Here is a 57,671-nt window from a genome sequence, read left to right as displayed (position 1 = left end):
GGTCAAGTCCAATATCGGGCATGCCGAGTCGGCCGCTGGGATCAGCGGACTGATGAAGACGATCCTGCAACTGCACCACAAAACCCTCGTGCCTTCCTTGCATTCCGAGGAGATCAACCCCTTGATCGACTTTGCGAGAACTCCGTTCTATGTGCAACACCAGACAGAGTATTGGAAGCAACCTGAGATCGTGCAACAGGGCGCGGTGGTTCAAGTGCCGAGACGGGCTGCGATCAGTTCGTTCGGCGCTACGGGATCGAATGCGAATGTGATCCTCGAAGAGTACATTCCAGAAGCGAAGTCGAATCACCGTGGGGTGGGCGCTGACAATCAACCGACGATCGTCCCGCTCTCGGCGAAGAGTGCTGAACAACTGTCTGAATCTGCACAGCGACTGCTTCAGTACTTGAAGCAGGCAACGGGGCAAGCCAGCCCGGTCGTGCAGCAGGTGGAGGATTCGGCGCATCGGGTAGAGCTGGAAGGCAAGTTGCGCGCACTGGTTTCTGAGGTCATCAACGTGGAGGAAGACGATGTCGAGATCCACCAAGAGTGGAGTGAATTCGGCATCGATCTCGTCCAACTTACTCAGATCCGCGACCGACTGCAGGAAGAATACAAGGGTCAAATTGAATTGGATCTCCACGCCGGGAATTCGATTGCTTCCGTTGTCGAGAGTATTCTGCCAGCACATCGTGGGGAAGGACAGATGCTGGCCTCCTCAGCCGTGGAGTGGAAGCAAGGCGAGATCCATCTACAGGATCTGGCCTACACCCTGCAAGTGGGCCGTGAAGCGATGGAGGAGCGACTGGTCTTCATCGTCAAAAACATTCCAGACCTCGTCGAGAAGCTCGAAAAATACCTCCAGAATCCTGCGGAGTACAAAGACTGCTACCGTGGCCACGAGAAACGGAACAAGGATTTCGTGGACGTATTGAGCAAAGACGAAGATTCGATGGACCTGATTCGCAAATGGATTCACAAAGGCAAACTGAGCTCTTTGGCAGATCTGTGGGTCAAGGGCTATCAGATGGATTGGAACCTGCTGTACGGACAAGGCAAGCCTCGCCGCATGCATCTGCCCACCTATCCGTTTATGAAGGAGCGCTATTGGATCGAAGTCGAGGCCAAGCCAGCGTTCGCAGCGGGCCAGCAGGCAACCGCCCTTTTGCACCCCTTGTTGCATCAGAATACGTCCGACCTGTCCGAACAGCGTTTCAGCTCCGTGTTCACCGGCAAGGAATTCTTCTTGACCGACCATGTGGTCAATGGACAGCGCATCCTCCCAGGGGTCGCCCATCTCGAAATGGCGCGTGCGGCGGCGGAGTTGGCAGCAGGCGGGCTGACAGGTGTCGCGTGGAAACTCGACAATGTCGTCTGGATTCGTCCGCTCGTCGTCGAGGGGAGTGCGACAGAAGTTCATATCCGGCTCCAACCAGAGGCACACGGTGAGATTTCGTATGAGATCTACACAGGTTCAGACGAGCAAGAGGTCGTCTACAGCCAAGGCCGCGCAATCGCCACCGCAGGTGGTGCGTTGCCTCGACTGGACTTGGCACAGCGACAAGCAGAGTGCAGCCAAGGCAGCCTGACCGCCGAGCAGTGCTACCAGACCTTCAGCAAAATGGGCATGGAGTATGGAGCTGGGCATCGTGGAATTCAGGTTGTCTACACCGGGGCAGACCAAGCGTTGGCCAAACTTTCCCTCCCGTACTCGATTCATTCGACCAAGGATGCCTACACCTTGAACCCCGGTCTCTTGGATTCCGCCTTGCAGGCGACGATCGGTGTGACGCTCGGCGCGGACATCTCGGCACTGGAATCCTTGAAGCCGACCCTGCCGTTCGCCTTGCAAGAAATCGTCACATACGCGCCCGTCCCAGCCGAGTCGTGGGTAGCTCTGCGCTTCAGCCCGGGGGTAAAAAGAGGCGATTCCGTACTCAAGTACGATCTCGACCTCTGCAATGAACAAGGCGAGATCTGTGTCAGCATCAAAGGGTTCACGATGCGAGTGCTGGACGGTGGGGTAAAAACAGCCAGCGTACCGAAGACAGGGACCCAATCGGGGAATCCGCTCGTCGGGGCGCTCACGCTCTATCCGATCTGGAATGGCGTTCTGGAAGCGAAAGGTCCACAACTCCCGTCCGTACAGGATCAAGTTGTGGTCATCGGAGGTAGCGAGGCGAACATCAGCGCAATCCGCCAGATCTATCCGCAAGCTCATCACCTCGCATTCAGCGCGAGCGATGAGATCCACGATATGGTCAGCAAATTCCAGACCCTGCCCGCGATCGACCACCTGATCTGGATCGCGCCTGCACATACGTCGACCGCGCCGTCAGACGACGCGATGATCGAGGGACAAGCGACCGGCTTCTACCAACTGTTCCGCGTGATCAAGGCGATGCTTCAACTGGGCTATGGCAAAAAGAAATTGGGCTGGAGCGTCTGGACAGCCTCGACCCAGAAAGTGCTCGCGACCGATGTGGTCAATGCCGAGCATGCCGGGATCTACGGCCTGACAGGTTCGATGGCGAAGGAATACACGAACTGGTCGATCCGCGTCGTGGACGTGGCAGCGGGCGATGAATTGCCGCTCCACGAGCTGTTCACACTGCCGGTGGACCGTCAAGGACGAGCTTGGGCCTACCGCAATCAACAGTGGTTCCAACAGCAATTGATTCCGTATCAAAGTCCGGCGCTCAAGCAGTCGGCGTACCGCCACGGCGGTGTCTATGTCGTCATCGGCGGCGCGGGCAGTGTCGGGGAGATGTGGAGCGAGTACATGATCCGCACCTACAACGCTCGGATCATCTGGATTGGCAGACGTCAAAAGGATGCCACCATCCAAGCCCAACTGGACCGACTGGCGACCTTCGGAACGGCACCGCGCTACATTTCGGCAGACGCTGGCAATTTCGAATCCCTCAACAAAGCCTACGAGGAGATCAAAACGGTCGATCCGCAGATTCATGGGATCGTCCACTCCACGATGGTGTTGCTGGATCAAGGTCTTGAGCAGATGCAAGAGCAAGAAATGCGCAACGTCCTCGTCTCCAAGGTAGACGTCAGCGTGCGGATGGCGCAGGTATTTGGCCGGGAAGCGCTGGACTTCGTGCTCTTCTTCTCCTCCTTGATGGCCTTCACCAAGGCGGCGAAGCAAAGCAGCTACGCGGCAGGGTGCACGTTCGAGGATGTGTTCGCCCATCAAGTCGCTCAAGTCTGGCCTTGCAAAGTGCGCGTGATCAACTGGGGCTATTGGGGCAAGGGCGATGGCGGGGTGACAGACTCGGAATCCCACCAAGCCTTGGCGGAGACCTATTCCCGCTTGGCCGCGATCGGCATCGGGCTGATCGAGCCTGCGGAAGCGTGGGAACGTGTCGAGAATCTCTTGGCTGGCCCAGCAGAACAACTAGGCTTCATGAAAACCACCAAACAGATCCCGATCGAGGGTGTCAACCCAGAGTTGCAGGCGGTCGTCGATGCGCACGGACAAATCATCCGTCTCGCGAACGCTCCGACTGTGGCGAGCACCCCAGCTCCGAAACTGGAGTCTGCTCCCAAACCAGCGCGTGGCAACGCGACTGGTCAGCTCAAGGAGAAGACCACAACCTATCTGAAAAAACTGGTAGGCGATACGCTGAAAATGTCGGTGAACAAAATCGATGCAGCAGAACCGCTGGAGATGTATGGGATCGACTCCATCATCATCGTGGAATTGACCAATTCACTGCGCGACGACTTAGGTGAGATCCCTAGCACCTTGTTCTTCGAATGCCAGACCATCGACGAGCTCGCGGAGTACTTCATGAAGTCGCAGAAGGACTCGTTGACCGCGATGTTCGGAACCGGTGACAGCAGCACCGCAGAGGTCGCGGACGCGGGCAGCACGCCACAAGCCGTGCTCCAGACTCCGGCGAAGCGCTCCAGCACCAGCAAGAAATCGAGACGTTTTGCGGATGTCCATGAACGGGGTGGCTCCGGTGCGGCAGCCAAAACCTCCGCGATCCAGGATGTCGCGGTGATCGGTCTCTCCGGTCGTTATCCGCAAGCGAAGAATCTGCACGAATTCTGGGAGAAGCTCGCATCGGGCACGAACTGCATCACGGAGATTCCCGCGGATCGTTGGGATTGGAAAAAGTACTTCCACCCGGAGCGGGGCCGAGAGGGGTCCATCTACACGAAGTGGGGTGGATTCCTGGAGAATATCGATCAGTTCGATCCGTTGTTCTTCAACATCACGCCGCGTGAAGCCCGCATCATGGACCCGCAGGAGCGACTGTTCTTGGAAGTGGCCTATTCGAGCATCGAGGATGCAGGGTATACCCCGGCTACCCTCAACGACCGCAAGAAAGTCGGTGTCTTTGTCGGGGTGATGAACTCCAACTACCCGAGCGGAACGGCGTACTGGTCGATCGCCAACCGCTTGTCCTATCTCTTGAACTTCAGAGGCCCGAGCATGGCGATCGACACCGCGTGCTCCTCGTCCTTGACGGCGTTGCATCTGGCGTTGGAGAGCATCTATAGCGGGACGAGCGAGTGTGCGATCGTCGGCGGCGTGAACTTGGTTGTCGACCCGTTCCACTACATTCGCTTGACCAGCCAAAACATGCTCTCGCCAGGGAACCGCTGCAACACGTTTGGAGATCAGGCGGACGGATTCGTCGATAGCGAGGCTGTCGGTGCTGTCCTCTTGAAACCCTTGCACAAAGCGGTGGAAGACGGCGACCACATCTATGGCGTGATCAAAGGGAGCATGATCAACAGCGGCGGGAAAGTGAACGGCTACACCGTTCCGAATCCGAATGCGCAATTCCAATTGATTTCCGAAGCGTTGCAGCGCGCAGGCGTTCATGCGCGAACCGTGAGCTATGTGGAAGCACATGGTACGGGCACCGCACTAGGCGATCCGATTGAAATTGAAGGGCTTCGTCAGGCTTACGAATTGGATACGACCGACAAGCAATACTGCTCCATCGGGTCGGTGAAATCGAACATCGGGCACTCCGAAAGTGCGGCGGGGATCGCAGGGCTGACCAAAGTTCTGCTCCAGTTGAAACACCGCCAGTTGGTGCCATCGCTGCATTCGGAAACGTTGAACCCGCGCATTCAATTCGCCAACACGCCGTTTACCGTTCAACAGGAATTGGTTCCGTGGGAGCGTCCAGTGGTCGAGATCGATGGACAGACCAAGGAATACCCGAGAATTGCCGGCCTCTCCTCCTTCGGGGCGGGCGGGTCGAATGCGCACGTCATCATCGAGGAGTACATCCCAGATCCTGCTCATGCTGCCGTGGCGGCGGCGCGTCCGCTGCAGGTCCCGATCGTGCTGTCTGCCAAAACCGAAGACTCGCTGAAGGAACAAGCCCAACGCTTGCTCGATGCAGTTCGCAGCAACGCGTATACCGATGGGGATCTCGCAAGCATCGCGTACACGCTCCAAGTGGGTCGGGAAGCGATGGAGGACCGTCTGGGCCTGCTCGTCGGGTCGCTTGCAGAGTTGGAAGAGAAGCTACAGGGCTATCTCAACCAGCAAGAAGATCTCGAACATGTCTACCAAGGTCAAGTCAAACGCAACAAAGAAGCGCTGCTGTACTTCACCACAGACGAAGACCTGATGGAAGCCGTCGACAAATGGATCGATGCTCGTAAATATACGAAATTGATCGATCTCTGGGTGAAGGGGTTACCGCTCGATTGGAGCAAATTCTACGGAAGTGAAACCCCGCGACGCATCTCGTTGCCAACCTATGCGTTTGCCAAGGGCAAATACTGGTTGTCTCCTGCGGAAGTCGCAGCGATCAGCCCGCAAACAGCTACCCACAATGTCCGTCCGCTGCTGCCGGTTGCCAGCTCCAGCAATTCTTGGGACAAGGAGGGAACTACCAAAAACTGTTGGAACTACGTGCTGTGGAGCGGTCGGGTGTAACCGACCTCTCGTCGTCCAATTGCACAGGTACTAAGGGTCTCTTTCGGATCAAACCTTACCCGACACGGTCGGGTTTGATCCGATAAAGGCCTTTACTTTTTTTCAAAATTTGGATGTTGACATGTCAAAAAAACCGTGTTATTGTTTAATCAAACGTTAGATTAAAACTATCGTTTAAAACAAATGAGTGGAGTGAGGGAACAAAATGAAGAACGCATTTCGGGCCTATCTGAAAATGCCCCAGACCAAACTTGCCTTAATCGTAGCTTTGGCGGCTCAGATTATCTTTATCATCTGCTGGATGACCGCTTATCATGGGACCAATGACCGCATCAATCACTTGAAAATTGCAATCATCAATGAAGATGGTGATTTCGGCAAGACCATCGTCGAAAATTTGAAAACCACATTGCCGTTTGAAATTACAACTCCGACCAAGGAAGACGCGTTGAAAGACCTCGAACTTCGGAAAGTTCACTTGATGGTCACCATCCCGGCGAAATTCGGTGAGGCTCTCAAAACCCCGGGTTCCAAGGCAGTCGTTCAGTACACATTGAATCAATCCAATCCGCAACAAACCAAAAGTATCATGGAAAGCGTCGAACTGAAGCTGACCAACTCGTTGAACCATAATGCGGGCCTCCAAGGAACGCAAGTCATGTTGGAACAAATGAAATTGCCGGCTGATAAAGCACAACAAACGGCACAGGGCATCCTGAATAAAGTCGAAGCCAATGCAACATCCTTGTATACTGTAAATGGCATGCACAACCAGATGGCAACCATGATGTTGGTCTTGGCTTCCTACGTTGGCGCGATGCTGTATGCGATGAACTTGGTTCAAGTCTCGCTTGACCTCGGTTCGGCCGTCTCCAAGATGAATCACTTTACTGTACGTGCAATTGTTACCGTCGTATCTGCTGCGATCGTCTCGATTGCGGGTTGCATCATGATCATTGTGCTTGATGGTCAGATGGAAGGCGGATTTGCTGCCTTCTGGGGCTTCCACTTCCTGACGATGTTGACGTTCATGTTCTTTGCTCAAACGTTCCTCCTCATCATTGGCCCTCCGGGCATGCTGATCAACATGGTGATGCTCTCCCTGCAACTCGTTACGTCCGGCACCACGGTTCCGCGCGAAGTGTTGAGCGACTTCTACCAAGCATTCGGCAACTACCTGCCGGCTACGTACTCGGTTGAAGGCTTCATGAACTTAGGCATTGGCGGCATCGAAACGAAACATGATGTCCAACTCCTGTTCGTGTGCTTGGCTGCCAGCGTTGCGGTTTGCTTGGTGATGACCTTGGTCAAAAAACAATCGCCTTCGGTTGTTGCTGAATTCAAAAGCACCCAAGAAGCAGCCGTAAACTAAATACACCAGCACGAACATCGGCTTCAATCAGGCGGAGTGCAGCTCAGCCTGATTGAAGTCTTTTATATCAAACGTTTGAACAATGGATGCGAACGTGGTAAACTTGTATCTAAAGGACTATGTGCGAAAGCTTCCGTACCACTTGAACCTTAAATATATGGCATTCAAACAGGAGTGTTCGTAGACGAATGGACCAGGATAATATCAAATTACGCATACTACTTGCAGCTAAGGAATTGTTTGCTGAGCAAGGATTCGATAGAACGACGGTCAGACAGATCTGCGAAAAAGCAGGGGCGAACATTTCCCTCATCTCGTACTACTTCGGTGGCAAGGAAAAAGTATTTCAAAGCATTTTCGAAACGTTTTTCTCCGAAACCAAACTGAGCCAACTCGATGAAGAATTCCAAGACCCGGTCAAAGGGATTCAGTTTATTGTAGATAAAATTATTTCCTTTAACTTCGAAGACACCCAATTGAGCTATATCATCAACCAAGAACTACTAATGGAATCATCCCGCGGTGACATCGTACTCTCCTATGTACAACCTGTCTGGCTAAAAATGGAGGAGATCCTGCAACGAGGCAAGGACCAAGGGGTTTTCCATTTTGAGTCATTAGACCATACTTCACTTATTATCAAAGGAATTTGTTTATCATATAAGAACTACCATAAATTGCAATCGGTTAAAACGGAAGAAAGTGAGCAAGAATTCGAAAAAATCAAACAATCTTCCATGCAGTTCATCCTCAATGGCTTGAAGGTCACTACTGTATAAAGCTTGCGCCTCAGCGCAGGCTTTTTTTTTATGACACAATCAATCATAAAGTAACTTCACAAAATAAGATGTATGATATAAAATGAAAATACTAACTCATACACGTCATATTTTATTTTAGTCAATATGATTAATGTTATGCAGATCAAACAAAGGGGACCTGATGATGATCGATGCGAGAGTGCTAAAAATCTTACCTGACAAGATCAAAGTGATCGAAGCCAATGAGAAAATGACCTACGTGGTCGGCCCGATCCAATTGCCAGTCAATCTCGACGGCCATACGGTTACCTTTCAATGGTATTGCTGGTTGACGAGCAACGAGATGATCCGCGACATGGCGGGAATGTTTGAAAAGCTCTCCGATGTGAGTTTGGCAGAGTCTCAACAATCTAGCGTGCTTGTATACGGCGATTTCGAAGAATCGGACGACGCGCTCATCCGTTTCCATAGCATTTGCCACACGGGAGATATCTTTGGCAGCAAGCGTTGTGATTGCGGCTATCAATTGAAGCAAGCGATGAAGGAGATCGTCGATCATGGGTGTGGCGCACTGTTCTACCTCGCCAACCATGAAGGCCGCGGGATTGGCCTCTACAACAAAGCGATGGCGTATATCCTCCAAGAGCAAGGCTTCGATACTGTCGATGCCAATCTCGCACTTGGTTTCAAGGACGATGTGCGCAGCTACGAGGAAGCGATCGTCGTCCTCAAAGCGTTGCGCCAAAAACCGGTCACGCTGATGACAAACAACCCGAAAAAGCTCGATGCGCTCGTCGGGGCCGGCTTGGAAGTCTCCGAACGCATGCCCTTGTGGGGAGATGTCTCCGAATTTAACAGACGCTACTTACAGACCAAGATCGAACGGTCAGGTCACTTCGAGGAGGTGCATGACATTGGGTAATGATCGAAGCTTCATGTTGCTCGCCTTGGAGAATGCCCGTGCGATGAAGGGGCAAACCGACCCGAACCCACTCGTCGGTGCTGTACTGGTCGCCGATGGACATGTGGTGGGCATCGGAGCACATCTGCGTGCGGGCGAACCGCATGCCGAAGTTCATGCGATCCGCATGGCGGGTGACAAAGCGTCGGGCGGCACGATCTATGTGACCCTCGAACCTTGCTCCCACCACGGCCGGACGGGCCCATGTGCCGAAGCGATCATTGCGGCGGGCATCCGCCGAGTTGTCGTGGCCACCCTCGATCCGAACCCGCTCGTCTCCGGTCGTGGTATCGCGATGCTGGAAGCGGCTGGTCTTGAAGTCGAGGTGGGCGTTTGTGAGCAAGAGGCGCGGCAGATGAACGAAGTGTTCAACAAGTTCATCACCCAACAGCTCCCGTTCATCACGATCAAGTCAGCGACCACGCTGGATGGCAAATTGGCGAGCGCTACTTTTGATAGCAAGTGGATTACCTCTGGGGATGCCCGGATGGACGTCCACCGCTTGCGCAACGAAAACGTCGCGATCCTCGTCGGCGTGAACACGATCGTCCATGATGACCCGGAACTCACCACACGCTTGCCGCACGGACGCAATCCGATCCGCATCGTGCTCGACTCCACGCTGCGCACACCCTTGGATGCGCGCATCATCACCGATCAGAAAGCCAAGACGTGGATCTTCACAGGAGCAGAGGCGTCTCCGGAGAAAAAGCGAGCATTGGCAGCGCTCGGCGTGTCTGTGTTTCAAACGCAAGGCAATCCGCAGGTCGACCTGCTCGAAATGCTGCAAATCCTTGGCCAACAAAATGTCACCTCCGTACTGGTTGAAGGCGGCGGAGAAGTCAACGCCGCGTTTTTTGAAGCCAAGCTCGTCGACAAAGTGGTGCTGTATCTCGCTCCGAAGTTGATCGGCGGTCGAGAGGCCCCAACGTTCCTCGAAGGCACGGGCATTGACAAGATGGCACAAGCTGTCAAATTGGTCGATGTCAGCGTTGAGTCGGTCGGTGACGATTTTCGATTTGTGGGATACCCTCAATACGTATAAAAAGGGCCACCCAAGAGGTGGCCCTTTTTGCATGAACGATCCTGAACGATGTGGTTGACTTTGTCGGAACCCCGAGTATAATGGTAGTCACGCATATACCTATAGGGGTATAAGTATTGGGAAGGTTGTGTAAGGATGAATTGGATTATTTCTCTGATTTTTGCCTTGTTCATCGGGTTTGTCGTGTCACGGTTGCTCCCCGTTCGTGGACTGCGCAATCTGACGGAACCGGAGATCATGACGATGCTGAACAACAACCAGCATGACCACGAATTTATCGATGTTCGCGAAGGCATCGAATACCGCAGTGGCTATATACCAGGCTTTAAAAACATACCGCTTACCCAGTTGTCCAGTCGCTTGCATGAGATCGAAAAGTCCCGCATCGTGGTCTTGACCTGCCATCGAGGGATGCGCAGCCGACAAGCGGCAAGAGTCCTGCGCAAACACGGGTACCCCACGCTCTGCCACCTCGAAACGGGTGTCAGCGGTTGGCGCGGTCTGCTTGTCAAGTAGAGGGAGGTACTTAGATGGAATATAACGTGACGATGAAAAACCGCCTGCGCAGAGTTGAAGGGCAGGTTCGCGGCGTGCTGAACATGATGGAGCAGGAGAAGGACTGTCGCGAAGTTGTGACGCAACTGACGGCGGTTCGCACGGCGATCGACCGGGCGCTCGGGTATGTGATCGCGTCCAACTTGGAATCCTGCATCCGTGCTGAGTTGGAAAAAGGCCAGTCCCCCGAACATGTGATCAAGGATGCGGTCGAGATGCTCGTCAAGAGCAGATAGCGCCCGTCGCGCTCGGGAAAAGACCGCCTCGCAGATCGGGGCGGTCTTGGCTCGCTAGGCGCTGCTTTTACAGCATCCGGCTGTTCAACTGTTTGACGGTCTCATCAATCTCGTCGCGGGACGCACGAAGTGCTTTTGCCGCATGTCCGTAGCCGATCTCTTGATCGCCGCGCTCCAAGCCTTGGAACACCGCATCTGCAAACTCATCAAGCGGCGTTCCGAAGGTGTGGAGACCGACGCCACCGAGATCGGTGTTGACCGCTGGAGGGGCGACTTCGAGGACTTCGATGCGCTTCGCTGCCAATTGATAGCGCAGGCTGACTGTAAACGAATGCAACGCAGCCTTCGTCGCGCTGTAGATCGGCACCCAAGCACCCGGTGTGAAGGCGAGACCGGAGGTGACATTCAGGATCGTACTGTTCCCCTTGTCAGCAAACAGCGGGGCGAACAGCATCGAGAGGTGGATGGGAGCTTCGAGATTGGCGGTGATTTCCTGTCGCAGGTAGTCCCACTCCTCCGTGTTCTCCAACAGGTTGACGCGGTGCTGGATGCCCGCGTTGTTCACCAGCACGTTGAGTTGGGGAAACTCTTGCTTGACCCATTCCAGCAACGACTTGCGGTCAGCTTCGTTGGTGACGTCACAGACGCGCGTGTGCAACTGCGGGCATTTCGCCTGCGCTTCTTGCAGTTTCTCCACCCGGCGGCCACAGATGATGACCTCGTTGCCTGCCTGTACAAAACGCTCGGCAAACGCGAGGCCGATACCCGATGCGCCACCGGTGATCAAGATCGTATTTCCTGACATTTTCATTAGTAGTAGTCTCCTTTATAAACGTTTATTTTATAATATACATAATTGCGAAAAAATACTAGCGATGCGCGGGCGTTTCCGTGTTGGGTGTAGGCGGACTTCACGCTGCGTCCGTGGTTTTCTCATCTGGCTTCATGCAATTTTCATGAATACGCTCTATACTCGTTGGATGCTAGGCAGACTATCGTATAGACATGAGGGGGATGTTGATGGGGATTTATCGCAGTGTCGATCCTGTTTGCAATCATTTCGCCGGGCAGGTGCCCGTGCTCGACGGAGGTCTGCGCGATGCTTAAATGGAAGCTAACCCAAGCGTTGCTGTTGACCTTGCTTGCGGTCGTCGGATTTGGACTCCTGACGATTCTGACGTTTGGCGAGCAATTGCAGGCGTTCGATACACAGGTGATCACTTGGGTCCAAGGGTGGGAATCCCCTGCGCTGACCACGACCATGAAACTGTTCAGCGATCTCGGATCGACGCTCGGGGTCGTGATCGTCACGATCCTGATCCTCGGCTACTTGTACTTCGTGCTGCGCCACCGCTCCGAGTACCTGTTGTTTTTCGTCGTCGTGGCAGGTTCTGCCGGGTTGAACCAAGCGATGAAACTGGTGTTTCACCGACTGCGCCCAGATCTTCACCGCTTGGCGGAGGCCTCGGGGTATAGTTTCCCCAGTGGGCATTCGATGAGCGCGTTTGCGCTGTACGGCATCTTGACGTTTCTGTTGTGGCGGCACATCTCGACCCGGTGGGGTCGCGCGCTGATCCTGATCGTCGGGGTGGCGATCACCCTCGTGATCGGACTGAGCCGGATCTATCTCGGCGTCCACTATCCGACAGATGTCCTCGGCGGCTACCTGGCCGGTGGCTTCTGGTTGGCGGCCTCGATGTGGGTCTATCAATCGGTAGCCGAATCCCGCTCGGCTCTTGTCCGCCCGATGTAAAAAAGGAGGAACTCCCTACCGGAGTTCCTCCTTTTTTGCCAATACACCCAAGGTTTGGGAATTTAACCTCCAAAAAAATACAATCTTTTGCAAAGTTAAAAAGACAGGACTTTAGACCTACGCATAAATACCTATAATAGAACGAAGATAGTGATTTAAGCCCATTCCCGCCCTGCGACTAAAGTAATATTATAGGGCTATAATCAAAAAATTCTAAGTGAAAAGGGCAAATCATGGGAAACCATGAGACGCAAAGCCACGGGCCTTACCCACATGGCAATTTTTCATGACGTGGATGGCAGCCGGTTACCACAAGGATTCATAGTTAGTACACCTATGAGCCTTGGTTGTGAGGTTCATTTTTTTATGACCTCATGCCCCTTTTTTCACGGGAAAGGTAGGACCCTATATGGGAAAACGCTTTGGCAGCAACTTCTCACTTCTCTTGGCTCTGCTGCTCGTGTTTCAACTCGTATTTCCTGTGAGCCAAGCCTTCGCAGCCCAGACGAACGCCATCATGTTACCTCCGAGCAATCTGGCTGCACAGCAATTGACGCCTGACGATGTCAAACTATCCTGGAGTGCGGTCTTCGGAGCGACGGGATACAACGTCTATGGAATCATGGACGGACAGTTAAAACTGTTGGGGAGCCCGACGACGGCCGCCTTCACAATCAACGATCTCCCAGAAGGCTCGTACAGCTTCGTGGTGTCGACGTTGAGTGCGGATGGAGAATCAGGTCCGTGTGCTCCGGTCAATTCGGAGATTGTCTACCCCGACATGGCCGCACCTGCAAGCTTGACCTCCGTGGTTCAGAACGGCACAGATGTCGTCCTGAACTGGGCCGCTTCCCAGTATGCCGATTCGTACAAAGTCTATCAGATCACAGCAGATGATCAGAAGACATTGGTCACGACGGTCACCACAGGAACGGCGTACACCTTCATCAACGCACCGGGTGGTTCGAGCGTCTACGCAGTCTCCGCATCCAACGCCCTGTACGGTGAATCTCCGGTTTCGACGACAACGAAAGTCGACGTCGTCCCGCCGAAGATGATTCCGCCGACCGGTTTCGCGTACACCGTAGCCAACGGCAACGACGTAACCTTGAAGTGGAACGCAGCACCGTATGCCACCAGCTACAAACTCTACAAAGTCACCAACGGACAAAACGTCTTGCAAAACACCGTGACGGGCACGACCGTCACTCTGACCAATCAATCAGCGGGTGACTATGCGTACGAAGTTCACGCCACCAGTGATCGCTATGGCGATTCGGCAGACGGGACACTACTCTCGTTCACGCTGGTCGCTCCGACGATGGCAGCCCCGGCGAACCTCAAGTCGACGCTCGCCAACTACAACGATGCCACGCTCACTTGGTCCAGCGTGCCCTACGCAACCGGGTACAAAATCTACCAAGTCAGCAATGGCGAAAGCGTCCTGCAAAAAACGGTCACCACCACCAGCGCGACCTTCACCGGGTTGGCTGACGGGGACTACAACTATGAAGTGCGCGCATACAGCGATCGCTTCGGGGAATCGGCAGCCAGCACGGTCGCTTTCACCGTCGAAGTACCGATCCTGGTCGCTCCGGCGAACTTCGCGTACAAATTGCAAAACGGCAATGACATCGTCCTCACGTGGGATGCAGTCTCCAACGCCAACAACTACAAAGTCTATCAGATCGTCAACGGACAGAAAGTCTTGAAAAACACCGTGACAGGCACGACGGTTTCGTACACCAACCTGCCGGCCGGTGACTACGCGTATGAGATTCACTCCGTCTCGACGCGCTTGGGTGAATCGGCAGAGGGCAGTCAAGTTTCGCTCACACTGGTCACTCCGGTCATGCAAGCACCGGCGAATCTGGTGCAGACGATCAAGAGCGCCACTGAATTTTCGTTGAACTGGGATGCAGCACCACTGGCAACCAGCTACAAAATCTACCAGATCGTCAACGGGCAAAAAGTTCTGAAATCCTCCATCGCGACCACGACCCAAGCCTTTACCAACATGCAACCGGGCGACTACACCTACGAAGTTCACTCCGTGTCCACTCGGTTCGGCGAATCGGCACAGGGCAGCCTCGTCACGGTGACGATGAACGGTCAAACGATGAATCCGCCGACCGATCTGACGCAAACGATCGCCAACGGCAACGACATCACCTTGAAATGGACGGCCGCACAGTACGCAACGAGCTACAAAGTCTACCAAGTCGTCAACGGGCAAAAAGTGCTGAAAAGCACGTTGGCCGGCACGACCGTCACCTACTCCAACCAACCGGGTGGGGACTATGACTACATTGTGACGTCGGTTTCCACGTTCTTCGGTGAATCGGCAACTGGAGCGGAACTCAAGTTCACGTTGGATCTTCCGGTCATCGCGGCTCCGGCCAACCTGACCTCCAAGATCCTAAATGCCAATGATGTCGTGCTGACATGGTCGGCTTCCGCATACGCCAACTCCTACAAAATCTACGAGCTCATCGCGGGCACAGAAGTTCTCAAGACGACGACCGCCGCGCTGACGACCACGCTGGCGAAAGTAGCTGGCGGAGAGCACACCTACGTGGTGCACGCAGTCAGCACCCGCTTCGGTGAATCGCAAGCGGGTAGCAACGCGACGGTAACGGTTGACGAGAACACGATGCCGGCGCCGAGCAACCCGACATCCAGCATCAGCAATGGCAACGACATCACCTTGAAATGGGATGCCGTGACCAGCGCGACCAGCTACAAGGTCTACCAAGTCATCAATGGGCAAAAAGTACTGAAAAGCTCGCCGACCGCGGCGACTGCAACGTACACGAACCAGCCGGCGGGCGACTACACCTATGAAGTGCATTCGGTCAGCACCCGCTTCGGTGAATCGCCGGAGGGCAGCACCGTCAATCTGACGGTCGTGTTCCCGACGATGCAAGCACCGGGCCCGGTAACCCAAACCATCACCAACTTGAGCGACATCAACCTCAAGTGGACCGCAGCTCTCTACGCAACAGCTTACAAAGTCTATCGGATCATCGACGGACAAAAAGTTCTGCAAAAAACCGTGACCACACCAGCGGCTACCTTCACGAAATCGGCAGGGGGCACGTACACGTTCGAAGTACACGCGTACAGTGACCGCTTCGGAGAATCGACAGAAGGCAGCAGCGTCACCTTCGACCTGGTCCTCTCGTCGATGGTCCCGCCGACGACGTTGACGCAAACCATCGCCAACGGCAATGACATCACCCTGAAATGGAATGTGGCACCAAACGCAACTGCTTACAAAGTCTACCAAGTGGTCGACGATCAACTGGTGCTGAAAAGCACGGTGACCGGGACCCAAGTCACGTATGTGAACCAACCGGAGGGCGACTACACCTACGAGGTGCATTCGTTCAGCGACCGTTTGGGTGAATCCCCAGAGGGCATCCAAGATGTGTTCACGCTGACGTTCCCGACGATGCAACCTCCAGCGTCCCTGACGACAACGGTTGCCAACGGCAACGACGTGACGCTGAAATGGCCGGCTTCGCAATACGCGACATCCTACAAACTCTACCAAGTCATCAACGGGGAGAAGACCCTGTTGAAAACCTTGACCGGCCTGACCAACACCTTCGTGAACTTGCCGGCGGGTGACTACACCTACGAAGTGCGTTCGACGAGCACCCGCTTCGGGGATTCGCCGGTCGCAACCGTACTGAACTACTCGATGGTGTTCCCGACGATGCAAGCGCCAGGCACGTTGACACAAACGATCACCAACGGCAATGACATCACGCTGAAGTGGGGCACCGCTCAGTACGCAACCGCGTACCGCGTGTACCAGATCGTCGATGGACAGCGCGTTCTGAAAAGCACGCAGACCACCTCGACGCTGACGTTGACGAACATGCCGCAAGGGGATTACAGCTATGCGGTGTACTCCTACAGCGACCGCTTCGGTGAATCGCCGCTCGCCAGCACCGCGAACTTCACGCTGGTTTGGCCGGTCGTGCAACCGCCGGTTCTGAAATCGACCGTGTTCAATGCCAACAACATGACCTTGACTTGGCCGGCTGTGACATGGGGGAACGAGTACCGCCTCTATAAAGTGACGGGCGACACGCGCACGTTGGTTTACAAAGGGACGGCGCTCACCTATACCGAGTACAACCTGTTGGAAGCGTCGCACTCCTATGTCGTGACCGCCTACAACACGCGCTTCGGAGAATCGCAAGCCTCCAATCAAGTCACCGAAAAAATCGTCTACCCGCTGATGCAGTCGCCGACCGCCACTGTAAAAGTGTTGAGTCAGACGAGCGCAACGATCTCGTGGGGCTTCGTCACCTACGCCAACGGCTATAACGTCTACGAAATCGTCGACGGCAAGCCGGTGCAACTGGTGAAGAACCTGAACAACCTGTCGTACACGCTCACCAACCTGCCGTACAAGAACCATGAATACTACGTCACTTCGTACAGCAATTCGTTTGGTGAATCCCAACCGTCCAACACCGTGCTCGCGAAGCTGGTCGTGGACACGCAAGCGCCCGTCACGATGGCTACCGCGCCGACCGCTTGGACGAACCAGAGCACGGTCGTCACCTTGACGGCTTCCGATGACATCACAGGCGTTGCCAAAACGCTCTACTCGGTGAACGGCAGTGCATTTGTAGAAGGCACTTCGATCACCGTCAACCAAGAGGGCGTCAACCAGATCTCCTTCTACTCGGTTGACAAAGTGGGCAACACCGAAGCGACCAAGTCGATCAGCGTCAAAATCGACAAAACCGCACCGGTCACCCAAGCAAGCCAAGCCGCGTCGGTCGTCACCCTGACGGCAACAGACGCACAAAGCGGCGTGGCCAAAACCTTCTACTCCGTCAACGGTGCTACCTATGTAGAAGGCACCACCGTCACGGTTGACCAAGAAGGCGTCAACACAGTCTCTTACTACTCGGTCGACCAAGCAGGGAACCGAGAAACGGCACAATCGCTCCAAGTTTCCGTTGATAAAACGGCACCGGTCACCAAGTCTGATGCACCGACGATCTGGTCGGCAACAGACGTCAAAGTTACCCTGTCCGCAACGGATGATCGTTCCGGCGTCGCGAAAACCTACTACTCCGTCAACGGTTCAGACTTCGCAGAAGGCACGACCGTCACCGTCGATCGAGAAGGCGTGAACAAAATCTCCTTCTACTCCGTCGACAAGTCGGGCAACCAAGAAGCAACGCAAACGGTCGAAGTCAAACTCGACAAAGCAGCACCGACCACCGCCTCCGCACAAGCAGACGGCAAAGTCACCCTGACGGCCACCGATGCACAAAGCGGCGTAGCAAAAACCTTCTACTCGATCAACGGTTCGGCCTTCGTTGAAGGCACCACCGTCACGGTAGATCAAGAAGGCATCAACAAAGTTTCCTACTACTCCGTGGACGTAGCAGGCAACAAGGAAGACGCACAATCTCTGGAAGTCACTGTCGACAAAACCGCTCCGGTCACCACGTCTCACGCGCCGACCAACTGGTCTGCAGCAGACGTTCAAGTCACCCTGAGCGCAACGGACAACTTGACGGGCGTAGCGAAAACCTACTACTCCGTCAACGGTTCGGACTTCGCAGAAGGCACGACCGTCACGGTCAACCAAGAAGGCGTGAACAAAATCTCCTTCTACTCCGTCGACAAGTCGGGCAACCAAGAAGCAACGCAAACGGTCGAAGTCAAACTCGACAAAGCAGCACCGACCACCGCATCCGTGCAAGCAGACGGCAAAGTCACCCTGACGGCCACCGATGCACAAAGCGGCGTAGCAAAAACCTTCTACTCGATCAACGGTTCGGACTTCGTTGAGGGCACGACCGTCACGGTCGATCAGGAAGGAATCAACAAAGTTTCCTACTACTCTGTAGACGTAGCAGGCAACAAGGAAGACGCACAATCTCTGGAAGTCACCGTCGACAAAACCGCTCCGGTCACCACGTCTGAAGCACCGACCACCTGGTCTGCAGCAGACGTTCAAGTCATCCTGAGCGCAACGGACAACCTGACAGGCGTAGCGAAAACCTACTACTCCGTCAACGGTTCGGACTTCGCAGAAGGCACGACCGTCACTGTCGATCGAGAAGGCGTGAACAAAATCTCCTTCTACTCCGTTGACAAGTCGGGCAACAAAGAAACAACGCATACGGTCGAAGTCAAACTCGACAAAGCAGCACCGACCACCGCATCCGCGCAAGCAGACGGCAAAGTCACCCTGACGGCGACCGATGCACAAAGCGGCGTAGCAAAAACCTTCTACTCGATCAACGGTTCGGACTTCGTTGAAGGCACGACCGTCACGGTCGATCAGGAAGGCATCAACAAAGTTTCCTACTACTCTGTAGACGTAGCAGGCAACAAGGAAGACGCACAATCTCTGGAAGTCACCGTCGACAAAACAGCTCCGGTCACCACATCTGACGCACCGACCAGCTGGTCTGCAGCAGACGTTCAAGTCACCCTGAGCGCAACAGACAATCTGACGGGCGTAGCGAAAACCTACTACTCCGTCAACGGTTCGGACTTCGCAGAAGGCACGACCGTCACTGTCGATCGAGAAGGCGTGAACAAAATCTCCTTCTACTCCGTCGACAAGTCGGGCAACCAAGAAGCAACGCAAACGGTCGAAGTCAAACTCGACAAAGCAGCACCGACCACCGCCTCCGCACAAGCAGACGGCAAAGTCACCCTGACGGCCACCGATGCACAAAGCGGCGTAGCAAAAACCTTCTACTCGATCAACGGTTCGGCCTTCGTTGAAGGCACGACCGTCACGGTCGATCAGGAAGGAATCAACAAAGTTTCCTACTACTCTGTAGACGTAGCAGGCAACAAGGAAGACGCACAATCTCTGGAAGTCACCGTCGACAAAACCGCTCCGGTCACCACGTCTGAAGCACCGACCACCTGGTCTGCAGCAGACGTTCAAGTCACCCTGAGCGCAACGGACAACCTGACAGGCGTAGCGAAAACCTACTACTCCGTCAACGGTTCGGACTTCGCAGAAGGCACGACCGTCACGGTCAACCAAGAAGGCGTGAACAAAATCTCCTTCTACTCCGTTGACAAGTCGGGCAACAAAGAAACAACGCATACGGTCGAAGTCAAACTCGACAAAGCAGCACCGACCACCAAGTCCAACGCGATCTCGGGCTGGGTACAAGCGGCGACTGTCACGCTGACCACGACCGATGCACAAAGCGGCGTAGCGAAAACCTACTACTCCGTCAACGGTTCGACCTATGTAGCAGGCACGACGTTCACCGTTGACAAGGAAGGCGTCAACAAAGTCACCTACTACGCGGTCGACATCGCAGGCAACCAAGAGCAAGTGCAAACGCTCGAAGTTAAAGTGGACAAAACAGCTCCGGTCACCACATCTGACGCGCAGAGCACGGGGACTGCCGGCGACATGAAAGTTACGCTGGCTTCGACGGACTCGATGAGCGGCGTGGCGAAAACCTTCTACTCCGTAGATGGTGGGGCTTACATGGAAGGCACGTCCTTCACCCTCACCAACGGGAACACGGGCACTGGAACCACCAGCTTGACCGGAACCACCAGCAACAAGGACAGCCTGGAATTCTGGGGGAACTGGTACGACTGGTTTAACTGGATGCATCGAGATCACCGAGACGACGATGTGCCCAAGCAAGTCACGCACAAAGTCGCCTTCTACTCCACCGACGTGGCAGGCAACGTGGAAGCGGTACACACAGTTGATGTGAAAACCGGCCTGGCCGCACCTGTCATCACGATGGATGATCTGCAAGCCGAATACAGACTCGGCCTGCCGATCCTCGTGAGTTACAAGATCTCCGTAGACTCGCCGAAGATCGTCAGCAGCAAGTTGACAATCTCCGGTCCGGGCGGAATCTCGTTCATCCTGCAAAACAACGGGCTTCTGCTCACCGACAAGCCGGGCGTCTACACCGCGAAAGTCACGGTTACGGATATCAACGGCAAAGTCTCCACGCTCGAAAAGCAATTCGTGGTATACATCGGCGCTGACATCGATGTGACCCCGGGCACGATCAAAGGCAACAAAGGCGAGTTCACCGTCCGTGTGAACCTGCCGTTCAACATCTCCACCCAAGGCTTTGACCTCGACTCCGTTCGACTGAACGGCGTGAAGGCACTGACCAGCAACAACGGGTACTACAACCAGGCGAAAAACGGACAGTTCAAATTCGAACGCTCCAACTTCACGTGGACCGGTTCGGAAGTGAAACTGGAATTCCGTGGCTACGTCAACGGGAACTTGGTCATCGGCCAAACCACCGTCAAAGTTCAAAAGTAACGTACGCACCAAAAGGAAAAATCCCTCTGCCCACGCGGCAGGGGGATTTTTTTTCGCCGCTTTCATGGGAATTTCATGTTCGTGTGGTACGCTGAGAAAAAACTCTGGCTAGAAACAGGTGATCCATGATGAACGTATTGCTTGCGGAGGACGACCAACGGCTCGGAAAATTGGTCCTGCACCTGCTGACCAAAAAAGACGGACACCAAGTCGACTGGGTCATGCGTGGTGATGAAGCCTATGACTACGCCAAAGCTGTTGCCTACGACGTGATCATCCTCGACTGGATGATGCCGCAGATGAACGGGGTCGAAGTCTGCCGCCTGCTGCGCCGGGAGGGTTATACAGGTGCCGTCCTGATGCTGACCGCCAAAGACGCTGTCCAAGACCGCGTCCAAGGGCTCGACGCTGGAGCGGACGACTATCTGGTCAAACCGTTCGAATTCGAGGAGTTGCAAGCCCGCTTGCGTGCGCTGGGGCGACGCGCGTTTACACCGCTGCAACAGGATGTGTTCTGTCACGCGGGACTCGAAGTCAACCGCACCGATCACACCGTGAGTCGGGCAGGCGTGCAGGTCCAGTTGTCTCCACGCGAGTTCCAACTGCTCGACTTGCTCCTGCAAAACCACGGACAGGTACTCCCGCGTGAACTGATCCTGCAACGGGTGTGGGGCTTCGATAGCGACATCACCAAAAACGCCATCGATGCCACCGTCAAACTGCTGCGCAAAAAACTCGACCTCCCCGGCGCCGAGACGCTGATCAAAAGCGTGCGGGGGATCGGGTACAAACTTGAAAACTAAGCGCATCCGGCGTTTCCGAGAACGCTGGATGAAACGCAGCCGACGCGACCTGTTCACACGCATCCGTTTGCGCTTGACGCTGACCTACAGCGGGATGTTGATCTTCATCCTCCTGCTGTTCACCTTGATCGTGTTCGGCGTGTTGTTCATGGTGATCTTCAAGGAACAGAACAGCTTGGTCCAAGCGCAGGCCGATGCAGAAGTCACCCGCTACCAAGACCTGCTCCAGCACGTGCCGTTTGGCGGAGGGCAACCGCCAGATGTCGCGGAGCAGGCTGACCCCGAGGGCATGCGATTTTTCACCTATATCGTCAACGCAGATGGACGTCTCGTCTACGGCGAGGAACGGATGCCGGACGTGCGCAGTCCCTTGTCGCTCCAACTCGCGGACTGGGTGCCGGAGCAGGGCGAGAACCAACTGGCGACCTTGCATCTGCCGCGACGTCATGGTGAACTGTGGCTGTTGCTGGCCGGACGGGCGATCTACCAGAACGGACAGTTGGCGGGCGTGCTGTATACGGGCAATGACGTGTCCTACTATTGGGAAGTGCTGACGTCACTCGCTGAAGTCATGCTGATCCTCGTCGCGCTGTTTGGCATCCTGTCCACGGTCGTCGGGCAACGCATGGCGGCTCGGGCGATGGTGCCGATTAAGTCATCCTACTTGAAGCAACAACAGTTCGTCGCCGATGCCTCACATGAACTGCGCACGCCGTTAGCGGTGCTCAAGTCCTCGATCGACGTGCTCGATTTGGAGGAGGGGGACAGGCTCTCTGACGTGTCCCAACTCGTGCTCGCCGACATGAAGGACGAGGTCCAGAGCATGAGCAAGCTCGTCGCCGATCTGCTGACGCTGGCACGCTCTGACTCGGGTGGGGTGGATCTGTACCTACAACCCTTCGACCTCGTGAGCACGGCCGAGCAAATCGTGCGCTTGCGACAATCCTTAGCGCAGGAAAAAGGGATCGAACTCGCGCTCGACGCGCCGTCGCCCCTGTCTCTGACAGGCGACCAAGAGCGGATCAAGCAACTGCTGGCGATCCTCCTCGACAATGCGCTCGCCTACACCCCGAGCGGCGGACGGGTCCGCGTTGCCGTGACGGCTGAACACACCAGCAACGGGATGGTGCGGACAGCGGTGGTGTGTGTAGAGGATACCGGCATCGGGATTCCGCTGGAGGATCAGGAACGGATCTTCGAGCGATTCTACCGCGTGGAGGCGGCGCGCACACGGGCCGTCGGTGGGACGGGGATCGGGCTGGCGATTGCCAGATGGATCGTCGAGGCGCACAAAGGCATGATCGAAGTGCAAAGTGATCCCGGCACAGGCAGCACCTTTACCGTGCGATTGCCGGTACGCAAATAAAGCGCAACGAGGGACAACCTCGTTGCGCTTTTTTCATGAAGCTTTCATCGTCGTCTCGTACACTGAATCTCGTGAAGGACAAGCACGAGGGGAGTGAAACCAACGATGAATCGCAAGTGGAGATACCTGCGCAACCTGCTCTGGCTGGCGGTATTCGTTGCTGTAGTCGCGGTCGGAGCTGTCGGTTTTAGAGGGTTCCATCATGAAAACGCGATGAAGGCACACGGACAACAGCAGCAGCAACTACAGGGCTTTGCAAAAAGCAATGAAAACGCGCACTTCCAAGGACAAGCGGAGATCCGCGATGGACATGGAGCGCGTGAACACCGAGGCTTTGACGGTGGCGGGCTGGTCGCGCTGCTGGGGAGTCTGGTCTTGGTCATCGCCGGCTGGAAACTCTGGAAGCACGCAGGTCGCAAGGGCCGTTGGATCGGCGGGCTGCTGATCGCCTTGGCGTTGTTGCCACTGGTCGTTCCCGCATTACTGATCTACCTGATCTATCGCATCCTGCGTCGCCCAACCCGCATTGCAGAGCCGATGTATGTAGCAACAACAGAATCGTACCCGTCGACCGCAGTCGATACGCTCGACGCATGGGAAGCCAAAACTCGCCGTGAACTGAAAAACAAGGAGGAAAAATAACATGATCTTCAAACGTATCCGCGATATCGTCCTGTCTGGTGTGCATGAAACCTTGGACAAGTTGGAAGACCCGGTCTCCCTCGTCAAGCAATACCTGCGTGACATCGAGACGGAAATCTCCAAAGCATCACACACCATCGCCCACCAAGTCGTGCTCGAAAAACGCCATGCGGCGTTGATTGCAGACACCAAGTCGCAGATCGCCAAGCGTGCTCGCCAAGCGCAACTGGCTGTCGACACCGAAGACGAGGAGATCGCGAAACTTGCCCTGCGCGACAAAGTGCAGCTCGAATCGAAACTGGCCGTCTATGAAGAGCAATACGAAACGATCACCACCCACACCGAAACCCTGACGGCGCAACTGCAAGACTTGCAGGAGAAATACAGCGACATGCAAGCGAAAAAGTGCGTGCTCTTCGCCCGCGCCCAAGCGGCGAAAACACAATGTGACTTGAACACCACGCTCAGTACGATCGACGCAGACAGCGCGGTTCGCGGGTTTGCACGCATGGAGGAGCGCGTGTTGCAGATGGAAGCGCACGTGGAAGCCAGCCACCGCGTGCTCGCGACCCACCGCCAACTTGAGCGCCTGACGCCCGACACCACGGTGCAAGACAAGGTCGAGGAAGAACTCGCGAAGCTCAAATCCGCGCGCGATCATGCATAAGAAGCCTCGCCATTCTTGATCCTACTAGGGACGTTGCAGAGATGCGGCGTTCCTTTTTAGTTGACATACATATAAGCATATGATTATATAGTGATGGGGTGATGAGATGGAAATTCAACTTTTGGAAGAGTGTTACAAAGCTCTTGGAGATAAAACTCGCCTTCGCATCCTGGCCTTGTTGCGGACGGAGGAGCTCTGTGTGTGCGAATTGACAGACATCCTCGACATGTCGCAACCGGCGATCTCCCAGCATCTGCGCAAGCTCAAGACAGCGAAGTTGGTCAAGGAGCAGCGCAAAGGCCAGTGGATGTTCTACTCCTTGGACGGGAGCCTCTATCCGTTCTTGGAAGCCAATCTGCTCGCGCTGCCCGATCTCGGGCAAGAGATTGAGAAACTAAAAGCCAGCGGACGCAAAGTCTGCTGCGACTAGGAGGAATTGTCCATGCGCATGCACGTCGCGATCAATGTCACCGATCTCCAAGCCAACCTGAATTTCTACCGGGCCTTTTTCGGTGCAGAACCGAGCAAGGTGCGCGAGAACTACGCCAAGTTTGAACTGGAAACGCCGGCTCTGCACTTCTCGCTGAATGTGCGACCCTACCAAGCCAACGGAGCCTTGAACCACATGGGCTTCCAAGTCGAGAACACCGCAGCGGTGCTCGCGATGAAAAACCGCTTCCAAGCCGCGGGTCTCGTCGCGATCGACGAGATGAACACCACCTGTTGCTACGCGGTCCAAGACAAGATCTGGGTGCGTGATCCAGAAGGCAACGCATGGGAGATTTTTTACACCAAGGAAGATTCTGAGTTCGAATCGGCGGGCGAATCCGCGCTGGAGAATGTCTGCTGCGCACCGAGCGCACCGGAACTGATCAACTTAGACTAGGGGGCGTTGTCGATGGACGTGATCTACTTTCTATGTACCGGGAATTCCTGCCGCAGTCAGATCGCGGAAGGGTTTGGGAAAAAGTACCTCGGCGATACCTTCGAAGTGCGCAGCGCAGGCATTGAAGCGCACGGAATGAACCCGAACGCTGTGAAAGCGATGGCGGAGCGGGGGATCGACATCTCCGGGCAGACGTCGGACATCATCGACGCGGCGGTGTTGAACACCGCGGCCTATGCGATCACGCTGTGTGGGGATGCCAACGATAAGTGTCCGATCACCCCGCCGCAGGTGACCCGCTTGCATTGGGGCTTTGATGACCCGGCGAAGGCAACCGGCACAGAGGAGGAAAAGTGGGCGGTGTTCCAACGCGTCCGCGATGAGATCGAGGAACGGATCAAGCGTTTTGCTGATGAAAAAAGACCCTCGCTGTGAGGGTCTTTTTTTGCGTGCAGCTTGACACGTCGACTAACCATTGGTTATATTATGACCAACGGTTAGTGAATGAGGAGTGACAACATAGATGGCAACGAGCAGACAGGAACTTCGAGCGGAGGAGACCAAGCGAGCGATCTTGGGGGCGGCGAGCGAGCTGTTTGCGGAGCGCGGGTTTGACACCGTGACGATGCGGGAGATCGCCAAAGTTGCGGGGTGTTCACACACGACGATCTATCTCTACTTCAAGGACAAGGAAGCCCTGCTGCACCAACTCTCGATGGCGCCGTTGCAAGCCTTGCATGCCCAGATGGAGGCGATCTTGGGCGATCAGGCCATGACGCCAGAGGAGCGATTGAAATTCCTGAGTCGAATCTTCCTCCACTTCTGCCTGTCGCAAAAAACGATGTACACGGTCTTTTTCATGACGCAGACCTCGCGCGTCGATGAGTCAGAACCGACGTTGGAGATTCAAAAGCTCCGCAACCAGTTGTTTGGGTTGTTGCAACAGGCGATCGCGGGCTGTTTGCCGGTCGGGTTGGACGATGCGCAGTTTTTGGCGTATGCACGGATCTACTTTTTCACGCTGCAGGGGATCATCGGGACGTATACCGTTTCCGAGGAGCCGTATGAGCGGGTGTTGGAGCGACTGACTCCGACATTCGACCTCGCGATGGAAGTCTTGTTGGCAGGATGTAGAGAAACCGCGAAGACGAGAGGTGTTTGAGATGAAGTGTGAGCAGATTTCTGAGCACATCTGGAGTTTGAAGGTATGGATGGTGATCCCGATTACCGTCTGGGTGGTGGTGGAAGCGGACGGCGTGACGTTGGTGGACGCAGGCGTACCGTGGATGGCAAAGGGCATTCTCAAGTTCTTGGAACAAGTGAACGCCGGGCCGTTGAAGCGCATCTTGCTGACCCACGGGCACTTCGACCACGTAGGAGCGGTCAAGGCGATTCTGCAGAGATATCCAGTTCCGGTCTATGCGCATGGGGTGGAGATTCCCTATCTCGAAGGGGCGGTCGCTTACCCACGGCGCAAAAAGGCCGAACAGACGCTGGCAGCGGGAATCGCGCAACCTCTAGCGGAGGATGCAGAGGGCGCTCTGGAGGCGCTGGAGAGCTTGCAGCCGTACTTCACGCCAGGTCACTCGCCGGGACATGTGGTGTTCTACCACCCGCAGGATGAAGTGTTGTTGACCGGCGACCTGTTCACATCGAAGCGAGGCAAGCTGAATCGCCCGATGCCGATGTTCTCCTCCGACATGGGCGAGGCCTTGCGCAGCAGTGCGATCGTCGAGCAACTCAAGCCCAAGCGCCTCGAAGTCTGCCACGGCGGTCCCGTGTTCCACCCGGCGGATCACTATGAGGAGTACATCAACACCTTCTCAGCGAAGTATGCAACGCCAAGCCGCGTGCTGAAATAGTGTCTTGAAAAAGGAAGGGCTCCTCCGGGAGTCCTTTTCGTGTGAATTTGTAACTGAAACTAGTAAGGGTCATGGTAGACTGATGCGACTTCATAGACAGGAGGTTTTTGTTCGCCATGCCAACTTCGTTAGCTTGGTTTTCGACAATTACTCTAGGCATCATCACCCTCTATCACTTTTTCAGATTTGCCCTCGTTCAAAAGGAACGAGATTGGATCAGCAAATGGGCAACACGGTGGATGAAATACATCCAACGAACGGGCATTTTACGATGGGTGCGGATCGTGCTGTTTTTTACCATCTTGGTAGTGACGCTGACTTTCATAGGGGATCGGGACCCACAAGCGTACCCGAATCTTACGACTACCGCACAAAACGTTACGATCGTAGATGGCACACTTCCGAAGTCGTTCAACACGGTGACCACAGTTACGGAAAACGAACCAGATTTTAGACGATTGCCGATTCAAGTGGGTTCCAATGGGCAGATACCAGCACAAGCAATTCCAAGTAAGCAGACGGTGACACAGGTGACTGCACAGGACGACTTTTCCAAGTTGTTCATGAGTGGCGCAACCATCCTCTTTTTGAAGGTCTTTGGTGCGGTTGCTTTTTCTGCCTTGGCCTCCTTTGCGGTTACATTGCCTTTTACCAATCCAGAACAGTTAAAATTTTTCGGGGTTGAGTACAAAATGCAGTCCGAAAAACAAGCTGAGATCGTGGGCGAATACAACAAATTAGCCAAAGTTGCGGAACTTTGTCGACTCTCCGTTTTAAAATCGGTGGCAGGTGATGTGATGTATGAGTGGCTGCAGGCCCAGTGTATCGATCACCAAGGAAACTTGCTCCTGACCGATGCTTTGCAGGGAGTTACGAATTTGATCAGGACCACTTTTGAAGGGAACCAAATCCAAGTGGGTGTGGGCTTGGTGACTGTCGAGAATGGGGTCCTGGATCAGCATTCGATTCAAGGGGAGACACGGACCGTAAAACGTGTGATTCGGGAGGCATTCGAACTGGATAAGGCAATGTCTTGGGAGACCTTGCGCGGGACGTTTATCTGGGCGGTACCCATACATAATGTTGAAAACCGGCCTACCGACAGCTTTACGATCTTGTATCTCTACAGCCACATGGTGACATTTGGAGAAGCAGATCTACACATGATCCAGACCGCCAAAAAAATGATCGAAAATCACTATGACAACAGTTTGCGAGAAATTGCGGGAACCGCGTAATTTTGGTAAACTAGGAGTATAGTAGAAGAGGAGGGGACTCCATGAAACACGCTGGTCGAGTAATTATTACCGCTCCAAGTTCGAGGCAGAGCCTGTTCGCTTCCGAATCGTGGCAGAAGGTTGTGGACTCTGCGGTTGCAAATGCTCAATTTCAAGTGGAGAAAGACCCCAGTGTCAGACGTTTGAAGGAAAAATTATTTGCAGTCAAAGTCGGAGGATAGCTTCTGACAGCCTGATAACTAGCATAAAAATGGCCATGATAGTCAGAGTGAGGTGACGATCATGGCCATTGTTGTTCAATTCCCCCAAAAGCCGAAATCCACTGCAAACACGTTGATGCAGCGCATGATCCAAGACTGCATTCGGGACGCAGCCAAGTATGACCCTGCAAAGGACGTAGCGTTTCAGCGCCTCTTGCACGCCTTGAAACCCTGATCGTGTTCGGATCAAAAAGGAAGGACTCCCTCGCGAGCCCTTCCTTTTTCAATTGGAGGAAAAAAGTTCTCTACTTGTCTTGCAGGATTTACTCTGAATCTTCGAGAAATACCGAGTAAATCTGACAAGAACCGAGGGACTGGCTATGAAGGGCTACATCGCACTGGGAATCGCCGCCATGTTGGTGGCAGGAGGTCTTGTGAACTCCGCCATCAGCCACACCGAGCAGAAATCGTCCTACCAACTCGTCACAGCCCAGACCCAGGAAGCCCTGCAGGACCCGACCGATGAGGAACTGCAGTACGCCAAAGCCACCTACAAGCCGCGACCGCTTGTCGCAAGCCCGCCAGCCGTGGAGCCGATTGCAGGCAAAGTGGCGTATCTGACCTTTGACGATGGCCCTTCTGAGAACACCACACACGTCTTGGATACGCTCCGAAACGAGCACATCCACGCGACATTTTTCGTGATCGGGACGTCAGAGCCGCACGGACAGGACCTGATGAAACGCATCGTCAACGAAGGCCATGCGATCGGCAATCACACCTACTCGCACAACTACAACAAAATCTACCAGAACAGCAGCGCATTTCGTGAGGACTTTGATCGCAATGAAGCCTTGATCGAGCAAGCGACCGGCGTTCACACCACGCTGATGCGCTTTCCTGGCGGTTCGAACAATGCCGTAGCCGCACAAGTCGGCGGGCGCAACATCATGAAAAAAATCGCCTCCGAGATGACGCACGCAGGCTTCGTCTATTTCGACTGGAACGTCTCCAGCGGAGATGCCGCCACCAACAAAGTTCCGGCACTCATGATCGCTGAGAATGTCTTGTCCCAAGCCAAAGGCAAGGACAAGATCATCGTCCTGCTGCACGATTCCTCGTCCAAAACCACCACCACAGAAGCATTGCCTACCATTATCCAAGGACTTCGGCAGCAAGGGTTTGCATTCGATAAAGTCGACAACCAGTGCAACAGCTATCAATTTACCAAGCCCTAACCCAGTAGGAAGTGGAGGTTGTTTTTATGACGACGATTAGCATCGGCTATACGACGAATTGGGAACGCACATTTACGGAGCAGGACGTCGTCCTTTTTGCCGAGATCAGCGGGGACAAGGCGGCCCATCACACGGAAAAAGACGCCGAGGGGCGTCTGATGGTACACGGCTTGCTGACCGCTACGATCCCGACCAAGATCGGCTCGATCATCGATTTCATCGCGCGGGAGATCACGTTCGAGTTCGTGCGCCCGGTCTTCACCGGGGACACCGTGAGTTGTGTCTTGACGATCAACGAGGTGGAGCCGTCGCCGAATTACACCAAGATCGCCGCCACGTTTGTCTGCACCAACCAACATGGCAAGAAAGTCCTCAAGGGAAGTTCGCGCGGCGTGGTTCGCTAGGCAGCCGCTGATAGCTTGAGAAGTTGATCTGCAAAAAGCAACCCGGTCTCCTCTAGGAGATCGGGTTGCTTTCTGCGTCATCAATCACTGGCTGCTCCAGCCGTTCGAGAATTCGGCGCTTGCGGTAGAGCATGCGGGCTGTCTCCGCGAGGTCGTCGATCGACTTTTTGTTGAGGTAGGCGCCAAACAGGATGCCGGCGATCGGGATCAACTGGAAGAGTTTTTTCCAGCCGAAGTTCTCCGTCTGCAACAGCAACACCTCGCGCCAGCCTTGCAACTGTGAAAAGGTCTGCTGGCGGTTCGTGGAGTCGATGCTTTCGAGAATCGCTTTCTTGCCCACGAAGTCGGAGGAGGTGAACTGCAAGCATTTGATCATGAACACTCGCTCGTTTTTGTCCTGCGGGTCATAGCCGTAGCTCAGGGAGATCTCTTGCAACACTTTCAACGACAACCCCAGCAGCAGCGGGATGTCGATCGCCAGCGTGAAGATCCCGCCGACACCTGTCGTCGCCCCTTGCCACGTCGCGAACTTGGAGCGGGACTTGGCGAACTCATCTGAGACTTGGTCCATCATCGCGATCGGCAGGCCACTCACTTGGTCGAGCGTGATGTCAGACCGCCCGACCTTGGGCACGAAACGCTTGGTGACCGCGCTCTCCTGAATCAAGTAGCGACCGCCCGTCTCGATGTAGCCGATCAACTCGTCCAACGCTTGCCCCATTTTGTCCTGCAGAAACTTCGGGGTCAGCTTGTCGAGCAGGACGAAGGGCAGACGGCCGAGTTTTTCCCAGAACCACAGGTCTTTCTGATCGCGTTCCCACGCTTCCACTTTGTGCAGGGCTTGCAGCAATTCGTCTCTAGATTCCATGCTACCTCCTCGAGATATTGGTTCGTATCCTTCATTATAACGTGAAAATGACTGCAGAACGTAAAAAGACTGCTACCCGTGTCGGGAGCAGTCTTTTTTCCATTACGGTTGGTACGGGAACAGGTCGAGGCAATCGAGTTCAGCAAAATTCGAGTTGCCGCTGAACTTCAGCTTGTTCGCGCCGGCGTTCAAGTACACGCGGGCGGTCGAGGTGCCCCAGTTGTCCCAGCCGGAGTTGGCGACGTAGAACAGGCTGGCAGCGCCGCCGTTGACCGACAGGCTGTGTGTCGCCCACGCGCCGCCCGTCGTGCCGTTGTCGGTGCGCGCATAGAGCACATACGTTCCGGCGCTTGCAACGTTGACGGTGACTTCGACCGAGCGGGTGGAATTGTCGAGGTAGCCGGCCTTCGCACCATTGGATGCCGTCGGGGTGGTGACGGCGATGGCGCCGTTGGCGAAAACGCCACTCTCCGCTTCATAGCGGTCGCGGAGCGGCTCGCCGGACGGGATGGCAATCGGCGTGTTCGGTGCTGCCGGGGTGCCGAAGTTCGGCGTGTTGTCGGCGTTCCAACCAAACTTTTGTGCGCGGATGTTGCGCGTCCAACCTGCGCCTTGGAAACGTGCGGCATGGTAGACGATCCAGTCTTCGGTGCCGTCAGCCGATTTCGTGAAGGAGTTGTGACCTGGACCGTAGACGCCGTTGCCGCTTTGGAACACCGGCGTGCTGCGCTTCGTCCACGAGGTGGGGCTGAGCAGATTGGCGGTCGTGCTCGCGGTCAACATGCCCAGTTTGTAGGCGTCGGTCCACGAGCCGCTCGCCGAGTAGACCAGCGAGATCACGCCGTTTTTGACCAACACTTCCGGGCCTTCGTTGACGGTCGGAGAACCGACCGTTTCCCAAGCGTAGGTCGGTGCGGAGATCTGAACACGCGCGCCGCTGATGTGGTTCGGCGTATCCATCGGGGCGATGTAGAGATTCTGCGTAACATTGGCCGTGCCCGGCCAGCCTGACCAGATGAAGTACAACTTGCCGCTGACGTTCAGGACGGTACCGTCAATCGCCCAATAGTCGTTGGCGGGATCGTAGATTTTGCCGAGATCTGTCCACGTGCCGCTGAACGGATCGGCTGACGTGTTGCGCAGGACGAACATGCGGTGGTTGTTGTTATTGCCATCATCGGCCGCGTAGTAGATGTACCACGCGTTGTTGATCCAGTGCAGTTCCGGGGCCCAGATGTTTTGGCTGTTGGCTCCCGTTGCGGGTGGGGTGAACACGACTTTGCTGTCGCCGGCATCCAGCCCGGTCAGCGTGCGCGAACGCCAGAGGGTGACGTTGTTGCCCGTCGTCTTGGTCAGGTAGTAGTAGCCGTTTGTGTGCTTGTAGACCCACGGGTCGGCACCGTCTTGGTTGATGACGTTAAAGAAAGTTCCAACAGCAGCAGAAGCAGCGTGCGGAGGCAGACTGACCATGATGGCAAACACCAACAGCAAGCAGGAAAGCAGTGCAGAAGCGAAGCGTTTTTGGACACTCATCTGAATCCTCCTAACTTTATTAAATTAATTATCTATATTCGTGCAGAATTTACAAAGTCCTGCTTGCAGGATTTTTCCCGTAATGTGCAGAATAGGGAGGATTCCCCAATCAAAGTAAACCTCGAGGTGAACTGCATGCACATCCAAGCTGATGAGTTCCTGCTGGAGAAGATCAGATCCAGCCAATTGACGCGTGTAAGCACTACGGCAGACGAACTAAGTCGCCAGAATGAGGAGGGTCTATGACGATCGAACAACATCGTGATTATGACCATGAGTTGCAACGGCTGGAAGAGACCAAGACATACATCCAATTCGTGCTCCATGAAAGCGAGCATAACGAAGATGCATTTCGCGCCGATATCAAGGAGGCGTACCAACGCTTAAATTCCTTGGATAGCTCGGAAGGCTACATCGCGTTGCTGACCAGCGCGAAATTTCTCGACATGACCCAACAGAGTCTGCGTCAACTGCAACAAGTGCAGCAACGGCCGTATTTTTGCCGAATTGATGTGCGACCTGAGCATACAGAGACGATTCAACCGCTCTACATCGGAAAAGCGTCGCTGTTCCGCCCGGACACGCAGGAGCCGGTCATCGTGGACTGGCGCTCGCCGATCGCCAACGTCTATTACGAAGGCCGCATCGGGGAGATCAGCTACGAGACGACGACCGGGACGGAGCGCGGCGAGTTGTATCGCAAGCGGCAGTATACGATTGACAAAGGGCAGTTGCAGGACTTCCGCGACATCGACATCACCACGCGTGACGAACTGCTCCAAGAGTCGCTCGGCGGCAGTGCCGACAGCCGTCTGAAGGACATCGTCTCCACGATCCAAGAAGAACAAAACCGCGTGATCCGTGCGGAGATGTACCGCCCGATGATCGTCCAAGGGGCGGCCGGAAGTGGCAAGACGACGATCGCCTTGCACCGCATCGCCTACCTGATCTACACCTATGGGGACAAGTTCAACCCCGACCAGTTCATGATCCTCGCCCCACATCAACTGTTTCTCAAATACATCGCCGACGTGCTCCCCGAACTCGGGGTGGACGCGGTTCGCCAAACCACCTACATCGACTTCGTGAGCGAAGGTCTGGGGAAAAAACTCAATCTCGCCGACCCGAACGAGCGGCTGTTCCGGTTCTTGAACGGAGACGAGGACACCGAACAACTGAAATTCGTCTCGCTGTACAAAGGGTCTGTGGCGTACAAGCAACAGATCGACGACTACCTCGAAGCCTTGACGGTGCGGATGTTGCCACAGAAGGATTTCAAGCTCGGCAAGCACATGCTCTATGCGGTGGCAGACCTGCGCAAGTTCTTCCGCGAGGACTACGTGCGCCTGCCGATCTACAAGCGTGTCGAGAAGATCAAGAAGATCCTCGCAGACCGCTTGAAGGTCAAGAAAAAACAGATGCTTCAGGAGATTGTCGATCACTACGACCACGAGATCGACCAAGCGTTTGCCCGCTACAAAGTGCCTGAGCAGCGCCGCACGCAGGTGGTCAAGCTGATGGATGCCAAGGAAAACCTGCTGAAAAAAGTCGAGGCGCTCTCCAAGACGCTGGTGAAGGAGTACATGACTCAGTTCCCCAAGCAGGACCTGATCGCACACTACCGAGAATTCCTGCAAGGGCTGCCCGATGAATCGCTGCAATACCTCCAGACGTATACCACGGCGCTGTTGGACAAAAAGCAGATGGAGCTGGAAGACACGCCTGCACTGCTCTATCTACAACACAAGCTGTTCGGTTTAAAGGAAGAGTTCAAGATTCGCAACCTCGTGATCGACGAAGCGCAGGACTACAGCGTGTTTCAACTGGTCACGCTCAAGGAAGTGCTGGGTACGGAGATGTTCACAATTCTCGGTGACCTGTCGCAAGGGATACACTCCTACCGTGGCGTGCAGAGTTGGGAGGAAGTGTTGCGCGAGGTGTTCCCGAGCGGGAACTGCAACTACCTCGTGCTGGAGCAGAGCTACCGGACGACGGTGGAGATCATGGAACTCGCAAACCGGGTGATCGTGCATTCGAACACGCCAGGTCTGGTGCTTGCCAAGCCGGTTGTCCGGCATGGGGAGCAACCGACACAGGAAGTGTTCACAGAGGAGCAGGCGTTGATCGCGCAGGTGCTCGCCGATGTGCTGGAGTTGAAGGGGCAAGGGCTTGGCTCGATGGCGGTGATCGGCAAGACGATGGCGGAGTGCCAGCGTATCAAAGAGCGCTTCGACGCGCTCGCCACCCACCTCTCGATTCAAGTCCTCGATGAAAAGGAAGACTACGCCGGCAACGATGTCGTGATCGTCCCGTCCTATGTGGTGAAGGGATTGGAGTTTGATGCGGTGTTCATCGTGAATCTGGAGGAGCAGTACACCGCAGATGATCTCGATGTGAAGCTGTTGTATGTGGCGATGACCCGTCCGTTGCATCGGTTGTTTGTGTATAGCATGGCCGGACAGACCGGATTGCTGGATGTGATCTGAAAAAATTTCCACGCGTTGTTGGCGAAACGGTGATCCAAACGAGGGAAAAGTTCGTATCCTAGTACTAGGATACGAACTTTTTTTATTCCTCCTCATGCTATTGAAAACAATATTTCACGAGTTAAGGATAGATGAAATTGGTTACACTCTCCTGTCTAAAAATCGTATACCGCAGATTTTCGAAATGGTACAATAGTCTCATGTATATTCGAAAAAAAAGGGGGTGAGTTCGTTGTCGGATCGCATCAAGATTCTGCTCTCCACCGAGGGCACGTACCCTTTTCACCAAGGGGGTGTCTCGACGTGGTGTGAGACGCTGGTCAACAAGATGGATATGGTCGATTTTGTCATCTACAGCATCACAGCCAATCCCTTCATCACGCAGAAATTCGGCCTGCCTGAGCATGCCGAGATGCATACCGTGCCGCTGTGGGGGACGGAGGAGCCCAAGGAACACCTGAACATCCCGTTCAAGCAGATTTATCTGCCGAAAAAATCCACATCGGATGGCACCGTTCGGGAACGATTCATCCCCTTGTTCGTCGAGTTGATCGACGAGATCGTCAGCGAGGTCAAGAACCCGCGAAGGTTCGGCAACCTGCTCGTGGAGTTGTACAACTATTTTCAAGAGCATGACTACAAACTCAGCTTCAAGTCGGAAGCGACTTGGGAGATCTATAAAGAACTGATCCTGCGCCTCGCCGCTGACAAACGACACCGCCTGAGTGAGCCGGACGTCTACGGGCTCGTCCAAAGTCTAGGCTGGGTCTACCGCTTTCTCAACATCGTCAACACACCGATCCCCGACACACACGTCACGCACTCCACGGCGGCGGCATTTTGCGGCATCCCGTGCGTGATCGCGAAGATTCGCAACAAAACCCCCTTCATGCTCACCGAGCACGGGGTGTATCTGCGCGAACAGTACTTGGCGCTCTCGAAGCGGCCTTATTCGTCTTTTTTAACTACATTTTTGATCCGGTTCGTCAAATCGTTGACAACCACGAACTATGCGTTTGCCGATCAAGTCTCGCCTGTCTGTGAATACAACACCCGCTGGGAGACGCGATTTGGCGTGCCTGTCGATCGGGTCAAGGTTATCTACAACGGGATCGACCCCAATGTTTTTGTGGAGGCCCCGCCGTCGACAAACGAAGTGTTGACCGTGGTGATGGTGGCGCGCATCGACCCGCTGAAGGATGTGCTGACGTTCTTGCAGGCGGCGGCGCTCGTGCGCGATGCGTTCCCTGCGGTGAAGTTCGTGGTCTATGGGTCGGTCTCCGTCCAAGGATACTACGATCAATGCATCGAATTATGGGAACAGTTACACTTGCAGGACACATTTATTTTTGCAGGGCATACAAGCAATATGGCAGCTGCATATCATAGTGGTGACATCATCGCGTTGACAAGCATCTCCGAAGCGTTTCCCTATTCGGTCATCGAGGCGATGATGACCGGCAAACCGGTCGTGGCGACCGATGTCGGCGGGGTGACAGAGGCGCTCGGCGATGCCGGGTTGATCGCGACGCCGCGCAAGCCGGAGGAAGTCGCAGCCGGCATCCTCAAACTGCTGAACAACGCGGAGTTGCGCGACATGCTGGGCAAGGAAGCCCGCCAGCGGGCGCTGAACTTTTTCACCCTGAACAAGATGATCGACCTGCATCTGAAAAGCTATGTGAAACTGGCGGTGCGCGCCGAGGAACGGATGCCGATCCTGCGTCGCGTCGATACGCTGGCGGCGCAGAAGTTGCTGCTCGACAAAGGGATGGCGCTGATGACCTGTCAGCTCTACCGGGAAGCGATCGCCCAGTTCCGCGCGGCCCTGAAGGAACGGCCCAACTCACCGTATACGCCGGTGATCCTGACCGAACTCTCAAAGGCGCACAACCATCTGGGCGAGTACGACGAAGCGTTTCAAGAACTGGAGAAAGTCACGGCGATCCTGCAAGTCTTGGATCGCGGTGCGCGTGAGATCGCCTAAGCGAGGAGGAAGCCTGGATGCCGAAAATCACGAAACGATCACTCTGGGGGTACGCCCCGGATTCGGTCGATGCAGTCATCCACACCTTGCAGACCCAGCATGATGAGAAGATTCGGCACCTGCAGGTGGAGCTTGAGGAACTGACTCAATCCAATGACCGTCTCCACACGGAGATTGCAAGTTTACAGGAATCGATGCAAAACACCGCCGATGAGCAGATCGCGACGATGCTGTTGCAAGCCCATCTGGAACAGACGCGGGAGGTGTACGAGATGCTGGAGGAGATCAAGCTTCTCGAGGAAAAGCAAGAGGAAGTGTTGGAGGTCACCCATCTGCACAAGGAATCGGTCGTGCATCAAGTGTTGGATAAGCTCAAGCAATTGGAAGTCAATCTGCAACAGCAAGTAAAGGAGGGAGAGCATGGGGGAACGTCCGGACTTTAAAAGCGGCCTGTGGGGGCTCGACCCGCACAAGGTTTCGGCCTATCTGCGGCAGTTGCGCAACTTGCAAGATCAGCAACTGACCGAGTTGGAAGCCAGAGTACAAGTCCAGCGCGTGGAAAACGCGAGACTGCTACGAGAACGCGACACTCTGCTCGCCGCTCAGCGCGACCATGCGGAACGACTGCACTTGCACGAATTGATGATGTCACGCGCAGGGGATGTGTTGCAGGTGATGAAACAACACACCCAACAAGAGATCGCCGGCCTCCAACGCGCACTGGAACAAAAGCAAGCGGAGCACCGCCGCAAGATCGACGGCATCGAGCACCAGACCGATCATTACAACCAAGTCCTGCACACGATGCTCCAAGAGTTCGGCGCGACGATGCACAAATTCACCTCGTCCTCGTTCGAAGTTCTCGAAGCGCTGGCTCCGGAGTTGAACGTGCCTGCGAACTTGTACGAACCAGAGTCCGTGCCAGAACAGCAGGAGCAAGAAGTGGAGAGCCAACCGAGCGCCACGCAGGAACAAACCAGAGCCGTGACACTTGATTCAACATCAGACCCAATACCTGATCCAACGCCTGACCTAACGCCTGATCCAGCCCCAGAGCAACCGTCCGCGAAGGGCTTCCGTCACGACAAAGTCATCCAGTTCAAAGTCAAATCGATCGCGGAAAAAGCGGCGCAAGTGCGCAACGCGCCCGCCGCTGAGCGGATCGAAGCGCAACCGCAGGTGTTGGCTCGTCAGGAGATGGCAGCCGCTCCACAGGTCTCCCCGAAACTGAACATCGCCGGGGGCACGGCAGAACTGAGTCACTCCTCCGCCTTTTGGGGCAACATCCAGCCTTATGTCGGGCACGAAGTAGAGGCATACGACTCCGCCGCACTGCCTGTTGAACCGATAGAAGATTGGCTGACGGAGGACATCCCGCAAGCTGCGCCGCCGAGCGTACCTGAGTCTCCTGTCTACGAACCGGAGGAGTCCAAGGAAAGCGAAGCGGTCTCCACGGAGATCATGTCGATTCGCAACCGATACATCGTCGGCAAGCTCGCTGGGGAAGACCTGCATGACATCCAAGGCCGACTGATCGTCTCCAAAGGTGCTACGATCACCCCGGAGATGGTTGACCTCGCGGAAAAAGCAGGTCGCTTGCCCGACCTGATCGTGAGCATGAAGATCGCGGGCGTCAGCGACGACAAGCGATGAAGCACATGGGCCGTCAGGAGCGGATCGACGCCCTCTTGGAAGAACTGCTCGAGCGAAACATCTCGCCACAGGACCGCTTCGAGATCGCCGCCCTGTTGGAGACGATGGGGTGGAACGACCGACGGGTTGCGGAAACATTCGGGGTCGAGGGCGTTTTTGACCTCGCAGAAGAACTGTGGGAAATGGTGCAGCAGAAAATCGTCTACGCGGGATTCGCCAAACCGGAGGAACGCACCAAATTGCAACTGACGATGGAGATGTTGCGCAGTTTCCTGCGCGGCTTGCTGTTCGCACTGCCGATGGCGATCTCCGTCGAGTCGATGCTGGTCTTGAAATTTTCACTGTGGTCCTATGAATATCTGTCGGTCGATCTCGCTACCGTGATTGCGCTCGGCACGATCTTGAGTTTCCTCGTCGTGGGAGGCTTTACGCAGGCAATCGCCCGGCGGGGATTTTTTTACCTCTTTCAAGGCTACTACAATATGGGCCGGCGCATCACGTTCTACTTCATCAGGATCGGGTACTTGGTCTGTGCGCTGATCGGAATCGTCGCCTACGTGATCAATCTGGTGTTTAACTTATTGCCTTATGATCTGTTCCTCCTATTGGTCTTGTACTTTACCTTCCTCACCAGTATCTGGCTTTCTGTGACTGTCATGTACATCCTGCGCCGCGAGATGACCTTCTCCGGGTTGATCGCGCTCGGGATCTTGATCGTCTATATCCTGTTCCAATGGGTCGGCTGGGACATCCTCGTCGCCCAGTTGATCTCGATTGTCATCGTGGCGATCTGCGGCATGATCTTGGCGATCTATTTTTTCAAACAGCAAGAGAAAAAGGAAGAGAAAGGGATCGCACCGAAACTGCCCCGCCTCTCGATCATCGTCTATTCGATCATGCCGTACTTCACGTATGGATTTCTCTACTTCCTGTTCCTGTACATCGACCGCATCATGGCGTGGTCAGCGAACAGCGAGTTCATGCCGTACTTCATCTGGTTCCGCGGGGAGTATGAACTGGGGTTGGACTTCGCCTTGATCGTGCTGATGTTGCCGCTCGGGGTCAGTGAGGTGGTCGTCAACCGGATCATGCTCGATCTGGAAGCCAGTCAAAAAGGCTACTGGGGCTTCGAAACGGAGAAGCTCAACAAGCATTTCCTCAGTCTCTACCACAAGTGGCTCGGCGTGACGGGCATCTCATCGCTGATCAGCGGAGTTTTGGTGATCTTTGTCGTGTTTTTCCTCAATGACACGTATTACGCGCACTCGGGCAAATATTTGATGTCAACGCCCAAGACCTACTTCGTGTTCTACGTAGCGGTCGTCTCTTATCTGATCATGGCGATGGGGCTGATGAACGCGGTCATCCTGTTTTCGATCTCGCAGCCGAATCTGGTCAACAAAGCGATTGTGCCCGCCGTGTTCGCCAACGTGGTGCTGTCGTTCCTGTTGAGCCGCTGGGGTGACTTCAGTTGGGCGGTGTTCGGGCTGTTGATCGGGGCCTGTCTCTTCTCATTTCTCTCCTATCGTCAGGTGCGGCATCTGATGAAGCACCTCGATTATTACGTCTACGCAGCTTCGTAAGGAGGGGAAGGATGTACACATCGTTTGGCAATCAGTTGTATGTACTTCTCCACTTCTCGTTTGCTCTGTTGTTGCTGATGGTGTGGATTCCGAAGTGGTTGTTCAAGTTGCCGGCCAACGCGGACCGCTGGATGGCCGGCTACTTGCGAATCGTCTTCGTCTACATCGTTATCGGGTATGTGCTGGTGCTGTTGAAACTGTTCGAAGTGCTGGCGATCCTCGCCGTGCTCGGGTTGTACGCCTCGCGACATTATCTCAAGCGCACCGCGCAGGCGGCGCGGATGAACGCCTTCACCGCGATCGGTTTGATGTTCTACGAGGCGTTGGATGTCGGCTTCCAACTCAGACAGAACTGGGAGCGGTTGCGGGCCCGTCTCACGCGGAAGCAAGTGTTCGAACGCTTCCGTGCTCGTCCGACCGCCACGTGGTGGACGACTGGGGCCTTGCTGCTCGTGTTGGGTGTCGCGGCCTATCTGCGCTTCGCTGATGCGCTGACGCAAGCGGCACCGGCGATGTCGGACGGCTATGTGACGCTGGCTTGGATGAAGTACATCGAACAACGCGTGCTGTTCCACGACGGCATCTATCCGCAAGGCTTTCACATCACGCTCGCCTATCTGCACAAATTCGCGGCGATCGACCAGCTCTACGTCCTGAAGTTGACCGGCCCGCTGAATGGGGTGCTGACGACCTACGGGTTGTATTTCGCCGTCTCGCGCTGGACGGGCAACCGTTGGGCAGGGATCGCGGCGGCGGTGCTGTACGGGCTGGCCGGTGTGCCTTTGCACGGGCAGGATTGGATTCGCCAAGCCACCACCAACTCGCAGGAATTTGCGATGGTGTTCGTGTTCCCGGTGTTCTACTTCCTCGCCAAGTATCTGCAACGCGGTGAGCGTGAGGATCTGTGGACCGGAGCGGCCGGACTGTCGGTGATTGGGTTGGTGCATACGCTGGTCTTTGCCTACGCAGGCATGGGGCTCGCGGTCGTGATGTTCGTCGGCTTCGTGCTGTCCCTGCGCACGATGGGGCGTCGGGTCTGGAACTTGACGTTGGTTGGAGCGGCGGCGGTCGTGATCGCCCTGCTGCCATTTGGACTCGGGGAACTGCTCGGACGTGGACTCCACGGCTCGTCGGAGGAATTTTTGACCAGCAAAGTGTCTGTCACGTTGCCAGACTTGCATCTGTGGGATGGGCTGGCGTTGGCGGCGTTGGTACCGCTGGTGCTCGCCTTCCTGTTCCGCCGCAAACCATTTCGGGAAAAAGTGTTCGAGTTCACCGCGATCCTGATCATCGCGGCGTCGTTCGTGCTCTACTATGTCGCCCCGACCGTCACGCAGAGCTTGGTGCTCGCCACGCGGACGGGCAGTTTGTGGGCGATGGCGATTCCGTTCTCCGTGGGTCTCGGCTTGCATGCCCTGTTCCTGCCGCTGCAACGGATGCGGAGTCTGAGCGTGTGGCAAGGAATCGTCTGTGTCGGGCTGGTCGTGGTCTGTGTCAGACAAACGCAATTGGAGCTGATCGATCCATACAAGATGGAGTGGAACCACGGTGTCGAGCAGTATTTGCAGATTGCCGAGCACAATCGCCCGAAAACGTGGGCGGTGATTTCGCAAAATGAAGGCTACTCGCTGGTGCTAGGCAATGGGTACCACATCTATATGAAGGATTTCCTCGACCGGTACGATCCGACACTTCCGCCCTTGACGCACTATGGGTGGGACCAGCCCGATCCGAACTTGCCCAATGAGATCTATCTCTACCATGAAAAGCAAGTCTTCGAAGTCTCAACGTCCAACTCTGTCTATACCCTGCTGGCCCCGCAGTATGAACAGCGCAAGCAGGAGAATGCCAAGTTGGAGCAATGGATCGAAACTTACAAGTCCCACCACGCGGAGCTCGAAGTGTTCTACGAGGACGAAACCCTGTGTATTTACCACCTGCACAAGGAAGAAGACACGGAAACCAAGCAGCAGAAACTCTGGGGCAAGTCCCACTAAGGGCTCACGAGGCTCCACTAGAGGCCCCGCTAAATTCGTAGCACATGAGGTGTCGTATGGCTTCCGTGTTGATCACAGACGGTCTGCTGCGCAAGTCGCTTTCGCTGACTCGCTCGTTGGGCTCGCAAGGGCTACAGGCGTATACAGCCGACCGCACACGCTTCACACCGTCTGCTTTTTCAAAATACAGTGCAGGGGCTTGGGTACATCCTGACCCCGTTGAACAACCGGAGGCCTACGCGCAATGGATGTTCAAAACGCTCGCCTCCCAACGCTTCGACCTGTTGATTCCAAGCGATGACCATGCCTTGGAGTTCGTGCTGGCACATCGAGCCGCAGTTGAAGCGTTGACGACCGTGCTGGTGCCGTCACAGGAGAGCTACAACCAAACCTCCGACAAGTACCTGACGATGCAACTCGCGGAAAAAGCGGGTGTGCCACACCCGCAAACGCTGTGGCCGGTCGATGCAGCCGAAGTCGAACAGTTGGCGCCGAACTTGCGCTACCCGCTGGTGATCAAGCCGCGCAAAAGCTCAGGGTCGCGTGGCATCCGCGTGGTCCAGAACGCACAGGAGCTGTGCCAGATGTACCGCCAGATCGAGGTCGAGTACCCGCGTCCGATGCTGCAAGAGTTCATCCCGGCCGGAGACCGCTTCGACGTCTGCTTGCTCTACAACCGCGCCGGAGAGCTCCGCGCGTCTTTTGTCCAAAAAGAACTGCGCCACTACCCGGTCGACATCGGCCCGAGCACGGTGCAGGAGAGCGTGTGGATGCCGGAGTTGGTGGAGCTGTCCGTGGCGCTTTTGCAACAGGTGCCGTGGCAGGGTGTCGTCGAAGTCGAATTCATGCGCGACCCGCGTGATGGGGTGCCGAAGCTGATGGAGATCAACCCTCGATTCTGGAACTCGCTGGAGATGGCGGTGCAGGCGGGCGTGGACTTTCCGTACCTGCTGTGCCAAGCGGCTCTGGGTGGAGATGTGAACGCGGTACACCAGTATGAAGTCGGCCGCATCTGCCGGAACTTGTTGCCAAGCGACATCCTGCATGTGCTAGCGAATCCGTTGCGGCGGGAGTTGAACCCGCCGTTTTGGGCCAAGCAGGTGCGAGATGACATCTGGTCCCGACACGATCCGCTGCCGACGCTGGGATTCGCGTTGGCGGTGGCGCGGTTGCTGTTCGATCGCAAAGTCTGGAAGATGATGTTCAAGAGGTAGGGGGAGCTGGAGATGAGAAACGCATTGACGGTCGACGTCGAGGATTGGTACATGACGAGCGACTTTTCCTTCGATCCCTCGACGTGGGATCAGTACGAAGACCGCGTCGTGGCGAACACGATGGAGTTGGTGAATCTGTTTGCACACTACCGGGTGAAGGGGACGTTTTTCATCCTCGGCTGTGTGGCAGAACGCCATCCCGAACTGGTCGAGGAGATCGCCAGACAGGGGCATGAGGTCGCCTCGCACGGCGGCTGGCACCAGATGATCAACACGATGTCGCTCGATCAATTCCGTGCAGACCTGCTCTATTCGAAGCGGATCTTGGAGGGCATCACGGGCAAGCCTGTGCGCTTGTTCCGCGCCCCGTCTTGGTCGATCACACCGGATCGCTACGAGGCGTTGAAGATCTTGGCGGAGGAGGGCTTTCACTGTGATTCCAGCCTCCAGCCGTTCCGCACGCCGCTGTCTGGTGTCGCCGGAGCCCCGCATACGCCGTTCCTGCCGATTCTCAACGACGAGCAGTTGGAACTCCTCGAATTCCCGCCGACCGTCATGAAAAAAGCCGGTGTGACCGTCCCGTTCTGCGGCGGATTCTATCTGCGCTCGCTGCCCACGTGGTTTCTGATCTACGCGCTGCGCCAGGTCAATCGCGAGCGTTCCGGTCTCATCTACGTACATCCGTGGGAGGTCGATCCGCAACAACCGCGGCTCCCGGCCTCGCCGCTGATCCAATTCATCCATTATTACAATCTGAACTCCACCAAAAAGAAACTGGAGCGGTTGTTACAACGATTTGAATTCACGACCATGGGCGAGATCATCGCCTCGCGCGGGGACTATCCGCCGATCGCATTGCCCGCACTGGCGGGAGGGCGTTAGGCGTGAACATCATGCGCGCTTGGTACGCCCGAGGGGTGGCGTTTGCCAAGCAGGATGCGGGGATGCTGGCGCTGATCAACTTGTTGTTGGCGACGGTGGCCTTTGGCAAGGACTTGCTGCAGGCGGCGTTTTTCGGAACGTCAGCGGCGGCGGATGCGCTGACGCTGGCCTTTTTCATCCCGGATACGCTGGGGAACAACCTGATGGCGTTTGCGATCGGCGTGGCTTGTGTGCCGATGTTCTGCAAGCTGTTGGTGCAGGGTGAGACCGGGCGCTTGCGCCGCGTGTTCCTGCAACTGTGCGTGTATGCGGTGCTGCTGTCGAGCCTCAGTTGTCTGCTGGTGTTCGTGCTCCGCGATCCGGTGTTGCAACTGCTCGGCAGCGGGATGGATGCGGATGTGTTCGCGCTGACACGCAGTCTGCTGAACTTGCTGTTGCCGACGATGGTGCTGTTCCCGTTGTGCATGATCGCGAGCGGTGCGTTGCAAGCGCAGGGAAACTTCAAAGTTCCCGCGCTGGGGCCGGTGCTTTTCAACACGGGGTTTCTGTTGGCGCTGGTGCTGTTGCTGATCGTGAAACCGGAGCAGGAACAAGGGGCGTGGTGGACGGCGATCGGCATTGCGGCAGGTGTGGTGGGGATGACGGCCCTGCTCGCCAGGGCGTTTTTTCAAAGCGGAGGTCGGGAGTGGTTTTCGTCTGCGGTCTGGCGAGGGCTGTGGCGCGAGCAGGACGATCTGTTGCGGGTCGTGCGCACGTTCGCGCCGTTTCTGCTGATCCTGTTCTGCTCGCAGTTCGTCTATATGGTTGAGCGACATGTCGCCTCGCTGTTGGGCAGCGGGACGATCGCCGGGCTGAATTATGCGTTTCGTCTCGCGCAGTTTCCGAACTGGGTGTTCGTAGCGGCGCTGACGACGGTGTTGTTGCCGGCGATGGCGCGGGCTGTGGGCGAACGCAATCCTGCACAGGTGCGAGTTGCTTTGACACGAGCGATCAAGATCACGTTGCTGTTGACCGTGCCGATGTCGCTCGTCCTGTATCTAGGGCGTGTGCCGATCGTCGCACTGCTGTTGCAACACGGGTCCTTCGACCACGAATCGTTGCGCACGACTGCTGACATCCTCGCTGGGTATTCGCTCTCGATCGTGCCACAGGCGTTGGCGGCGGTCGGGTTGCGCTATTACATGGCGGTGGAACGGATGCGCGTGCCAGCGGTGCTCGGGTTGCTGGCGATGCTGGTCACGATCGGATGCGACCTGCTCGGGGCACCGAAGTTCGGGCCAGCCGCACTGGGGTATGGTGCCGCTGTTGGCGCGTGGGTGAACGCGTTGGCCATCCTGCTCTTGCTCAATGGGGATCTACAAAAACAAGGGAGGATGGGTGCTCCACATGAATCAATTTCTCATCATCATTCCGGGGTATAACGAAGAAGAAAACATCGCAAAAGTCCTCCAAGGAATTCTCGCGCAAGGCTTGGCAGCAGACATTCTCGTCGTCAATGACGGATCTCTAGATCAGACTGCCTGGATTGCCAGTCAATATCCCGTGACGGTGGTGTCCCATCCCTACAATTTAGGGTACGGTGCGGCGTTGCAAACCGGATACAAGTATGCAACCGCCAAAGGGTACTCGTTCGTCTTGCAATTCGATGGCGATGGGCAGCACGATCCGAGCAACCTCAAGCTCTTGATGAGCGAGTTGGAAAAAGGCAACGTGGACATCGTGATCGGTTCACGGTATCTTGAAGGGGGAACCTCGTTCAAAACGGGAGCTGCCAAGCAGGTTGGCGTCCAATTTTTCCGCAACCTGATCAAAGCCACCACCGGTCAGAAAGTCAGCGACCCGACTTCTGGGTTGCGTGGCATCTCGGCCAAGGTGTTTGCGTACTATGCGGTGCGGGATCGGTTTCCGGCCGACTTTCCAGACGCAGATATCCTGATCCAACAGATTCTGCGCAAGTATCGCATCCGGGAGATTCCGGCGCATATGCGCATCCGCGAAGCGGGTGTCTCGATGCATGCAGGGCTCAAGCCGTTGTTGTATATGGTGAAAATTTCCCTGGCAATATTTATCGTGCTCCTTCATCACAAACTGACAAAGCGGGTGTCCTAAGATGAGCATTGAACTCAAACTATTCCTCCTCTCCTGTGGCGTCGCGTTTGTCATGGTGGTGCTGTATCTGCTTTTGAAAAAGAAGATCAGCGAGTGGAACGTGATCGCATGGTCGGCAAGCGCGGTGGCGATCCTGCTCGTGTCGGCCAATCCCTTGTGGGTGGACAGCGCGGCGAAGTGGCTGGGCATCGACTATCCGCCGTCCCTGCTGTTTCTGTTCTCGACATTGATTCTGCTGATTATGGTGTTGTACCAATCGATTCAGATCTCGACATTGCAGACCAAGCTTCGACAGGTCGCTCAGCATGTGGCGGTGCAAAAACATCTGGAGATCGATCCCCAGATCCATCCACATGTGCAAGCGGCGGTGACCTCAGAGGGGGAGCCGAGCTTGTAAGCTAGAAAGGAGGCGGCCACAGATGTTGTCTCAAGTCCTCGACTTGTACCACACGTATATGGAGCTGATCCTCGTTACCGTTGGCGCGTTGTTCCTGCTCTCCTTCGTCCTGCTGCTCTGGCAACGACGGGTGCGCCGCCGTGCCGCTGTGCAACTGGACCAGACGACGCGCCTGTTGCGGCATGTGAAGCCATCCGCCGGGGTGGAGAACAATTTGAACATCATCCTGGAGATCTACAGCGGCATCCTCGACGCTTATGGATATGCGTTTTACGTCATGGACGACGCCCAACAGAAGTACTTATTGAAGGCCGTTCGTCACCTGCACGACGACAAGGGGAAAAAAGCGGCACCTTCGTACAACCGCTTGGCACCTGATAAAAAAGAGACCTACCAGCCGCCGATCTCGCTGCCAGCCAACGCAGCCGGGCAGTCGATGGAACTGATCAAGGAAGGCGAAGTGCCGTTGCTGACGATCCCGATCAAGGGCGGCAAAGGCCTGATCCGCATCGGCCCGCTCTCCTCGATCTCGGGCAAGACACGCGCGCAGTTGACCTTCGTCAACGACCTGCTTCCGCAAGTCGTCGATATGCTGGTCGATACGGATCGTATGAAGATCCAGACCGACCTCGTCGTGACCAGTGAGCATGCGCTGCGCTCCGTCTCCTCGATGGCGTTGAACTCCGAAGCGGTCATGAAAAAAGCGCTCGGGATGTTCGCCACGTCGATGGGCATCGTGGATGGGTTCGTGATGTTCCAACAGACAGGTGGATTCCAAGTGCCGGTGCTGTTTGGTTGGACGGGCGAACAGGAGCAAAAGATCCTGCGTAATCGAGAGGTCGGCACGCAACTCTGGCGTGCGCTCGAACACCGTGAAGTGGCGGTGGTGCGCAAAGGGGATAGCAAGTATCCAATGCTCGCAGGCTTGATGAATGGCTATGGTGATGAACTTTTGCTGATCGGCAAATTCATCGACGGCGTGCGCAGCGGGCTGATGGTGACGCGGGTGGACGCGCAGATGGAGACCGGGCTGACAGAGGATCAACTGTCCACCTCGATCCGTTCGCTGTCCAAGCAGTTGACCAAGCTGTTGCGGATTCAGAATTCGATCAAGCCGATGACCAATTCCTATGTCGAGCTGATGAAGTTGCTCTCGCGCACGATCGACGACCTGAACCCGTACACCGTCGGGTATTCGGAGTTGATGAGCCGCTACTCGATCATCATCGCGCAAGAGATGGGTCTCTCGCAGCGCGACATCCAAGAAGTGGCGTTGGCCGCCTATCTGAGCAACATCGGCGTGCTCGGCCTCTCGGAGGATCTGTACTTGAAGGAAGGCAAGTTCTCCGAAGTCGAGTATGAAAAAATGAAGTTGCACGTGGACGTCGGGGCCGAGATCGTCGAGATGTTGATCGGCAGCAAGTCGGTTGCTGACAACATCCGCTACCACCACGAGCGGATGGATGGCCACGGGTATCCGGCCGGGTTGCGCGGTGCGGACATACCGGTCGGAGCGCGGATCATCGCCGTGGTGCAGACGTTCCTCGCCAAGATCAATGGCCGGAAGTACCGCACGCCGCTGTCGTTTGACAAGGCGTTGGAGCTGTTGAAGTCCTCGGCCGGAGCACAGCTCGACCCGCAAGCGGTCGATGCGCTGGTGCGTTGGTTCCAACGCAAGCGCGGTGCGATCCGCACGACCGATCGGGCGCTGGGCCCGTGTTGGGAGATGACATGCTCGTCTGCGGAGGTCTGTGCGACCTGTCCGGCGTATGGGCAGACGCATCTGAACTGCTGGGATGTCAACAAAAACAACTGCCAAGCGCACGGCAAGTCCTGCGAATCCTGCTTCGTCTACACGGAAGCGATGGGGCGCAGGGGCACGAAGGCGATCTAAGCGAAACTGCGGGCTCATGAGGAGCAACCCGCACAACGGAAAAAACCTTTCGTTCAGGAGAACGGAAGGTTTTTTTTCATGTGCCCAAAGGAGGGGTTCGCTTATAGGAGTAGGTAATCGGTACTGCGGGTCAGGTGGGTAAACCCCTGTCGTTTGGAGGTCGCGGCGTGGATCGGATCGTCGTGCGGCGAGACGGTGAGGACATGGAGCCCGCGCAGGCGTTGCACGCGTTCCTGCACCCACGGATGGGGGAGCAGATCGCCGCGCCAGTCCTCCCAGAGCAGACCTTGTAGATGGGGGGCGGCGAGCGGGAGCGTGTCGAAGCCGCGATTTTGGATCAGGAGGACATCGGGTGCCAGCGTGCGCAAGCGTTGCAGGAACTCGCGATAGGCGGTCATCATCTCGTCCCGCAAGCGCCCTGCTGGCACGTATTCCTCCAAGTCCCCGACCGTGTCGAGGAACACGCCGTCCATCTGTTTGACGAGGATCAAGTCGAGCACCTCTTGTAACAGGGTCGCTTGGTAGGAGAGTTGGCGAATGTCCATGAGATAGGAGTCCCACTCGGGGAAGTGGACTTTCTGGCCCTGCAAAGTCAGCGTATCCGCAGGTTGCAGCCGTGCGAACCGTTGCTCATTCCACGTCGGCGTCTCCAATACGCTGAGATAGCCGATGACGAGCGCCCCAGCGCTTTTGAGCTGGAGGACGGTCTGACTGTCGACATGACGAGGTTCGAGGATCAGCAGGTCATGCCCGGACAAGCGCTCCTGCACCAGCGGGGTGACCGGGCCGTAATAGATCTGGTAGGAACGGATCGGTTTCATAAGGAATCTCCCGTAAAAAGGGACCCTCGCGGGTCCCGCTCTCTACTGCTTGGCAAAGTACTCCTCCAGCGTCAGGCCTTTCTGCGTGACTTCCTGCGCCAGATCGACACCGACGAAGCGGATGTGCCACGGTTCATAGGCATACCCGGTGATCGCTTCCTTGCCCTTGGGGTAGCGAATGATGTAGCCGTACTCAGGGGCGTGCTGGGCGATCCACTTGGCTTCTGGAGTGTCGCCAAAACAGTTCTCTGCGGCACAGGCCCCACTGCTGCCGGAGACGTCGATCGCGAGTCCTGTCTGGTGCTCGCTATGACCGGGGACGGCGCTGTAGCGGCGCGCTTCGGCCTCGCCCTGTTGCTTCACATAGGAATCAAACAAGCTCTTTTGCAATTGATACGACCGGAAACCTGAGACTCCGGCGAGGTAGATCCCGTCCTTTTTTGCCGCTGCAAATAACTTCTCTAACGCATCGGCGGCCGGCTTGCGCAACAAGCGCTTCTCGTCATACCCGGAGAAGATAAACGGCAGGTTCGGATCGTTCTCCAGATCGGCTGGTTTGTACCCATCGGGCAGGGCGGGCGATTCCTTGTTCACCAGCACGGTGATGCTGTCGGGCGTCGTCGCCGGGTCGTGCGGGTACCCCTGAGGCTTGTCCGACTGCGGCGTTTGCGTGGCAGGTTGTTGGTTCTGCTGGGGTTTTGGCGCAGGTGCAGGTGCAGGAGTTGGTTGCTGGGCTTGTGCTTGGGTGTCCGTGTTCGGAGTTTGCGCTGTGTTTGTGTCCGGTTTGGCCGGTATGGTGACGTTGGGCTTGTCTGCCGCCCCTTGAATGGGTGCGGTGTTGCATCCCACAAGCAACGTGCATGTACAAGCAAGCATCAACGTAGCAGTTTTTTTCCATCGATGTATAGGCATTTGCGATTCCTCCCTCCGACTCCATAGTAGACCTTGTACGAGAGCAGGTCAAACCTCAAATGTTCGAAAAATGGTAACAAGCTCGACATGTCCCTTCCAAGGATGTGCTCTTATATTTGGTGGGCAATTGTGCTACTCTGGTAACAGGAGCATAGCACGGCTTGGAAGGGTGACATTCGATGCAGTATCCAGAACGTTACGCCCGTTTGAAGCGCTGGGCGAGATATAAATACTTGCAACTGCTGCGTGCCAAGGGTGGACCTTCGATCGTAGCCAAGGGCTTTTCCATCGGGTTGGCGATCGAGATGTTCACCTTGCCGACGTTCGGGTTGGCCGCACTGCTGATTTTGCCGGTCGTCTATTTATTTCGTGCCAGTCTTCCGGCTGCACTGATCGGGTTTTTGTTTGGCAAGATCATCTACCTCCCGATGGCGTTCTTCAATCGGATGGTCGGGTCGTGGCTCGTACCTGAGCATGTCCTCGCGGGGGTACACACGCATAGTCATTGGATGAATCGGATGATCCACATCATTCGCGATGCGCTCGACCTCACCGTCGGCGGGATGGTCGTCGGGACAGCACTCGGGCTGATCGTATACCTCCCGATTCGCAAATTGCTCGCCATCTATATGGAACGCCGCTTGGAGAAGCGCAGACACAGGAAAAGCCACGCTGAAACCGAGACGGCGATCAGCGAGAAACAGTAGACCGATCCGCATGGGGTCGGTCTTTTTTTTATGAAAAAAAGCCCTTCTAGCGCGAGGCGAGAGAGGGCTTTTGGCTTAGTACTTTTTGTCCTTCACGAGGTTGAGGATGTCGTCCAATACTTTGTCGGTCGGCATGTCTGCCCCCATCTGGTATTGGCCGCGCACGTTGTTGGTGCGGTCGACCAGATACAGCGAGCGCGTGGAGTGCGTGAAGCTGCCGTCGGTGTTTTTCTCCAGCAGCACCCCGTAGTCGTTGGCGACTTGGAAGGTTTGTTCTTGGGTTCCGTGCAGGATTACCCATCCGCTCTGGTCGATCCCCATCCGGTCGGCGTATTGACGCAAGACCTCGACGCTGTCCCGATCGGGGTCGAAGGAGATCGAAACGAATTCCACGTCGCTGCCGAACAGTCCCTTCGCTTTCAATTGCTTTTGCAGCGTGACCATGTTGGCGGTCGTCAGCGGACAGATGTCCGGGCAGTTTGCGTAGAAAAACTCGACGACGCGGACTTTGCCCGTCATGCTGTGCATGCTGACAGGTTGAGCGTCGAGGTTTTGCAGCGTGAAGTCTGGTGGCTTGTCCAGCACGTCGAGACGCGTGTACCCCCACCAGAACCAAGATCCGATCCCGATCAGCAACGTCAACGCCAGAATCGAGGCGACGACCGGGAACCAGTATTTTTTCAGCATGGTCTTGCCCCCTTACTCCTTCTGCCTTACTTCTGTTTGGACAGCCAGGTTGCCAGTTCGGTGATCTGCGCGTCCTCCAATTTGTTTTGGAACGCAGGCATTCCGCTGGCACCGAGCTGAATCCGCTGGGTGATCTTGTCGGGGGTCAGTCGGCCTCCGACGTGTTGCAGGTTAGGACCTGCACGGCCTTGCAGATTGTCGCCGTGGCAACCGGCGCAGCTTTGTTTGAACAGTGTGTATCCGTTCGACTCTTGGTCGACCAGCGTCACGGTGTTGCCGGACGAGCCGGAGGAACAGCCGGTGAGCAACAGCAGGGCCGAGAGCGGAAGCAATCGTTTCATCGGGCACACTCCTTTCCATCTGTACATCCACCATGATACCCCATCCAGCCGACATTGCAACATAGCCCGTCGGGGCTAAAAAAAGCCCCAGACCGCGCGCGGCCGGGGCTTTTTTTACGAAAACTGCCAGCAGTTCAGGCTGAGGTTGCTGTGCGAGTAGCCGTGGTAGATCCGCTTGCCTTGGCGCGTGTCATCGGCAGCTCCCATCGCGTAGAGCAGCGGGATGTAATGCTCGGGAGTTGGCGCTGCGTGCATCCCGAGCGGGTGCGTGCTGCGAGCATTCCCCAAGGCTTCGTAGTTCCAATCCTTGATCTGGCGCATGACCCACTCGTCGAACTCGACCGCCCAGTCGTCCGCGCCCTCGCCCTCTGGAAACTTCATCGTGCGGAAGTTGTGGACGGTGCCACCGCTGCCGATGATCAGGACGTCGCGCGCGCGAAGGGACGCGAGCGCTTTTCCAATCTGGTAGTGGACCTCGCCCGTCGCCCGTGAATTGACCGACATCGCGATGACCGGGATGTCGGCATCGGGGAAGACGTGGCGCAGCGGAACCCATGCCCCGTGGTCGAGACCGCGTGTTGGGTTGGGGATCGACGAGAGGCCAGCCTCGCGCAGGAGTTCGCTGATCTCGTCGGCGAGCGTCACATCGCCCGGTGCTGGGTAGGTGAGGCGATACAGTTCGTCAGGGAAACCCCCGAAGTCGTAGATTGTGTCGTAGTGGGACTCGACACGGGAGACTTGCTGTGTGACCGCTTCCCAATGCGCGGAGAACAGAACGATCGCCCGTGGGCGGCGCGGGAGTTGGGACGCGAGCGATTGGAGAAATTGAACATAGGGACCGGTTTCGACCGCAATCATCGGCGAACCGTGACCTAGAAACAGAGACGGCATCACTTGGTTCATCACCTCACTACCACTGTAACATGCCCAAAAAGTGAGCCGCGTTACGTTTTCAAGAATCAATCTCATGAGCGATGGTCAATCGGGGCAAAACTACCTATAATGTATATCGTGACGTTATATATCGATGCGATACAAGAGGAGGCAGGGCATGTACGAATTGTACGTTCTCGGCGAGCTGTTGAGTGGACCGAAGCACGGCTATCTGTTACATGCGATCTTGAAGTCCGCGCTTGGACCGGTGCGACAGATTAGTTGGGGCAGTCTCTACCCGATGATCCGGCGCTTTGAAGGCGAGGGGTTGATCTCTCCCTACGAGCACCGGCAGGAAGAGGGCGGTCGGCCGCGCAAAGTCTACGAATTGACGGAAGCGGGGCGGGCACGATTTCAAGAACTGATGATGGAACCGCTCGAGTACAACCTGGAGACGGAAGTGGTCTTTCAATTGAAGATGTTGTACTTCTCGCATGTGACACCTGAGGTGCGCCAGAGCAGTCTCCAGCAGTACTTGGAGTATCTGGAGTACAACGAGGAGCACATCAAAGGGATCTATCAGAGCGTTAGCAACAACCCGCACATCCCGGATGAGGAGCGCGTGTACGGACTGCGGATGATCGACTACCGCAGGAACGGGCTCGTGAGTTCGATCCAGTGGGTCGAGCGGGAGATTGCCAGGAAAGGGTGAAACCACAAGCATGGAAGCTACCAAACAAAGCAAGTTAGGCTTGGTCGTCGCGGGCCTCTTGCTCGGGATCTTGATGGCTGCGATGGACAACACGATCGTCGCGACCTCGATCGGGACGATCGTCTCCGATCTGGGCGGACTCGACAAGTTCGTCTGGGTCACTTCCGCCTATATGGTCGCCGCGATGGCGGGCATGCCGATTTTTGGCAAACTGTCCGACATGTACGGGCGCAAGCGGTTTTTCGTATTTGGCCTGATCGTGTTCCTCGCAGGTTCGATGCTCTGCGGGATTGCACAGAGCATTGAACAGTTGGCGCTCTACCGGGCGATCCAAGGGATCGGTGGCGGCGCGTTGATGCCGATCGCCTTCACGATCATGTTCGACCTGTTCCCACCGGAACAGCGGGGCAAGATGTCCGGGCTGTTCGGCGCGGTGTTTGGCACGTCGTCGATCTTTGGCCCGTTGCTGGGCGCGTACATCACCGAGAAGATTTCCTGGCACTGGGTTTTTTACATCAACGTGCCGATCGGGATCATCTCGCTGCTGTTGATCGCGATGTTCTATAAGGAATCACTGCAAAAAGTGAAGCAAAAAATCGACTGGCTCGGTGCGTTCACGCTGGTCGGTGCGGTTGTCTGCCTGATGTTTGGACTGGAGTTTGGCGGCAACCAATACGCGTGGGATTCTCCGCAGATCATCGGTCTGTTCGCTGGATTTGTGGTGTTGTTCATCAGCTTCCTGATCGCGGAGACCAAGGCAGCGGAACCGATCATCGCGTTCAAGATGTTCAAGCGCCGCACGTTCTTCACCTCGAACGCAGTCGGTTTCTTCTACGGCGCGGCGTTCATCGTGGCGACGGTCTACATCCCGATCTACGTACAAGGTGTGCTCGGGGGGTCCGCGACCAATTCAGGTCTGATCCTGCTGCCAATGACGGTCGGTTCGGTCGTGGCAGCTCAGGTCGGCGGGCAGCTGGCGGGGCGGATGCCGTACCGCAACATCATGATGTTCTCGGCGGTCGTGATGATCGCAGGGGTCTATCTGCTGGGCACGTTGACGCCGGATACGACCCGCACGATGTTGACGATGTATATGATCCTGACCGGGTTTGGCGCCGGGTTCTCGTTCTCGATCTTGGGGATGTCGGCGATTGAAGGATTCAGCATGCGCGAGCGCGGGTCGGCCAGTTCGACCAACACGTTCATGCGGTCGCTTGGGATGACGCTGGGGGTCACGGTCTACGGGATTTTGCAGCGCAATCTGTTCAGTGACCGGATGACGGAAGCCTTAGCGGGCATGGGGAATGCCAGTGGGAATAACCTCGGCAACGACCCGCGGGCGTTGCTCTCGCCAGAGGCGCGTGCGCAGATCCCGACTCCGGTGCTGGACAAGATCACGGCGGCTCTGTCGTCTTCGATTGCACACACCTTCCTGTGGGCGCTCGTGCCTGCGGTGCTGGCACTGGTGTTCGTGCTGATGATGGGGAATGCAAGGTTGTCACGCGGACAGAAGCCGGAAGGAACTCGCGAAAAAACGAACGGTGCGTAGGCGCCGTTCGTTTTTTTTACCAAGCTTGAGGTTGGTAGCCCAGTTCACGCTGGGTCTTGGTGAGGTCGTACTTGCGAGGCATCGCGAGAAATGACACTTCGAAGCGTGTCAGTGGTGGGTGGGAGCGGAACTTCCCGAACCGCCAGAGGGCTTCGATCATACTTGCTAGTGGGTTGACGAGCGTGCTGGGCACGCTTTTGGCAAGTGGACGAACGCCTTCTAATTCGAGCAGGGGTGTGAGGAGATCCTTCGCAGGCATCGGGCGACCGTCTGTGACCCAGTAGATGCCTTGGTGCTCGCCATGTGAACAGGCGAGGGTGATGGCTTGGACGACGTTTTTGACGTGAACAGATTCGATGATCGTTCGTCCGCCATCGACCCAGACGAATTTGCCATCTCGTACACGTTGGGCGAGGTCTTGTATGGATTGTGCGCCTGCTTCGTAGATGTACGTCGGGCGGAGGATGATGCAAGACATGTCGGTTTTGAGTTGCAAGATGGCTTGCTCGGCAAGCATTTTTGCCTTGCCGTAGTAGGAATTTGGCTCGCTCGGGTAGGGATGATCCTCTTGGACATCGAGGAGCGGGCTGGTGGCTTGTAGCACCGATTCGGACGAGATGTAGATGAATCGTCTCACCCCGTGGCGGGCGGCAGCGTGGAGCAACGCTTCGGTCGCACGCGTGATGTTCTGGTGGAAATACTCCCAAGAGCCCCAAAACTCCACAGGAGCCGCCGCATGGACCACGATGTCCACCCCGTCCAAGTGATGCTCCCAGTCGGAGAGGTTGTCCAAGGAACCGTCTACAAATTGCAGGGGCAGACGGGCGAGGTGCTGTCTGGCTTTTTCCGAACGGACCAACGCTTTGATCTGCGGGGCTTCTACGTCACCCGTCAAGCGCTCCAACAACCGAGTTCCGAGAAATCCAGACCCCCCGGTTACAAAAATGTTCATGGCCTGTGCGCCTCCTCAGGGATGCTTTCTCTGAAACTCTATCGTATCATAATTTGTATCTGGATTAATCGTATGAAGGAGTGAAGATGTGAAAAAAGTATTGGTGTTGGGCGGAGTGTCCTACAACATGATGATCGATGTGGAGGAGTTCCCGGAGCCTGTAGCGCAGACGGTGTCGGCCGCGCGATTTCACGAAACGGTCGGATCGACAGGGGCGGGGAAGTCGTGGGCGTTGCAGAAGCTGGGCGTGCCAGTGGTTTTACATGGGGTGATTGGGGCGGATCGGTATGGACAGTTGATTCGGGAGCACATGGAGCGAGAAGGGATTTCGTTTGTGTACGACGTGGACGGGAGCGGGACGGAGCGCCATGTGAATTTTATGAAGCAGGCGACAGGGGAGAGGCTGTCGGTGTTTTTGCATGCGCCGGCGGAGGATGTCGAGTTGGATCTGGAGCGGATTGAAGCGTTGATTGTGGAGAGCGATGTGGTATTTTTGAACATCGCGCCTTATTGTAAGAGGCTGATTCCGCTGTTGAAAAAGCATCGGCGCGAGATCTGGTGTGACTTGCATTCGTATGACGGGAAACGAGCGTATTATGATGAGTTTATCGAGCATGCAGATGTGTTGCTTTTTAGTTCGGAGCAGTTTCCTGGGTATCGGGAGTTTATGGAGAAGTGTGGGAAGAAGCTGGTGGTGTGTACGCATGGAGCGCAGGGGGCCACGGCTTATGCGGCGGGAGAGTGGGTGGAAGTGCCTGCGTTGAAGTATGAGGTTGTGGATACGAACGGGGCCGGGGATAACTTTTTTGCTGGGGTGCTGGTTGGGTTGATGGAGGGGAGGACGTTGCAAGAGGCGATGCGGCTGGGCACGGTGATGGGGGGCTTGGCGGTAGGATCGAGGGAGTTGGTGGACGTGGGATTGAGCAAGGAGAAAGTAGAGGCTGAGTTGCGTGAGTGGGACGGGGGGAATCACAAGTGCTGTTGAGAACTTGGGGCAGCTTGTGGTAGAATAAATTCACAAGAAATACCGTAAAATAAAAAATGACCGCAGGTGCTGGAAACACCTACGGCCGTTTGCAAAACTGATACCCCTTCAAGGGTGTCGGCTCAAGTCAGTTAGAAATAGACCTACTCCTAGCCGCTAAGCTCAAGGGAGGTCTATTTCTTTTTTGTTAGGTTGAGTATGGCTAGGAGTACAGTCAACATGCCGAAAATGATCATACCGATCTCACCCCCTTTCATGAGGGGATGAGCCGACCGCCCTTGAGGAGCCTATTCAGTTGTG

48 protein-coding genes and 1 riboswitch (1 of these 49 cut by a window edge) are annotated in these 57,671 nt (G+C 55.8%); of the genes, 39 read left to right on the top strand and 9 right to left on the bottom strand.

Translation table 11 applies throughout. The annotated features are described in order from the left end of the window. The 7 genes from C7459_RS06200 to C7459_RS06170 form a co-directional block, all read left to right on the top strand. Positions 1–5,926, top strand: partial view of a beta-ketoacyl synthase N-terminal-like domain-containing protein gene (locus C7459_RS06200; RefSeq protein WP_109687456.1) — the 3' portion only. 2,324 nt of this gene lie to the left of the window's left edge; the window shows 5,926 of its 8,250 coding nt (coding positions 2,325–8,250); its start codon lies beyond the left edge, outside the window; the stop codon is at positions 5,924–5,926. A gap of 205 nt (positions 5,927–6,131) precedes the next feature. Further along, positions 6,132–7,298 carry a YhgE/Pip domain-containing protein gene (locus C7459_RS06195; protein ID WP_109687454.1) on the top strand — a complete coding sequence of 389 codons (1,167 nt, stop codon included), beginning with the start codon at positions 6,132–6,134 and terminating at the stop codon, positions 7,296–7,298. A gap of 188 nt (positions 7,299–7,486) precedes the next feature. Continuing rightward, positions 7,487–8,077 carry a TetR family transcriptional regulator gene (locus tag C7459_RS06190; protein ID WP_109687452.1) on the top strand — a complete coding sequence of 197 codons (591 nt, stop codon included), beginning with the start codon at positions 7,487–7,489 and terminating at the stop codon, positions 8,075–8,077. 166 nt (positions 8,078–8,243) lie between these two features. Then, on the top strand, positions 8,244–8,981 hold the full coding sequence (locus C7459_RS06185; protein WP_109687450.1) for a GTP cyclohydrolase II: 738 nt from the start codon (positions 8,244–8,246) through the stop codon (positions 8,979–8,981). Then, on the top strand, positions 8,974–10,065 hold the full coding sequence (gene ribD, locus C7459_RS06180) for a bifunctional diaminohydroxyphosphoribosylaminopyrimidine deaminase/5-amino-6-(5-phosphoribosylamino)uracil reductase RibD (RefSeq protein ID WP_342766658.1): 1,092 nt from the start codon (positions 8,974–8,976) through the stop codon (positions 10,063–10,065). The genes C7459_RS06185 and ribD overlap by 8 nt, the downstream gene beginning before the upstream one ends. A 135-nt stretch (positions 10,066–10,200) precedes the next feature. After that, positions 10,201–10,581 (top strand): rhodanese-like domain-containing protein, encoded by a 381-nt coding sequence (locus C7459_RS06175; RefSeq protein WP_109687448.1) that lies wholly within the window; start codon positions 10,201–10,203, stop codon positions 10,579–10,581. A 14-nt stretch (positions 10,582–10,595) separates the two neighbouring features. Further along, on the top strand, positions 10,596–10,856 hold the full coding sequence (locus C7459_RS06170) for a metal-sensitive transcriptional regulator (RefSeq protein WP_109687446.1): 261 nt from the start codon (positions 10,596–10,598) through the stop codon (positions 10,854–10,856). Between the two features lie 67 nt (positions 10,857–10,923). Here the strand turns inward: C7459_RS06170 and C7459_RS06165 are convergent, their stop codons facing one another. Further along, a complete protein-coding gene (locus tag C7459_RS06165; RefSeq protein WP_109687444.1) occupies positions 10,924–11,667 on the bottom strand; it encodes an SDR family oxidoreductase in 744 nt (247 codons plus the stop codon). Between the two features lie 288 nt (positions 11,668–11,955). On the opposite strand from C7459_RS06165, the gene C7459_RS06160 reads away from it, so the two are divergent. The 16 genes from C7459_RS06160 to C7459_RS06090 all read left to right on the top strand — a co-directional run bounded on the left by C7459_RS06160 (position 11,956) and on the right by C7459_RS06090 (position 30,232). Next, positions 11,956–12,609, top strand: a complete 654-nt coding sequence (locus C7459_RS06160) for a phosphatase PAP2 family protein (RefSeq protein WP_109687442.1) — start codon at positions 11,956–11,958, stop codon at positions 12,607–12,609. A 215-nt stretch (positions 12,610–12,824) separates the two neighbouring features. Then, positions 12,825–12,923: riboswitch (cyclic di-GMP riboswitch) on the top strand. A 95-nt stretch (positions 12,924–13,018) separates the two neighbouring features. Beyond that, positions 13,019–20,926, top strand: a complete 7,908-nt coding sequence (locus tag C7459_RS06155; RefSeq protein ID WP_109687440.1) for an OmpL47-type beta-barrel domain-containing protein — start codon at positions 13,019–13,021, stop codon at positions 20,924–20,926. A 128-nt stretch (positions 20,927–21,054) separates the two neighbouring features. Further along, a complete protein-coding gene (locus C7459_RS06150) occupies positions 21,055–21,729 on the top strand; it encodes a response regulator transcription factor (RefSeq protein ID WP_109687438.1) in 675 nt (224 codons plus the stop codon). Further along, positions 21,719–23,095 (top strand): sensor histidine kinase, encoded by a 1,377-nt coding sequence (locus C7459_RS06145; protein ID WP_146200953.1) that lies wholly within the window; start codon positions 21,719–21,721, stop codon positions 23,093–23,095. Before C7459_RS06150 ends, C7459_RS06145 begins: the two co-directional genes overlap by 11 nt. A gap of 105 nt (positions 23,096–23,200) precedes the next feature. Beyond that, entirely contained in the window at positions 23,201–23,737 is a 537-nt protein-coding gene (locus C7459_RS06140; protein WP_109687435.1) for a hypothetical protein, read from the top strand. A 1-nt stretch (position 23,738) separates the two neighbouring features. After that, positions 23,739–24,404, top strand: a complete 666-nt coding sequence (locus tag C7459_RS06135; RefSeq protein ID WP_109687433.1) for a PspA/IM30 family protein — start codon at positions 23,739–23,741, stop codon at positions 24,402–24,404. A 106-nt stretch (positions 24,405–24,510) separates the two neighbouring features. After that, on the top strand, positions 24,511–24,834 hold the full coding sequence (locus C7459_RS06130; protein WP_109687431.1) for an ArsR/SmtB family transcription factor: 324 nt from the start codon (positions 24,511–24,513) through the stop codon (positions 24,832–24,834). 12 nt (positions 24,835–24,846) lie between these two features. Continuing rightward, entirely contained in the window at positions 24,847–25,290 is a 444-nt protein-coding gene (locus C7459_RS06125) for an ArsI/CadI family heavy metal resistance metalloenzyme (protein ID WP_109687429.1), read from the top strand. Positions 25,291–25,302: 12 nt separating this feature from the next. Further along, positions 25,303–25,725, top strand: coding sequence for an arsenate reductase (thioredoxin) (gene arsC, locus C7459_RS06120; RefSeq protein ID WP_109687427.1), 423 nt, complete (start codon positions 25,303–25,305; stop codon positions 25,723–25,725). Between the two features lie 88 nt (positions 25,726–25,813). After that, a complete protein-coding gene (locus tag C7459_RS06115) occupies positions 25,814–26,452 on the top strand; it encodes a TetR/AcrR family transcriptional regulator (protein WP_109687425.1) in 639 nt (212 codons plus the stop codon). 1 nt (position 26,453) lies between these two features. Beyond that, the gene (locus tag C7459_RS06110) at positions 26,454–27,152 is read left to right on the top strand and encodes an MBL fold metallo-hydrolase (RefSeq protein ID WP_109687422.1); all 699 of its coding nucleotides are present in this window, start codon (positions 26,454–26,456) and stop codon (positions 27,150–27,152) included. A 116-nt stretch (positions 27,153–27,268) separates the two neighbouring features. Then, positions 27,269–28,390 carry a hypothetical protein gene (locus C7459_RS06105; RefSeq protein ID WP_109687420.1) on the top strand — a complete coding sequence of 374 codons (1,122 nt, stop codon included), beginning with the start codon at positions 27,269–27,271 and terminating at the stop codon, positions 28,388–28,390. Positions 28,391–28,431: 41 nt separating this feature from the next. Further along, on the top strand, positions 28,432–28,611 hold the full coding sequence (locus tag C7459_RS06100) for a hypothetical protein (protein ID WP_109687418.1): 180 nt from the start codon (positions 28,432–28,434) through the stop codon (positions 28,609–28,611). A 61-nt stretch (positions 28,612–28,672) separates the two neighbouring features. Beyond that, positions 28,673–28,825, top strand: coding sequence for a hypothetical protein (locus C7459_RS23205; protein ID WP_170119306.1), 153 nt, complete (start codon positions 28,673–28,675; stop codon positions 28,823–28,825). Between the two features lie 145 nt (positions 28,826–28,970). Continuing rightward, the gene (locus C7459_RS06095) at positions 28,971–29,828 is read left to right on the top strand and encodes a polysaccharide deacetylase family protein (protein ID WP_109687416.1); all 858 of its coding nucleotides are present in this window, start codon (positions 28,971–28,973) and stop codon (positions 29,826–29,828) included. 26 nt (positions 29,829–29,854) lie between these two features. Next, positions 29,855–30,232 (top strand): MaoC/PaaZ C-terminal domain-containing protein, encoded by a 378-nt coding sequence (locus C7459_RS06090; protein ID WP_109687414.1) that lies wholly within the window; start codon positions 29,855–29,857, stop codon positions 30,230–30,232. Positions 30,233–30,284: 52 nt separating this feature from the next. Here C7459_RS06090 and C7459_RS06085 read toward each other — a convergent pair whose 3' ends face one another. Together C7459_RS06085 and C7459_RS06080 are read right to left on the bottom strand one after the other, a co-directional pair. Continuing rightward, positions 30,285–31,100 carry an EcsC family protein gene (locus C7459_RS06085; protein WP_109687412.1) on the bottom strand — a complete coding sequence of 272 codons (816 nt, stop codon included), beginning with the start codon at positions 31,098–31,100 and terminating at the stop codon, positions 30,285–30,287. A 102-nt stretch (positions 31,101–31,202) separates the two neighbouring features. Further along, the gene (locus C7459_RS06080) at positions 31,203–32,633 is read right to left on the bottom strand and encodes a family 43 glycosylhydrolase (protein ID WP_211320347.1); all 1,431 of its coding nucleotides are present in this window, start codon (positions 32,631–32,633) and stop codon (positions 31,203–31,205) included. Between the two features lie 242 nt (positions 32,634–32,875). On the opposite strand from C7459_RS06080, the gene helD reads away from it, so the two are divergent. The 12 genes from helD to C7459_RS06015 all read left to right on the top strand — a co-directional run bounded on the left by helD (position 32,876) and on the right by C7459_RS06015 (position 48,832). After that, positions 32,876–35,119, top strand: coding sequence for an RNA polymerase recycling motor HelD (helD, locus tag C7459_RS06070; RefSeq protein ID WP_109687409.1), 2,244 nt, complete (start codon positions 32,876–32,878; stop codon positions 35,117–35,119). A gap of 232 nt (positions 35,120–35,351) precedes the next feature. Continuing rightward, the gene (gene pelF / locus C7459_RS06065; protein WP_170119305.1) at positions 35,352–37,103 is read left to right on the top strand and encodes a GT4 family glycosyltransferase PelF; all 1,752 of its coding nucleotides are present in this window, start codon (positions 35,352–35,354) and stop codon (positions 37,101–37,103) included. Positions 37,104–37,120: 17 nt separating this feature from the next. Then, positions 37,121–37,546, top strand: a complete 426-nt coding sequence (locus C7459_RS06060) for a hypothetical protein (protein WP_109687405.1) — start codon at positions 37,121–37,123, stop codon at positions 37,544–37,546. Beyond that, complete coding sequence (locus tag C7459_RS06055; RefSeq protein ID WP_109687403.1) at positions 37,524–38,756, top strand: hypothetical protein; 1,233 nt, start codon at positions 37,524–37,526, stop codon at positions 38,754–38,756. Before C7459_RS06060 ends, C7459_RS06055 begins: the two co-directional genes overlap by 23 nt. After that, positions 38,753–40,339, top strand: coding sequence for a hypothetical protein (locus C7459_RS06050; protein WP_109687401.1), 1,587 nt, complete (start codon positions 38,753–38,755; stop codon positions 40,337–40,339). Before C7459_RS06055 ends, C7459_RS06050 begins: the two co-directional genes overlap by 4 nt. Before the next feature lie 11 nt (positions 40,340–40,350). Next, positions 40,351–42,336 carry a hypothetical protein gene (locus C7459_RS06045; RefSeq protein ID WP_109687399.1) on the top strand — a complete coding sequence of 662 codons (1,986 nt, stop codon included), beginning with the start codon at positions 40,351–40,353 and terminating at the stop codon, positions 42,334–42,336. A gap of 56 nt (positions 42,337–42,392) precedes the next feature. Then, positions 42,393–43,550, top strand: a complete 1,158-nt coding sequence (locus C7459_RS06040) for a carboxylate--amine ligase (RefSeq protein ID WP_170119304.1) — start codon at positions 42,393–42,395, stop codon at positions 43,548–43,550. 12 nt (positions 43,551–43,562) lie between these two features. Then, a complete protein-coding gene (locus tag C7459_RS06035; protein ID WP_109687395.1) occupies positions 43,563–44,432 on the top strand; it encodes a DUF3473 domain-containing protein in 870 nt (289 codons plus the stop codon). Positions 44,433–44,443: 11 nt separating this feature from the next. Next, on the top strand, positions 44,444–45,853 hold the full coding sequence (murJ, locus tag C7459_RS06030) for a murein biosynthesis integral membrane protein MurJ (RefSeq protein WP_245884414.1): 1,410 nt from the start codon (positions 44,444–44,446) through the stop codon (positions 45,851–45,853). Further along, complete coding sequence (locus tag C7459_RS06025) at positions 45,819–46,541, top strand: glycosyltransferase family 2 protein (protein ID WP_170119303.1); 723 nt, start codon at positions 45,819–45,821, stop codon at positions 46,539–46,541. The genes murJ and C7459_RS06025 overlap by 35 nt, the downstream gene beginning before the upstream one ends. Before the next feature lies 1 nt (position 46,542). Next, entirely contained in the window at positions 46,543–46,938 is a 396-nt protein-coding gene (locus C7459_RS06020; protein WP_109687389.1) for a DUF2304 domain-containing protein, read from the top strand. A 22-nt stretch (positions 46,939–46,960) separates the two neighbouring features. Then, positions 46,961–48,832 carry an HD-GYP domain-containing protein gene (locus C7459_RS06015; protein ID WP_109687387.1) on the top strand — a complete coding sequence of 624 codons (1,872 nt, stop codon included), beginning with the start codon at positions 46,961–46,963 and terminating at the stop codon, positions 48,830–48,832. 101 nt (positions 48,833–48,933) lie between these two features. On the opposite strand, the gene C7459_RS06010 is transcribed toward C7459_RS06015, so the two are convergent. Both C7459_RS06010 and C7459_RS06005 read right to left on the bottom strand, forming a co-directional pair. After that, complete coding sequence (locus C7459_RS06010; protein ID WP_109687385.1) at positions 48,934–49,653, bottom strand: endo alpha-1,4 polygalactosaminidase; 720 nt, start codon at positions 49,651–49,653, stop codon at positions 48,934–48,936. Between the two features lie 42 nt (positions 49,654–49,695). Continuing rightward, positions 49,696–50,565 carry a M15 family metallopeptidase gene (locus tag C7459_RS06005; protein WP_245884410.1) on the bottom strand — a complete coding sequence of 290 codons (870 nt, stop codon included), beginning with the start codon at positions 50,563–50,565 and terminating at the stop codon, positions 49,696–49,698. Positions 50,566–50,744: 179 nt separating this feature from the next. Between C7459_RS06005 and C7459_RS06000 the strand changes: the two genes are divergently transcribed. Continuing rightward, positions 50,745–51,272 (top strand): DUF2062 domain-containing protein, encoded by a 528-nt coding sequence (locus C7459_RS06000; RefSeq protein ID WP_109687383.1) that lies wholly within the window; start codon positions 50,745–50,747, stop codon positions 51,270–51,272. Between the two features lie 75 nt (positions 51,273–51,347). On the opposite strand, the gene C7459_RS05995 is transcribed toward C7459_RS06000, so the two are convergent. The 3 genes from C7459_RS05995 to C7459_RS05985 form a co-directional block, all read right to left on the bottom strand. Beyond that, entirely contained in the window at positions 51,348–51,959 is a 612-nt protein-coding gene (locus C7459_RS05995) for an SCO family protein (protein ID WP_109687381.1), read from the bottom strand. A 26-nt stretch (positions 51,960–51,985) separates the two neighbouring features. Further along, entirely contained in the window at positions 51,986–52,300 is a 315-nt protein-coding gene (locus C7459_RS05990; RefSeq protein WP_170119302.1) for a c-type cytochrome, read from the bottom strand. A gap of 114 nt (positions 52,301–52,414) precedes the next feature. Continuing rightward, the gene (locus C7459_RS05985; RefSeq protein WP_342766657.1) at positions 52,415–53,203 is read right to left on the bottom strand and encodes a DODA-type extradiol aromatic ring-opening family dioxygenase; all 789 of its coding nucleotides are present in this window, start codon (positions 53,201–53,203) and stop codon (positions 52,415–52,417) included. Between the two features lie 148 nt (positions 53,204–53,351). Between C7459_RS05985 and C7459_RS05980 the strand changes: the two genes are divergently transcribed. Both C7459_RS05980 and C7459_RS05975 read left to right on the top strand, forming a co-directional pair. Next, complete coding sequence (locus C7459_RS05980; RefSeq protein ID WP_109687377.1) at positions 53,352–53,885, top strand: PadR family transcriptional regulator; 534 nt, start codon at positions 53,352–53,354, stop codon at positions 53,883–53,885. 10 nt (positions 53,886–53,895) lie between these two features. Further along, positions 53,896–55,434, top strand: coding sequence for an MDR family MFS transporter (locus C7459_RS05975; RefSeq protein WP_109687374.1), 1,539 nt, complete (start codon positions 53,896–53,898; stop codon positions 55,432–55,434). 16 nt (positions 55,435–55,450) lie between these two features. Here C7459_RS05975 and C7459_RS05970 read toward each other — a convergent pair whose 3' ends face one another. Next, complete coding sequence (locus tag C7459_RS05970; protein ID WP_109687372.1) at positions 55,451–56,386, bottom strand: NAD-dependent epimerase/dehydratase family protein; 936 nt, start codon at positions 56,384–56,386, stop codon at positions 55,451–55,453. Between the two features lie 88 nt (positions 56,387–56,474). Between C7459_RS05970 and C7459_RS05965 the strand changes: the two genes are divergently transcribed. Next, entirely contained in the window at positions 56,475–57,371 is an 897-nt protein-coding gene (locus C7459_RS05965; protein ID WP_109687371.1) for a carbohydrate kinase family protein, read from the top strand. Positions 57,372–57,671: the final 300 nt, after the last annotated feature.

Origin of the sequence: Tumebacillus permanentifrigoris (assembly GCF_003148565.1) — a bacterium.
Lineage (GTDB): Bacteria > Bacillota > Bacilli > Tumebacillales > Tumebacillaceae > Tumebacillus > Tumebacillus permanentifrigoris.
Note: the sequence above shows the minus strand (reverse complement) of the source record. Positions and strands in the feature narration are given on the sequence as shown.

Excerpts from the sequence above, each read along its gene's own strand:
- C7459_RS06195 (WP_109687454.1), top strand. The coding sequence starts at position 6,132 with ATGAAGAACGCATTTCGGGCCTATCTGAAAATGCCCCAGACCAAACTT.
- C7459_RS06190 (WP_109687452.1), top strand. The coding sequence starts at position 7,487 with ATGGACCAGGATAATATCAAATTACGCATACTACTTGCAGCTAAGGAA.
- C7459_RS06185 (WP_109687450.1), top strand. The coding sequence starts at position 8,244 with ATGATCGATGCGAGAGTGCTAAAAATCTTACCTGACAAGATCAAAGTG.
- C7459_RS06175 (WP_109687448.1), top strand. The coding sequence starts at position 10,201 with ATGAATTGGATTATTTCTCTGATTTTTGCCTTGTTCATCGGGTTTGTC.
- C7459_RS06170 (WP_109687446.1), top strand. The coding sequence starts at position 10,596 with ATGGAATATAACGTGACGATGAAAAACCGCCTGCGCAGAGTTGAAGGG.
- C7459_RS06165 (WP_109687444.1), bottom strand. The coding sequence starts at position 11,667 with ATGAAAATGTCAGGAAATACGATCTTGATCACCGGTGGCGCATCGGGT.
- C7459_RS06160 (WP_109687442.1), top strand. The coding sequence starts at position 11,956 with ATGCTTAAATGGAAGCTAACCCAAGCGTTGCTGTTGACCTTGCTTGCG.
- C7459_RS06155 (WP_109687440.1), top strand. The coding sequence starts at position 13,019 with ATGGGAAAACGCTTTGGCAGCAACTTCTCACTTCTCTTGGCTCTGCTG.
- C7459_RS06150 (WP_109687438.1), top strand. The coding sequence starts at position 21,055 with ATGAACGTATTGCTTGCGGAGGACGACCAACGGCTCGGAAAATTGGTC.
- C7459_RS06140 (WP_109687435.1), top strand. The coding sequence starts at position 23,201 with ATGAATCGCAAGTGGAGATACCTGCGCAACCTGCTCTGGCTGGCGGTA.
- C7459_RS06135 (WP_109687433.1), top strand. The coding sequence starts at position 23,739 with ATGATCTTCAAACGTATCCGCGATATCGTCCTGTCTGGTGTGCATGAA.
- C7459_RS06130 (WP_109687431.1), top strand. The coding sequence starts at position 24,511 with ATGGAAATTCAACTTTTGGAAGAGTGTTACAAAGCTCTTGGAGATAAA.
- C7459_RS06125 (WP_109687429.1), top strand. The coding sequence starts at position 24,847 with ATGCGCATGCACGTCGCGATCAATGTCACCGATCTCCAAGCCAACCTG.
- arsC (WP_109687427.1), top strand. The coding sequence starts at position 25,303 with ATGGACGTGATCTACTTTCTATGTACCGGGAATTCCTGCCGCAGTCAG.
- C7459_RS06115 (WP_109687425.1), top strand. The coding sequence starts at position 25,814 with ATGGCAACGAGCAGACAGGAACTTCGAGCGGAGGAGACCAAGCGAGCG.
- C7459_RS06110 (WP_109687422.1), top strand. The coding sequence starts at position 26,454 with ATGAAGTGTGAGCAGATTTCTGAGCACATCTGGAGTTTGAAGGTATGG.
- C7459_RS06105 (WP_109687420.1), top strand. The coding sequence starts at position 27,269 with ATGCCAACTTCGTTAGCTTGGTTTTCGACAATTACTCTAGGCATCATC.
- C7459_RS06100 (WP_109687418.1), top strand. The coding sequence starts at position 28,432 with ATGAAACACGCTGGTCGAGTAATTATTACCGCTCCAAGTTCGAGGCAG.
- C7459_RS23205 (WP_170119306.1), top strand. The coding sequence starts at position 28,673 with ATGGCCATTGTTGTTCAATTCCCCCAAAAGCCGAAATCCACTGCAAAC.
- C7459_RS06095 (WP_109687416.1), top strand. The coding sequence starts at position 28,971 with ATGAAGGGCTACATCGCACTGGGAATCGCCGCCATGTTGGTGGCAGGA.
- C7459_RS06090 (WP_109687414.1), top strand. The coding sequence starts at position 29,855 with ATGACGACGATTAGCATCGGCTATACGACGAATTGGGAACGCACATTT.
- C7459_RS06085 (WP_109687412.1), bottom strand. The coding sequence starts at position 31,100 with ATGGAATCTAGAGACGAATTGCTGCAAGCCCTGCACAAAGTGGAAGCG.
- C7459_RS06080 (WP_211320347.1), bottom strand. The coding sequence starts at position 32,633 with ATGAGTGTCCAAAAACGCTTCGCTTCTGCACTGCTTTCCTGCTTGCTG.
- helD (WP_109687409.1), top strand. The coding sequence starts at position 32,876 with ATGACGATCGAACAACATCGTGATTATGACCATGAGTTGCAACGGCTG.
- C7459_RS06060 (WP_109687405.1), top strand. The coding sequence starts at position 37,121 with ATGCCGAAAATCACGAAACGATCACTCTGGGGGTACGCCCCGGATTCG.
- C7459_RS06055 (WP_109687403.1), top strand. The coding sequence starts at position 37,524 with ATGGGGGAACGTCCGGACTTTAAAAGCGGCCTGTGGGGGCTCGACCCG.
- C7459_RS06050 (WP_109687401.1), top strand. The coding sequence starts at position 38,753 with ATGAAGCACATGGGCCGTCAGGAGCGGATCGACGCCCTCTTGGAAGAA.
- C7459_RS06045 (WP_109687399.1), top strand. The coding sequence starts at position 40,351 with ATGTACACATCGTTTGGCAATCAGTTGTATGTACTTCTCCACTTCTCG.
- C7459_RS06040 (WP_170119304.1), top strand. The coding sequence starts at position 42,393 with ATGGCTTCCGTGTTGATCACAGACGGTCTGCTGCGCAAGTCGCTTTCG.
- C7459_RS06035 (WP_109687395.1), top strand. The coding sequence starts at position 43,563 with ATGAGAAACGCATTGACGGTCGACGTCGAGGATTGGTACATGACGAGC.
- murJ (WP_245884414.1), top strand. The coding sequence starts at position 44,444 with ATGCGCGCTTGGTACGCCCGAGGGGTGGCGTTTGCCAAGCAGGATGCG.
- C7459_RS06025 (WP_170119303.1), top strand. The coding sequence starts at position 45,819 with ATGAATCAATTTCTCATCATCATTCCGGGGTATAACGAAGAAGAAAAC.
- C7459_RS06020 (WP_109687389.1), top strand. The coding sequence starts at position 46,543 with ATGAGCATTGAACTCAAACTATTCCTCCTCTCCTGTGGCGTCGCGTTT.
- C7459_RS06015 (WP_109687387.1), top strand. The coding sequence starts at position 46,961 with ATGTTGTCTCAAGTCCTCGACTTGTACCACACGTATATGGAGCTGATC.
- C7459_RS06010 (WP_109687385.1), bottom strand. The coding sequence starts at position 49,653 with ATGAAACCGATCCGTTCCTACCAGATCTATTACGGCCCGGTCACCCCG.
- C7459_RS06005 (WP_245884410.1), bottom strand. The coding sequence starts at position 50,565 with ATGCCTATACATCGATGGAAAAAAACTGCTACGTTGATGCTTGCTTGT.
- C7459_RS06000 (WP_109687383.1), top strand. The coding sequence starts at position 50,745 with ATGCAGTATCCAGAACGTTACGCCCGTTTGAAGCGCTGGGCGAGATAT.
- C7459_RS05995 (WP_109687381.1), bottom strand. The coding sequence starts at position 51,959 with ATGCTGAAAAAATACTGGTTCCCGGTCGTCGCCTCGATTCTGGCGTTG.
- C7459_RS05990 (WP_170119302.1), bottom strand. The coding sequence starts at position 52,300 with ATGAAACGATTGCTTCCGCTCTCGGCCCTGCTGTTGCTCACCGGCTGT.
- C7459_RS05985 (WP_342766657.1), bottom strand. The coding sequence starts at position 53,203 with ATGAACCAAGTGATGCCGTCTCTGTTTCTAGGTCACGGTTCGCCGATG.
- C7459_RS05980 (WP_109687377.1), top strand. The coding sequence starts at position 53,352 with ATGTACGAATTGTACGTTCTCGGCGAGCTGTTGAGTGGACCGAAGCAC.
- C7459_RS05975 (WP_109687374.1), top strand. The coding sequence starts at position 53,896 with ATGGAAGCTACCAAACAAAGCAAGTTAGGCTTGGTCGTCGCGGGCCTC.
- C7459_RS05970 (WP_109687372.1), bottom strand. The coding sequence starts at position 56,386 with ATGAACATTTTTGTAACCGGGGGGTCTGGATTTCTCGGAACTCGGTTG.